This is a genomic window from Nocardia sp. NPDC055002, assembly GCF_053608825.1.
This window is the reverse complement of sequence record NZ_JBSGWE010000006.1, coordinates 1-51,913: the sequence shown is the minus strand read 5'-3', so window position 1 is coordinate 51,913 and position 51,913 is coordinate 1. Positions and strand designations below refer to the sequence as shown.

74 protein-coding genes and 13 tRNA genes (1 of these 87 cut by a window edge) are annotated in these 51,913 nt (G+C 61.0%); 45 read left to right on the top strand and 42 right to left on the bottom strand.

Annotated elements, in window-relative coordinates; genetic code table 11:
- The 23 genes from thyX to ACWF99_RS23740 form a co-directional block, all read right to left on the bottom strand.
- A protein-coding gene (gene thyX / locus ACWF99_RS23850; protein WP_452537438.1) for an FAD-dependent thymidylate synthase crosses the window boundary here: on the bottom strand, positions 1-490 show its 5' portion. Its footprint begins 320 nt before the window's first position; only the first 490 of its 810 coding nucleotides appear in the window; the start codon lies at positions 488-490; its stop codon lies off the left edge, out of view.
- 55 nt (positions 491-545) lie between these two features.
- Entirely contained in the window at positions 546-1,133 is a 588-nt protein-coding gene (locus ACWF99_RS23845; protein WP_452537437.1) for a hypothetical protein, read from the bottom strand.
- Positions 1,130-1,345, bottom strand: a complete 216-nt coding sequence (locus ACWF99_RS23840) for a DUF7427 family protein (RefSeq protein WP_452537436.1) — start codon at positions 1,343-1,345, stop codon at positions 1,130-1,132. The genes ACWF99_RS23845 and ACWF99_RS23840 overlap by 4 nt, the downstream gene beginning before the upstream one ends.
- A gap of 4 nt (positions 1,346-1,349) precedes the next feature.
- Entirely contained in the window at positions 1,350-3,410 is a 2,061-nt protein-coding gene (gene nrdJ / locus ACWF99_RS23835) for a ribonucleoside-triphosphate reductase, adenosylcobalamin-dependent (protein ID WP_452537435.1), read from the bottom strand.
- Positions 3,411-3,808: 398 nt separating this feature from the next.
- Positions 3,809-3,970 (bottom strand): hypothetical protein, encoded by a 162-nt coding sequence (locus ACWF99_RS23830; protein ID WP_452537434.1) that lies wholly within the window; start codon positions 3,968-3,970, stop codon positions 3,809-3,811.
- 63 nt (positions 3,971-4,033) lie between these two features.
- A complete protein-coding gene (locus tag ACWF99_RS23825; RefSeq protein WP_452537433.1) occupies positions 4,034-4,657 on the bottom strand; it encodes a hypothetical protein in 624 nt (207 codons plus the stop codon).
- A gap of 3 nt (positions 4,658-4,660) precedes the next feature.
- A complete protein-coding gene (locus ACWF99_RS23820) occupies positions 4,661-5,431 on the bottom strand; it encodes a metallophosphoesterase (protein ID WP_452537432.1) in 771 nt (256 codons plus the stop codon).
- The gene (locus ACWF99_RS23815) at positions 5,428-5,955 is read right to left on the bottom strand and encodes a DUF6378 domain-containing protein (RefSeq protein WP_452537431.1); all 528 of its coding nucleotides are present in this window, start codon (positions 5,953-5,955) and stop codon (positions 5,428-5,430) included. Before ACWF99_RS23815 ends, ACWF99_RS23820 begins: the two co-directional genes overlap by 4 nt.
- Before the next feature lie 8 nt (positions 5,956-5,963).
- Positions 5,964-6,314, bottom strand: a complete 351-nt coding sequence (locus tag ACWF99_RS23810; protein ID WP_452537430.1) for a hypothetical protein — start codon at positions 6,312-6,314, stop codon at positions 5,964-5,966.
- A gap of 29 nt (positions 6,315-6,343) precedes the next feature.
- The gene (locus ACWF99_RS23805; RefSeq protein WP_452537429.1) at positions 6,344-6,604 is read right to left on the bottom strand and encodes a glutaredoxin family protein; all 261 of its coding nucleotides are present in this window, start codon (positions 6,602-6,604) and stop codon (positions 6,344-6,346) included.
- Positions 6,601-7,173 carry a toprim domain-containing protein gene (locus ACWF99_RS23800; protein WP_452537428.1) on the bottom strand — a complete coding sequence of 191 codons (573 nt, stop codon included), beginning with the start codon at positions 7,171-7,173 and terminating at the stop codon, positions 6,601-6,603. The genes ACWF99_RS23805 and ACWF99_RS23800 overlap by 4 nt, the downstream gene beginning before the upstream one ends.
- Complete coding sequence (locus ACWF99_RS23795; RefSeq protein ID WP_452537600.1) at positions 7,082-7,465, bottom strand: CHC2 zinc finger domain-containing protein; 384 nt, start codon at positions 7,463-7,465, stop codon at positions 7,082-7,084. The genes ACWF99_RS23800 and ACWF99_RS23795 overlap by 92 nt, the downstream gene beginning before the upstream one ends.
- 46 nt (positions 7,466-7,511) lie before the next feature.
- The gene (locus ACWF99_RS23790) at positions 7,512-8,075 is read right to left on the bottom strand and encodes a hypothetical protein (protein WP_452537427.1); all 564 of its coding nucleotides are present in this window, start codon (positions 8,073-8,075) and stop codon (positions 7,512-7,514) included.
- Complete coding sequence (locus tag ACWF99_RS23785) at positions 8,072-8,500, bottom strand: endonuclease VII domain-containing protein (RefSeq protein ID WP_452537426.1); 429 nt, start codon at positions 8,498-8,500, stop codon at positions 8,072-8,074. Before ACWF99_RS23785 ends, ACWF99_RS23790 begins: the two co-directional genes overlap by 4 nt.
- A gap of 36 nt (positions 8,501-8,536) precedes the next feature.
- Entirely contained in the window at positions 8,537-9,346 is an 810-nt protein-coding gene (locus tag ACWF99_RS23780) for an AAA family ATPase (protein WP_452537425.1), read from the bottom strand.
- A 155-nt stretch (positions 9,347-9,501) separates the two neighbouring features.
- Positions 9,502-9,732, bottom strand: a complete 231-nt coding sequence (locus ACWF99_RS23775; protein ID WP_452537424.1) for a hypothetical protein — start codon at positions 9,730-9,732, stop codon at positions 9,502-9,504.
- Entirely contained in the window at positions 9,729-9,998 is a 270-nt protein-coding gene (locus tag ACWF99_RS23770; protein WP_452537423.1) for a hypothetical protein, read from the bottom strand. Before ACWF99_RS23770 ends, ACWF99_RS23775 begins: the two co-directional genes overlap by 4 nt.
- An 18-nt stretch (positions 9,999-10,016) precedes the next feature.
- The gene (locus tag ACWF99_RS23765) at positions 10,017-10,781 is read right to left on the bottom strand and encodes a BRO family protein (protein WP_452537422.1); all 765 of its coding nucleotides are present in this window, start codon (positions 10,779-10,781) and stop codon (positions 10,017-10,019) included.
- A 21-nt stretch (positions 10,782-10,802) separates the two neighbouring features.
- Positions 10,803-11,588 carry a PD-(D/E)XK nuclease family protein gene (locus ACWF99_RS23760; protein WP_452537421.1) on the bottom strand — a complete coding sequence of 262 codons (786 nt, stop codon included), beginning with the start codon at positions 11,586-11,588 and terminating at the stop codon, positions 10,803-10,805.
- 14 nt (positions 11,589-11,602) lie between these two features.
- Entirely contained in the window at positions 11,603-11,863 is a 261-nt protein-coding gene (locus ACWF99_RS23755; protein ID WP_452537420.1) for a hypothetical protein, read from the bottom strand.
- Positions 11,863-12,312, bottom strand: a complete 450-nt coding sequence (locus ACWF99_RS23750; RefSeq protein ID WP_452537419.1) for a hypothetical protein — start codon at positions 12,310-12,312, stop codon at positions 11,863-11,865. Before ACWF99_RS23750 ends, ACWF99_RS23755 begins: the two co-directional genes overlap by 1 nt.
- Positions 12,313-12,363: 51 nt before the next feature.
- Positions 12,364-12,612 (bottom strand): hypothetical protein, encoded by a 249-nt coding sequence (locus ACWF99_RS23745; RefSeq protein WP_452537418.1) that lies wholly within the window; start codon positions 12,610-12,612, stop codon positions 12,364-12,366.
- A gap of 14 nt (positions 12,613-12,626) precedes the next feature.
- Positions 12,627-13,124 (bottom strand): XRE family transcriptional regulator, encoded by a 498-nt coding sequence (locus ACWF99_RS23740; RefSeq protein ID WP_452537417.1) that lies wholly within the window; start codon positions 13,122-13,124, stop codon positions 12,627-12,629.
- Between the two features lie 457 nt (positions 13,125-13,581).
- Here ACWF99_RS23740 and ACWF99_RS23735 point away from each other — a divergent pair, with 457 nt between their 5' ends.
- Complete coding sequence (locus tag ACWF99_RS23735; RefSeq protein ID WP_452537416.1) at positions 13,582-14,334, top strand: helix-turn-helix transcriptional regulator; 753 nt, start codon at positions 13,582-13,584, stop codon at positions 14,332-14,334.
- Between the two features lies 1 nt (position 14,335).
- On the opposite strand, the gene ACWF99_RS23730 is transcribed toward ACWF99_RS23735, so the two are convergent.
- From ACWF99_RS23730 to ACWF99_RS23660, 15 genes are all read right to left on the bottom strand, one after another.
- Positions 14,336-14,572 carry a hypothetical protein gene (locus ACWF99_RS23730; protein ID WP_452537415.1) on the bottom strand — a complete coding sequence of 79 codons (237 nt, stop codon included), beginning with the start codon at positions 14,570-14,572 and terminating at the stop codon, positions 14,336-14,338.
- Positions 14,573-14,583: 11 nt separating this feature from the next.
- A complete protein-coding gene (locus tag ACWF99_RS23725) occupies positions 14,584-14,850 on the bottom strand; it encodes a hypothetical protein (RefSeq protein WP_452537414.1) in 267 nt (88 codons plus the stop codon).
- The gene (locus ACWF99_RS23720; protein WP_452537413.1) at positions 14,850-15,038 is read right to left on the bottom strand and encodes a hypothetical protein; all 189 of its coding nucleotides are present in this window, start codon (positions 15,036-15,038) and stop codon (positions 14,850-14,852) included. Before ACWF99_RS23720 ends, ACWF99_RS23725 begins: the two co-directional genes overlap by 1 nt.
- Positions 15,038-15,265 (bottom strand): hypothetical protein, encoded by a 228-nt coding sequence (locus ACWF99_RS23715; protein ID WP_452537412.1) that lies wholly within the window; start codon positions 15,263-15,265, stop codon positions 15,038-15,040. Before ACWF99_RS23715 ends, ACWF99_RS23720 begins: the two co-directional genes overlap by 1 nt.
- A gap of 249 nt (positions 15,266-15,514) precedes the next feature.
- The gene (locus ACWF99_RS23710; RefSeq protein ID WP_452537411.1) at positions 15,515-15,760 is read right to left on the bottom strand and encodes a hypothetical protein; all 246 of its coding nucleotides are present in this window, start codon (positions 15,758-15,760) and stop codon (positions 15,515-15,517) included.
- A 4-nt stretch (positions 15,761-15,764) separates the two neighbouring features.
- Positions 15,765-16,073: a hypothetical protein gene (locus tag ACWF99_RS23705; protein ID WP_452537410.1), complete on the bottom strand. Its 309-nt coding sequence runs from the start codon at positions 16,071-16,073 to the stop codon at positions 15,765-15,767.
- 201 nt (positions 16,074-16,274) lie between these two features.
- The gene (locus ACWF99_RS23700) at positions 16,275-16,850 is read right to left on the bottom strand and encodes a DUF7178 family protein (protein ID WP_452537409.1); all 576 of its coding nucleotides are present in this window, start codon (positions 16,848-16,850) and stop codon (positions 16,275-16,277) included.
- A gap of 85 nt (positions 16,851-16,935) precedes the next feature.
- Positions 16,936-17,160 (bottom strand): hypothetical protein, encoded by a 225-nt coding sequence (locus ACWF99_RS23695; RefSeq protein ID WP_452537408.1) that lies wholly within the window; start codon positions 17,158-17,160, stop codon positions 16,936-16,938.
- 2 nt (positions 17,161-17,162) lie between these two features.
- Positions 17,163-17,387 carry a hypothetical protein gene (locus ACWF99_RS23690; protein ID WP_452537407.1) on the bottom strand — a complete coding sequence of 75 codons (225 nt, stop codon included), beginning with the start codon at positions 17,385-17,387 and terminating at the stop codon, positions 17,163-17,165.
- A gap of 53 nt (positions 17,388-17,440) precedes the next feature.
- On the bottom strand, positions 17,441-17,659 hold the full coding sequence (locus tag ACWF99_RS23685) for a hypothetical protein (protein ID WP_452537406.1): 219 nt from the start codon (positions 17,657-17,659) through the stop codon (positions 17,441-17,443).
- Between the two features lie 65 nt (positions 17,660-17,724).
- Entirely contained in the window at positions 17,725-17,955 is a 231-nt protein-coding gene (locus ACWF99_RS23680) for a hypothetical protein (protein ID WP_452537405.1), read from the bottom strand.
- On the bottom strand, positions 17,952-18,176 hold the full coding sequence (locus ACWF99_RS23675; RefSeq protein ID WP_452537404.1) for a hypothetical protein: 225 nt from the start codon (positions 18,174-18,176) through the stop codon (positions 17,952-17,954). Before ACWF99_RS23675 ends, ACWF99_RS23680 begins: the two co-directional genes overlap by 4 nt.
- 3 nt (positions 18,177-18,179) lie before the next feature.
- Positions 18,180-18,338, bottom strand: coding sequence for a hypothetical protein (locus ACWF99_RS23670; protein ID WP_452537403.1), 159 nt, complete (start codon positions 18,336-18,338; stop codon positions 18,180-18,182).
- A 40-nt stretch (positions 18,339-18,378) separates the two neighbouring features.
- Complete coding sequence (locus ACWF99_RS23665) at positions 18,379-18,573, bottom strand: hypothetical protein (RefSeq protein WP_452537402.1); 195 nt, start codon at positions 18,571-18,573, stop codon at positions 18,379-18,381.
- A gap of 76 nt (positions 18,574-18,649) precedes the next feature.
- Positions 18,650-18,889, bottom strand: a complete 240-nt coding sequence (locus tag ACWF99_RS23660) for a hypothetical protein (RefSeq protein ID WP_452537401.1) — start codon at positions 18,887-18,889, stop codon at positions 18,650-18,652.
- A gap of 1,620 nt (positions 18,890-20,509) precedes the next feature.
- Between ACWF99_RS23660 and ACWF99_RS23655 the strand changes: the two genes are divergently transcribed.
- The 41 genes from ACWF99_RS23655 (at position 20,510) to ACWF99_RS23455 (ending at position 43,820) form a co-directional block, all read left to right on the top strand.
- Complete coding sequence (locus tag ACWF99_RS23655; protein WP_452537400.1) at positions 20,510-20,800, top strand: HNH endonuclease; 291 nt, start codon at positions 20,510-20,512, stop codon at positions 20,798-20,800.
- 36 nt (positions 20,801-20,836) lie between these two features.
- Positions 20,837-21,247 carry a phage terminase small subunit gene (locus ACWF99_RS23650; RefSeq protein ID WP_452537399.1) on the top strand — a complete coding sequence of 137 codons (411 nt, stop codon included), beginning with the start codon at positions 20,837-20,839 and terminating at the stop codon, positions 21,245-21,247.
- A 76-nt stretch (positions 21,248-21,323) separates the two neighbouring features.
- A complete protein-coding gene (locus ACWF99_RS23645) occupies positions 21,324-21,647 on the top strand; it encodes an LtfC-like domain-containing protein (protein ID WP_452537398.1) in 324 nt (107 codons plus the stop codon).
- Between the two features lie 824 nt (positions 21,648-22,471).
- The gene (locus tag ACWF99_RS23640; RefSeq protein WP_452537397.1) at positions 22,472-23,590 is read left to right on the top strand and encodes an SGNH/GDSL hydrolase family protein; all 1,119 of its coding nucleotides are present in this window, start codon (positions 22,472-22,474) and stop codon (positions 23,588-23,590) included.
- An 18-nt stretch (positions 23,591-23,608) separates the two neighbouring features.
- Positions 23,609-23,983: a hypothetical protein gene (locus tag ACWF99_RS23635; protein WP_452537396.1), complete on the top strand. Its 375-nt coding sequence runs from the start codon at positions 23,609-23,611 to the stop codon at positions 23,981-23,983.
- A gap of 44 nt (positions 23,984-24,027) precedes the next feature.
- Positions 24,028-24,101: transfer RNA gene (locus tag ACWF99_RS23630), tRNA-Pro, on the top strand.
- A 60-nt stretch (positions 24,102-24,161) separates the two neighbouring features.
- Positions 24,162-24,233: transfer RNA gene (locus ACWF99_RS23625), tRNA-Asn, on the top strand.
- 4 nt (positions 24,234-24,237) lie between these two features.
- Positions 24,238-24,312, top strand: a tRNA-Lys gene (locus tag ACWF99_RS23620).
- 1 nt (position 24,313) lies between these two features.
- A tRNA-Trp gene (locus tag ACWF99_RS23615) sits at positions 24,314-24,390 on the top strand.
- Position 24,391: 1 nt separating this feature from the next.
- Positions 24,392-24,464, top strand: a tRNA-Ile gene (locus ACWF99_RS23610).
- 56 nt (positions 24,465-24,520) lie between these two features.
- Positions 24,521-24,592 (top strand) — tRNA-Gln (locus ACWF99_RS23605).
- 4 nt (positions 24,593-24,596) lie between these two features.
- A tRNA-Ser gene (locus ACWF99_RS23600) sits at positions 24,597-24,680 on the top strand.
- Positions 24,681-24,729: 49 nt separating this feature from the next.
- Positions 24,730-24,803 (top strand) — tRNA-Leu (locus tag ACWF99_RS23595).
- A gap of 1 nt (position 24,804) precedes the next feature.
- A tRNA-His gene (locus ACWF99_RS23590) sits at positions 24,805-24,881 on the top strand.
- Between the two features lies 1 nt (position 24,882).
- Positions 24,883-24,957 (top strand) — tRNA-Gly (locus ACWF99_RS23585).
- A 1-nt stretch (position 24,958) separates the two neighbouring features.
- Positions 24,959-25,034: transfer RNA gene (locus ACWF99_RS23580), tRNA-Thr, on the top strand.
- Between the two features lies 1 nt (position 25,035).
- Positions 25,036-25,111 (top strand) — tRNA-Met (locus ACWF99_RS23575).
- Positions 25,112-25,183 (top strand) — tRNA-Phe (locus ACWF99_RS23570).
- A 48-nt stretch (positions 25,184-25,231) separates the two neighbouring features.
- Entirely contained in the window at positions 25,232-25,987 is a 756-nt protein-coding gene (locus ACWF99_RS23565; protein WP_452537395.1) for an N-acetylmuramoyl-L-alanine amidase, read from the top strand.
- A gap of 32 nt (positions 25,988-26,019) precedes the next feature.
- Entirely contained in the window at positions 26,020-26,649 is a 630-nt protein-coding gene (locus ACWF99_RS23560) for a hypothetical protein (protein WP_452537394.1), read from the top strand.
- A gap of 13 nt (positions 26,650-26,662) precedes the next feature.
- Positions 26,663-28,321 (top strand): terminase TerL endonuclease subunit, encoded by a 1,659-nt coding sequence (locus tag ACWF99_RS23555; protein WP_452537393.1) that lies wholly within the window; start codon positions 26,663-26,665, stop codon positions 28,319-28,321.
- Positions 28,322-28,371: 50 nt separating this feature from the next.
- Positions 28,372-29,736, top strand: a complete 1,365-nt coding sequence (locus tag ACWF99_RS23550; RefSeq protein WP_452537392.1) for a phage portal protein — start codon at positions 28,372-28,374, stop codon at positions 29,734-29,736.
- Positions 29,733-30,575, top strand: coding sequence for a VG15 protein (locus ACWF99_RS23545; protein ID WP_452537391.1), 843 nt, complete (start codon positions 29,733-29,735; stop codon positions 30,573-30,575). Before ACWF99_RS23550 ends, ACWF99_RS23545 begins: the two co-directional genes overlap by 4 nt.
- A gap of 44 nt (positions 30,576-30,619) precedes the next feature.
- Positions 30,620-31,123: a hypothetical protein gene (locus ACWF99_RS23540; RefSeq protein WP_452537390.1), complete on the top strand. Its 504-nt coding sequence runs from the start codon at positions 30,620-30,622 to the stop codon at positions 31,121-31,123.
- Positions 31,124-31,149: 26 nt separating this feature from the next.
- Positions 31,150-32,118, top strand: coding sequence for a phage major capsid protein (locus ACWF99_RS23535; protein ID WP_452537389.1), 969 nt, complete (start codon positions 31,150-31,152; stop codon positions 32,116-32,118).
- Between the two features lie 63 nt (positions 32,119-32,181).
- Positions 32,182-32,352 (top strand): DUF7302 family protein, encoded by a 171-nt coding sequence (locus ACWF99_RS23530; RefSeq protein WP_452537388.1) that lies wholly within the window; start codon positions 32,182-32,184, stop codon positions 32,350-32,352.
- A gap of 8 nt (positions 32,353-32,360) precedes the next feature.
- On the top strand, positions 32,361-32,735 hold the full coding sequence (locus ACWF99_RS23525) for a Gp19/Gp15/Gp42 family protein (RefSeq protein WP_452537387.1): 375 nt from the start codon (positions 32,361-32,363) through the stop codon (positions 32,733-32,735).
- The gene (locus ACWF99_RS23520; RefSeq protein ID WP_452537386.1) at positions 32,732-32,872 is read left to right on the top strand and encodes a hypothetical protein; all 141 of its coding nucleotides are present in this window, start codon (positions 32,732-32,734) and stop codon (positions 32,870-32,872) included. Before ACWF99_RS23525 ends, ACWF99_RS23520 begins: the two co-directional genes overlap by 4 nt.
- Positions 32,869-33,231, top strand: a complete 363-nt coding sequence (locus tag ACWF99_RS23515) for a hypothetical protein (RefSeq protein ID WP_452537385.1) — start codon at positions 32,869-32,871, stop codon at positions 33,229-33,231. Before ACWF99_RS23520 ends, ACWF99_RS23515 begins: the two co-directional genes overlap by 4 nt.
- A complete protein-coding gene (locus tag ACWF99_RS23510) occupies positions 33,135-33,548 on the top strand; it encodes a DUF5403 family protein (protein WP_452537384.1) in 414 nt (137 codons plus the stop codon). Before ACWF99_RS23515 ends, ACWF99_RS23510 begins: the two co-directional genes overlap by 97 nt.
- 7 nt (positions 33,549-33,555) lie before the next feature.
- A complete protein-coding gene (locus ACWF99_RS23505; protein ID WP_452537383.1) occupies positions 33,556-33,960 on the top strand; it encodes a hypothetical protein in 405 nt (134 codons plus the stop codon).
- 13 nt (positions 33,961-33,973) lie between these two features.
- A complete protein-coding gene (locus ACWF99_RS23500; protein WP_452537382.1) occupies positions 33,974-34,834 on the top strand; it encodes a phage tail tube protein in 861 nt (286 codons plus the stop codon).
- A 107-nt stretch (positions 34,835-34,941) separates the two neighbouring features.
- Complete coding sequence (locus ACWF99_RS23495; protein WP_452537381.1) at positions 34,942-35,310, top strand: phage tail assembly protein; 369 nt, start codon at positions 34,942-34,944, stop codon at positions 35,308-35,310.
- Between the two features lie 394 nt (positions 35,311-35,704).
- A complete protein-coding gene (locus tag ACWF99_RS23490) occupies positions 35,705-38,983 on the top strand; it encodes a hypothetical protein (protein WP_452537380.1) in 3,279 nt (1,092 codons plus the stop codon).
- Positions 38,984-38,987: 4 nt separating this feature from the next.
- Positions 38,988-39,902 carry a phage tail protein gene (locus ACWF99_RS23485; RefSeq protein ID WP_452537379.1) on the top strand — a complete coding sequence of 305 codons (915 nt, stop codon included), beginning with the start codon at positions 38,988-38,990 and terminating at the stop codon, positions 39,900-39,902.
- Complete coding sequence (locus ACWF99_RS23480; RefSeq protein ID WP_452537378.1) at positions 39,899-41,539, top strand: Gp37-like protein; 1,641 nt, start codon at positions 39,899-39,901, stop codon at positions 41,537-41,539. Before ACWF99_RS23485 ends, ACWF99_RS23480 begins: the two co-directional genes overlap by 4 nt.
- 13 nt (positions 41,540-41,552) lie before the next feature.
- Positions 41,553-42,020: a phage gene 29 protein family protein gene (locus ACWF99_RS23475; RefSeq protein ID WP_452537377.1), complete on the top strand. Its 468-nt coding sequence runs from the start codon at positions 41,553-41,555 to the stop codon at positions 42,018-42,020.
- Entirely contained in the window at positions 42,013-42,225 is a 213-nt protein-coding gene (locus tag ACWF99_RS23470) for a hypothetical protein (RefSeq protein WP_452537376.1), read from the top strand. The genes ACWF99_RS23475 and ACWF99_RS23470 overlap by 8 nt, the downstream gene beginning before the upstream one ends.
- Complete coding sequence (locus ACWF99_RS23465; RefSeq protein ID WP_452537375.1) at positions 42,177-42,539, top strand: DUF2746 domain-containing protein; 363 nt, start codon at positions 42,177-42,179, stop codon at positions 42,537-42,539. The genes ACWF99_RS23470 and ACWF99_RS23465 overlap by 49 nt, the downstream gene beginning before the upstream one ends.
- Positions 42,536-43,486: a glycine-rich domain-containing protein gene (locus tag ACWF99_RS23460; protein ID WP_452537374.1), complete on the top strand. Its 951-nt coding sequence runs from the start codon at positions 42,536-42,538 to the stop codon at positions 43,484-43,486. Before ACWF99_RS23465 ends, ACWF99_RS23460 begins: the two co-directional genes overlap by 4 nt.
- A 7-nt stretch (positions 43,487-43,493) precedes the next feature.
- Positions 43,494-43,820 carry a hypothetical protein gene (locus ACWF99_RS23455; RefSeq protein WP_452537373.1) on the top strand — a complete coding sequence of 109 codons (327 nt, stop codon included), beginning with the start codon at positions 43,494-43,496 and terminating at the stop codon, positions 43,818-43,820.
- 48 nt (positions 43,821-43,868) lie between these two features.
- Here ACWF99_RS23455 and ACWF99_RS23450 read toward each other — a convergent pair whose 3' ends face one another.
- The 3 genes from ACWF99_RS23450 to ACWF99_RS23440 are packed head-to-tail and all read right to left on the bottom strand — an operon-like array spanning position 43,869 to position 47,350.
- Entirely contained in the window at positions 43,869-45,344 is a 1,476-nt protein-coding gene (locus ACWF99_RS23450; protein ID WP_452537372.1) for a recombinase family protein, read from the bottom strand.
- A gap of 9 nt (positions 45,345-45,353) precedes the next feature.
- Positions 45,354-46,040 carry a response regulator gene (locus tag ACWF99_RS23445; protein WP_452537371.1) on the bottom strand — a complete coding sequence of 229 codons (687 nt, stop codon included), beginning with the start codon at positions 46,038-46,040 and terminating at the stop codon, positions 45,354-45,356.
- Positions 46,037-47,350 carry a sensor histidine kinase gene (locus ACWF99_RS23440; protein WP_452537370.1) on the bottom strand — a complete coding sequence of 438 codons (1,314 nt, stop codon included), beginning with the start codon at positions 47,348-47,350 and terminating at the stop codon, positions 46,037-46,039. The genes ACWF99_RS23445 and ACWF99_RS23440 overlap by 4 nt, the downstream gene beginning before the upstream one ends.
- A 156-nt stretch (positions 47,351-47,506) precedes the next feature.
- Here ACWF99_RS23440 and ACWF99_RS23435 point away from each other — a divergent pair, with 156 nt between their 5' ends.
- From ACWF99_RS23435 to ACWF99_RS23425, 3 genes are read left to right on the top strand one after another with little or no spacing between them, the layout of a single operon-like run.
- Positions 47,507-47,830, top strand: coding sequence for a hypothetical protein (locus ACWF99_RS23435; RefSeq protein WP_378633368.1), 324 nt, complete (start codon positions 47,507-47,509; stop codon positions 47,828-47,830).
- A gap of 27 nt (positions 47,831-47,857) precedes the next feature.
- A complete protein-coding gene (locus ACWF99_RS23430) occupies positions 47,858-48,580 on the top strand; it encodes an ABC transporter ATP-binding protein (RefSeq protein ID WP_452537369.1) in 723 nt (240 codons plus the stop codon).
- A complete protein-coding gene (locus ACWF99_RS23425) occupies positions 48,577-51,069 on the top strand; it encodes an ABC transporter permease (protein ID WP_452537368.1) in 2,493 nt (830 codons plus the stop codon). Before ACWF99_RS23430 ends, ACWF99_RS23425 begins: the two co-directional genes overlap by 4 nt.
- A 115-nt stretch (positions 51,070-51,184) precedes the next feature.
- On the opposite strand, the gene ACWF99_RS23420 is transcribed toward ACWF99_RS23425, so the two are convergent.
- On the bottom strand, positions 51,185-51,913 hold a 729-nt coding region (locus tag ACWF99_RS23420; RefSeq protein WP_452537367.1), incomplete at its 5' end, for a hypothetical protein.

The following is a 51,913-nucleotide window of genomic DNA, read 5'->3' as shown; positions in this document are numbered from 1 at the left end:
CTTTCTTCCGTGGGTGACCGTTTCGTTCGAAGACTCGAACCAGGTCCCGATAACCGTGGAGTGCGTCGATGTGGACGCCGTCGAGAATCTCTGCGGCTTCCAGGTAGTCGCCGAACGGGAGATCCTTCACGATCGGAGGCGTGTGAGTACCTAGCCGGTTCGCGTCTACGTACCGCTGGGAAACAACAGAGAAACTAAGGTGTCGGTGTCTTTCGAGTTCAGTGAGTACGGACCGAGACGCATCGACATAGAAAGTTGCCGATCCATGTTCGAGAACGGATTCGTGTCCGATTTCGAGAATATGCTTGAGATACGTGTCGTTTTGATCTGTTGCTGGATTCGGTCGCCCAAACGACTGATAACAGTTACGGCCAGCGAATTCTGCGAGTTCATCTGCCGCCTGGTTGTTGTTGTCGGGGTAGTACCCGAGATCGTGAAGTGCCCCCGGATACGTGATCTGGGTCTGTGCAATCAGTTTTACGGTGGTCATATGCTCCCCGTTCAGGGGGGCGGGTGGTGAGCCCGCCCCCGTTAAGAGTCAAGTATCAGCGCAGGAACTGCGCGTCGCACTGTTCCTGGCGCGGGCCGGTGCAGGAGAACAGCTTGTAAGGCTTGCCTGCCTTCGAGACGCCGGACTTGAACACCATCTCGCCGTGGTTGCAGTAGCGCTTCTCGCCACCGGGAGCCTCAGCGGCTGCCTGAGGGCGGCCATTACCGCCACCCCCACCCGAGTAACCGCCACCGCGATTACCGCCGCCACCGTTGCCGCCAGCGGGCTTTGCGGGGGCCTTAGAGGCGAAGAATCCGCCAGCCTTTGCAACCTTGTCCATCAGCTCCGCGAGGAGAGTGCCGGAATCACCCGACATCTGCTCGTAAGCGTCCTCGACGGAGTCTGCGTGAATAACAATCCACGGGGAATCGAAGTCCTTACCACCCTTGAGGGTGACAGTGACCTTGCCGCCGTCGTTCTGTTCCAACTTCGCAACCGCCTTCTTCGGGGCAGCCTTCTTGGCTGCGGTCTTCTTGGGGGCCTCGGCCGGAGGCTCGTTGAACGGGGAATCGTCCGCCGGGGAATCAGTCACGGGCTCGGCCTGGGCCTCGTCAGCAGCAGTGGCAAACGGGTCTTCACTCATTTATTGAGCCTTTCGTAGAGGGTGCCGACCGCGTGATACGGATCGGCTTTATTCGGTAACCAATTGAGTAGGTGGGCTACCGTCACCGCGACAAAGCCGTATACGAGCAAAGGGTGTTTCTCCAATGCCCGATCTACGCCTTCGGAAAGAAGCTCGCCGTCATCGCAGGCGACTTCGTGGTAAACGACCAGGCCGAAAAGAACGGCCCACATCGCTTTAGCGGATAGGGCAGGACCCGTTGGCGCAGTTTTCGTCGACGCCGTCAGCAACCGCTTTAGCGAGGGCGGCATCGAATTCCTCCTTTGTCAGTTTCTCGTAGGGTGACTGCGCCATAGACGCCTCGGGGAACAACGTGGTCCCCTTGATCTGCTGGCCCCAGTTGTAAATCGCGTTCGCGATGTCGTCGGGTGTCGCGGTTTTTGGATCGAAATTGACCGTGTACGAGACCGCGTTATCCGCCCAGTCGCGCTGATACAGCGCCTGCACCGCGAGGTGCTGGTTAATAGTCAAGTCGGAGGCCGACTCAACCAGTTCCCGAGCCCGTTCTTCGCCGTAGATGTCCTCCACGGCCTGGAGCAGGATGTCCTTGGTCGCGATGCTGACCACGGCGGTGTTACCCGACGAGTCGTAGACACAGTCCTCGACCAGGAACCCGTCCGCTTCGTACTGGGCGATCGTCTCCACCTGGCGCGGGTCCAACCGCGACAGCCGGATTCGACGGATGAAGTACGGGGCGAAGATCGGGTGGATACCCTCACTGACTCCCGCGAGCTTGGACACCGTGCCGGTTGGCGCAATCGTCCTGCGCTTCACCGGGATCGGAATACGGAGCTGGTGAGCGAAGCTGGTTGCTTCCTCGTCGACCGCAGCGGCCAGCTCCAGCAACAGGTACCGGAACCGTTCGCTCTCAGGTGCTTCGGAGAACTTGAGGCCGGTCATCGCCATGAACGAGGCCACTCCGAGGTGGCCGACGCCGATCCTGCGGTTGCGGTCCTGGACCTCACGCTGAGCCGGATCTCGGAAGTCCGAGAACGTTGCCCGCATCAAGAACCGAGTCATCAACCGGTGCGCCAGCCTCAGATCCGCCCAGTCGTACCTACCGAGATCGTTGACGAACGCGGCCAGGTTGACATGCCCGAGATTGCAGCATTCAGATTCTTCGAGCGCGAACTCCGCACACGGATTCGTCGCGACCACACGGTTCGGCTCACCAACGTTCGACATCGAGGAGTCCCACATACCCGGCTCGCCGTTGGCGTGAGCGCCCTCGGCCAGCAGCCGAAGAACCTTCTCGGCCCAGCCCTGTTCGCTCAGGTCACCCCGGTACCCCGGATGCGGGTCGCCACCGCCCTCCAGGGCGAGCCAGAACCTGTCGTCCACCTCGATCGAGATATTCGTGGTCCAGTGAGTCATGCCGGATTCTTTGCACTTGGCAAACGTCTCGATCTGCGGGTCGTCCCAGTGCATGATCGCCATCCGGGCAGAGCGCCGGACACCGCCAGCGACGACACACTGTGCAATCGCGTGGTCGATCTGCATGGCGTCCAGACCGTTCAGGCGGGACGGGTAGAACTCGGTCCGAAGGTTGAACACCTCGGAGACTTCCCGAAGCATCTTCGCCAGCGGCAGCGGGCCCGAGGCCGTACCGCCGAACGTCTTGAGCTTGGAGCCGGCCGGGCGAACGTTCGAAACGTCATACACCCTGTTCAGGTGCACCGTATCCGGCCGATAATGCGTCTCGATCAGGTCGACGAGTGCCTCAGCCCATCCTTCTCGGGAGTCACCGATGACATACGCACCGTCCCAGTCCGGGGAGTACCGAGTCGACAAGACGCCCGCGGCTTCCAGCTCCTCGTAATCAGGGTGTGCAGGGTCGCACACGATCTCGACTTCCAAGAAGTGCTGAATCAGCGGGTAATCCCGCAGGTACGAGTTCGAATAGTTGCTTCCGACCCCACCTCCCTCCATGAGTCTGGAGAATACGAACCGGAAATGCTCCGCGATATTGTCCGGCCACGGCGCTACGTGGCAATTCATCAGGAACTGCGAACCCTTGACGCCGGTAGCCCACAAGTGGCGACCCGCTGGCAACAGCTTCAACTCCGTCATCATTCGAATCAGGTCTTCGCGCTCACCAGGGAGCCGGTGACGCTCGTCGACAAACGCGAGGTTGCCGTCGACAACCCGCTGAACGGTTTCCGGCCAGGTCTCCGAGGACCCGTCCGGCTTTACTCGCGAATACGTCCGCTTATAGACCATTTCGCCGGTTTCAGACATTTGCAAGTCTATTTACCTCTTTCTCCGCCAACAACGCCTCTAGCTCGGCAATACGTTGGATGTAGTAGTTTCGCTCCAGCATTTCGGCGACGTTCTCAACCGGACTGACCCCTTGCAAATGGTCTGGGTTTATACACAGACGGTTAGCGCACGTATGATGGACAACCGTAGTTCGGTCTATATCCACGTCATTAGCCGCCGAGAAACTCATCCGGTGCGCGGCTTTTCGGTAGGATTTCCGGCCGATTTTGTACTGGAACGCGGCGTAGCCTTTCTCTGTTCGGCCCAGCCACTCCCAACAATCCCCGACCTGTCGGGTATTTCCCCGCAGTGCCGCTACTAGGTCTGCGGGGCTTCCGTCCTCCATTGCAACTCGGATGGCTGATCGCTGGGAGAGATTAGTTGGATGCATAAATCCCGCAGTAAGCCTCTCGTTCTTCAGCCGACCAGTTCTCGATACGCATTGGCTTCTCATGCGGGAACAGTTCAGGTGCAATCTGCGCTCGGTACAATTCCGAGCGAGCCATTCCGTTGAATGTGCCGTCGAAGATATTCAGCATCAGCCCTCCTCAATCGCGAGGGTGTACGCCAGCTCGGCTGCACTCATTCCCTCGTAGTAGTCGTCAGTCCCAGTCATCGGCGTTCTCGTCTCCGTCGTAATCGAGTGCCGTGGTCTGGTGATCAACAGTCATCCGGGAAACCGGGCGCGAGCCCGGACCCGAATCCCGCGTGACAAACCGGCGACGGTTCGACTTATTCATGGCATCTGCCAGGGAATTAAGGGCGCGACTGAGCTGCACCTTGTCCGATCCCGATTCAGGAACAATCCAGTCCGCGTAGCGACTCAGAATTGCATTCGCGTATTGCGGAGTCTTGACCGTCAAGACCTCCAGGGCCTCCATAAGGTCGTGAACCGCTTCGTCCCAGCCGTCGACGTTCTCGGTGAGGACACCGAGTTCGAGAACACTCTTAACCTCGGCTACGTCGTAGCGGTACGAACCCTTGTAGTAGTCATAATCCGCCCGTTCGGCGGCGGCGAGCTGGTTGCCGATACCGACGATCGCTCGATACTGGGCCCGAGCATCCATTTCCTTGATTTTGGCGATTGATCCGGGACGCTCCAGCAGGTGAAGCGAGATCGCCTGTTGGGCATCGTCGGCTTCCATGACCCCAGGCCACTGGTACGAGATGAATCGACCAGCCTTCTTGATGTCCGCCATCAGCGGATCAAGTTCGTTAAGAGTCAAGTGTCAGACCTCCCAAGTCTCTCCGTCGACCGTGAACCGCCCCTTGTGGATCGGGACGACTTCGGGCTTGACGTGTTGTCCGTCCACGGTGAGTAGGCCGAACGCCGTCTGCCAGTTGCCGGTGCCACCCTTCAGGTAGCCCGCGAGCTTCATGTTCATCAAGTTGCCGACCTCCATCCCGGTGACCGGCCGCTTGTCGCCGCCGTAGCCGAAGGTGTACGAGCCGATACCGGCTCGGTGCGTGTGGCCCATGACTACCGAGACACCCATCTTCTTGGCCGCGTTGAGCGCGGTGTTACCCGCGATCTGGGACAGTCCGATGTTGCCTCGGTGGCCGTGGGTGGTGATCCAGCCCGGAGCCACGTCGTTGAAGTCCGGCAACAGGTTGATGCCGAAGTCGTCGAAGCTGAGCAGCTCCTCGAAATGCAGAAGATCCGAGAACTCGGCCAGGGCCGGGGCGTACTTCGACAGGTACTCCCGCGGCCGAAGGTCGTGGTTACCCTCGTGGAACCCGATAGGGCCATCCGGGTAGACCTCCCGGAGCGGGCCGAGCAGACGCCGCTTCGCCTGCTCGGAGTCCGACTTGACCTGCTGGGAGAACTCCTGCGCCGTGCCCTTGTTCCACCGCGCCGGGGTCGGGTAGTCCATCACGTCACCGATGTGGATCACTTCGTCGGGCTTTGTGTCCCCGATGTACTGGATGACGCCCTTCAGCGCCTTACGGTCGTCGTAAGGGATCTGGGTATCCGAGATAATGACAATCCGCTTGGTCACACAACCTCCTTGAATGGGCCGTAACGCTCGTTGAGGCTCGGACCAGGCCGACCCCACTCGATGAACTCGTTGTCACCCGACTTGCGGAAACCGAGACCTGTATGGATCGGACGCCAGTAGTCGCCCTCGTTGTCCTGGACCGTGACGTAGACCGGCACTTCCTGAATCCGGGCCCAAGACCTCCGGGCCGGCTCGGGAACTCGGAGCAGGTCACGGAGGAACTCGACTCGATCCTCGACCGTCGCAGGCTCAGTCACGGCCGGGGCCGGCTCGGGGTCCGGCTGCAACCGCTCCCCCAGACCGGCGTAGCCGCCGATGTCGACGTACGAGTCCCGATGGAAACTGCCCTTGGTACGCGAGACCTTCAGCAGCACCATCAGATTCGTCACGTCCAGCGCGGTCACGTCCGTACCGAGGTACGCGGACCACAGTCCCGCGATGCGGTTGAACGACTCGCGAGCGTCGCCGTAGGTGGCGGCTCGGTCCCCGTTGATCAGGGACTCGGCCTCTTGCAGAACCGTCATGTTTTCGCTCACTTGCCGCTCCCGAGGATGTCGATCAGGGTGGTGGGGTGACCCGCTGCGGACAACAGGTCCGCGAGCTGTTCCAGGGTCTTGAATCCGGTGACGAGTACCGTGCCGATGGAGCCGTCGAGCAGCTCGAAATCGAGCCGGACCGATGCTTCGTCCTTGGTCGGAAGCTTGAACAGCGACTTGGGGTCCATGAACTGGACGAGCTTGTCCGAGATCCGGGTGGCCGAGATGTCGCCTTCTTCGTCGGGCTCCATGTTGTCGACGGAGACCAGGTCGAAACGGTCGAAGTGAACACCGCCCTCCTGGCCTGCGAGACGCGGTTCCCCGGTGATCAGGTAGATGTTGCTCATGTTGTTGCTCTCCTCGTTAAGGGTCAAGTTCAGGCGGTAGGTTCGGCGTCGATGAACGCCTTGAGGCGGTCTTTGTTGTCCGGGGTGAAACCGAACATCAGCGCACCATGGTCGTAGGTGTCGCTCTTGATGACCGGAGTGCCGCTGGCCTCCAGCACATCCACCAGGTAGACGAAGGCTTCCTCGTCCTCGCGAATGTTGATGACCGTGGGCTCGACGCCCGCGTCCCGGATCATTTTGATCGCCATCTTGCAGGGCTGGCACCCTGGCTGGGTGTACACGGTGATCATGAAATCCTCTCCATCAGGGCCTTGGGGCCCTGCTTACTCACTAGCGAGTTCACGTCTTCGCCGGGTGGACACGGAATCACCTTGCCGTTCGGCAACGACTTGGCGATGCCCTTGGCGAAGTCGAGCCCCGGCTCGTCGCCGTCGGCCAGGATGAACACTTCTCGGTAGCCGAGGAACGGCTCTCGGAAATGCTGTTGCCACGATGTGGCACCGGGAACTCCGACGGTTGGAATCCCGCACACGCTGGCCGTGATTGCGTCGATCTCGCCCTCGGTGATGGCGATAATCGGCGAAGTCTCCAGCAGAGCCATCGTGTTGTACAACCGCGGCCGGTCACCCGGCATTGTCTGATACTTGCCGTGTCGGAGCGCCTTGCACGAATGGTCCTCGATACAACGGAACCTGATCGCGACAACCGCCCAGCCGTGCTCCTGGGACCATCTCAAATACGGGATCGCGAGCATCCCTTTGTACATTTCATGACCAGGGAGTGGGTCGACCACGTATCCGAGCATGAACCGGTCCATCTTTTCTTTGATCGACGGGAACCCCAGGCTCCGCGTCCCCAAATACTCTTCGGCGAGACTGCCTGGCAGGCTTAGCCGGTAGCGTTCGGTCGCTGCCCGGAGAAAGCTCCGCTGCGATTCGCTTAGCCGTTGCATAATTCACCTCCTCGAATTTCATCAGCAACTTCCATGCGTCGCCTTTGACGCCGCAGGTGAAGCAGTTGAATGCGTTGTTCTGATACGAAACAGACGCGGATTGCGTGGAATCCCCGTGGAACGGGCAGAGAGTCGGAATCCACTTCCTGCCCGTGTCCCTCGGCGGCTTCCAGTCCGGGTGGTATTTGTGAATCACCATCGTGATCAGGGATTCAGTCATCCAACCTCCCGTTAAGAGTCAAGTATCAGAGCTTGATAAACGGCGCGAACCGCTGAACGCTCTCGGCGACCCACGGGTTCGAGGCGGTACGGCTCGGGACCGCATCCTCACCGTGAGCGAAGGCGTACTTGCCGCCCGAGATGAACTGAGTCCAGACACCCTTGTCGGCCGCTCGCTTGCCGCCGCGAGCGATACCGAACCGGGTACCGACCGGGATCTCCGACAGGTTCTGGTAGATCACCGGGGCCGGCTCCGCGGGCTTCGGAACGATCGTGAACGGACCGGCCCACGCAGTGGAATCCTGGGCGTACGAGCCGTAAGTCCAACCGGCTTCACCGTCGTAGTCGGACTCGACGTACTCCCACTCGTCACCGTCCTTGTCGGTGTACTTGCGGGTCTTGTCGGCGGTGGACAGATCCGCCAGGACCACGACAGGCTCCTCGGCCAGCTTGGCTTCGAGCTTGGCCTTGACATCTTCGAGGCTCTTGAGCAGCGGCTCCAGCTTCTGAGCGACACGCTGGTCGATCGCGGCGTTCAGCTGGTACTGGTCGATAACGGTAGAGGTGGTGGTGTAGGCGTTGACAGTCATTTGCTCTCCTGATGGTTTGGTACGACCCGAGTCCCGATGACTCGGATTGCGGGGGGTGAATTCAGATATTCGGCGGCGCGATACAGCGCCTCGGGATCGTCCCTGAGATGGCCCAGAATGTCCCGATTGCATTTCTGGCAGAGAAGTCCACGAACACGCCCGGTAGCGTGGCAGTGGTCTACTGAGAGCCGTTTACGGGCCCCTGTGGCACGACGGCAAATGAAACACTTGCCGCCCTGGTACTTGTAGATCGCTTGGTATTCCTCGGACGTGATTCCGTAGGTCTCAGCGATATGTGTTGTGTGGTTGTAGTTCCGTCTGGTTCGAGTCTTCGCGCGATGATGCGTCGCACATCGTGGACCCGGAACATTCCGCCCTCTCTTGTCGGTCTTGATCTTGCGTTTGGTTTTGATCCCCTCTGCCACACAGTCGATGCAGCGCTTGTCGTTAAGAGTCAAGTATTACCGCGCAAGTTCGAAGTCGCGGATCGTCATCGTGTCACCGATGAACTCGAGTTCCGCGAAGTCTTGACCGGATGCGTCGGCTTTGCCGCCGCGCTGCTTGACCGTGGATACACCGAGAGTGTCCGAGCCGAACTCGGAGGCGATACGGTGCAGCGTGAGAACCATCTCTGGAACTCGTGTGACCTGGCCCTTCACGCCGCTCAGCGGAATCGGCTTGTTGGCATCGTTGAACCCTCCGGTGACGTGATGCAGCCCAGCGACGTGTGCGCTGGTCTCTCGCCCCATGTCGTGGAGGTAGTCGCTCAGCGACTCCAGACCCGAGAACGGGTCGTCGTCCGAGTCCGTGCCGGACCTGACGTTGGTGATGTTGTCGACGACTACCAGGCTGGGAAAATCCCCGTAGACCTCGTCGTACGACATCATCGCGGCCTCGATCTGATCCAGGCTCGGCGAGGCCGAGTAGTTGAACCTGATCGGAATGTCGGCCAGCAGGTGCTTGGCGTCCCCGAGATCCATGTCTCGGACTGCGGCCGTGGACCTTGCCAGCGACCAACCCGTCTCGATCGAGATCATTCGGGACAACTGGGTGAATGCGTCCGAGTCCGCGCTGAAGTACAGCGTCGGCACCCTGGACTTGACCGCGTACGTCAGCATGAAGGCTGACTTGCCGGTACCCGGCCCGCCGCACGTCAGTGAGAACTGACCGCGAAGAAACCTCGTCCCTCGTTGCTCTAGCGTGTCCCACACCGGTGGCAACGGCTCACCGGCAGAGCCCCTGATGTACAGGGATTGCAGTGGTGTGTACATCTATTCGGTCCATGCCTCCTTGATGATTGAGCCCGCATACCGCGCGCTCAGGACGAGCGTCGCGATGAACCATCCGAGAAGCCAGACGAACAACGGGCTGAGTAGCGTCAGGCAGATCGCGAGGCCGATCCAGTCGCTTGTTTGCACGAGTCCCCCTAGTCGATCTGAACCGTCGTGATCGTGGTGACGGTGAACTCGGTCTTGTCCCCCACGGAGCCCGGACCGCAGAGGTTCAGCGACACCTCGTCGGAGCCGTCGTGGTGGATCTCGCGAAGCTCCCCAGTGATCAGGGCCTCTACGTTCGAGTGTGGGAACTTCCAGTTGAACTCGACTACCGAGCCGATGTGTTCACCCGAAAGCTCTTGGGCGGACAGGTAACTACTCATACGGTCCCTTTCGGCATCAGTGCATCGTGGATCGGCAGCCCGAGCCGGCCAGCGAGTTGCACTTGGTCCAACCCTTTTTGGAGCTGGTTCATCAGCGTGGTGGCGCGGAGCCCCCACAGCTTCATCAGGTCATTGCCCGGCATCCCGGTGTTCTTGATGCGGAGCACGCCCGCGGTTTCGTGGGGTGCGCCCGGCAGCTTCAGCAGCGGGTGGTTCGGGTCCCAGTCCTTCCCGTCGTACTCGATATCGTCGTGTTCACCGTTCATAGCTCTCCTTGTTAAGAGTCAAGCCGAAAGCGCGGCAGCGTACGCGCGCTTCAACCTGGTCATGAATTCGATCTGCTTGCCGGGACGGATACGGACCGTCCCCGAGGCGTACTCCTTGCCCTCCAGTTCGTACATTGTGTTGATCAACAGGTCATCCCAGCCACGGCCGACGGTGTACCCCGAGGCGCGCGGGGTAATGGCTCCCGCCAACGCGACCGCCTTCATAGTGTTTCTCCAGGTCACACCCAAGGCGGGCATAATTTCGTGGCGAAGGTCCGCGATAGTCTGCCCACCCTTGCGTTCCTCTGCCGATTCAGCAGATAACGCCCTCGGGGCCAGGGCTTCCACCTTGGTCTCCGCAATGACCCGCATCTCGTTCTCATGAGCCGCCGCCCTCAAGGCTTCCGCGTATGTCTCGGGGATCTGCTGCTGCACCAGCTCTGCCTCGCGGGTCTTGACCGCGAAGTACGTCTGAGCTGCCGCAACCTCGGGCTTGCGAGGGTCACCGTTCATGGCTACCAGGTAGCAGGCGTACCGAGACAAGTAGAAGTCTGTAGCATGTCTTGTACCAGTAATCTTGGTGGCGTCACCAAAATTGCTGGTCACAGACTGTCCACTGTTCGAACAAGTCATCTTCGCCCGCGTTATCGCATCCGCGAAGTTCCTCCATTCGAGGTATCCGAGGTAGGGCATCAGGTCACGTGCCGACCAGAACTCCTGGCCGTCGTCGGCAACCTGTCGAATCTCCTCGAAGGGCGACTCCTCGTAGCTGGCTAGTTCCATTTCTCCTCGTTAATAGTCAAGTCATGCCGCAAAAGAACATGACGTTTGGACGTTGCAGAACATGCACTTGTTTGGCTCAGGGTCCGGTTCGAACTCCCCAGCGGTGATCAAGGCTTCCAACTCGATGAACTCCCCGCGGATCGCGTCACGCGTCCAGTCGGAGATGTCAAACTCCGTGGTGGGCTTGCCGGTTCGACCCATCCAGTAGTCACCGATGGTGATCTCTCCGGGCTCGACTTCGCCCATCTCCTCTAGGGCGACCTTGTAGGTGCCGAGCTGGAAATCATCGCCCGGTTTGTTGCCGGTTTTGTTGTCTCGGACGATCCACAGTTTGCGCTTCTCGTCGTAGATCACGGCGTCGATGTACCCCCGAACCTTCACGCCGCCCAGGTCCATATCGAACCCGATCTCCGCCATGAGTTTGCCCTCGCGAGTCTTCGCGATGACTTCCCACGGGTGCGCTGCATACCAGGCCAGATACTTCTCGACCTGTTCCAGCCCGATCTGGAATCGGCGCTGGATGTCTTGCTCCCCGGCGTACGGTCCCGAGCGGAACCACACCTCCATATTCGGATCGGCAGCCAGGGCTTCGTTGGTCTCCTTGGCGTACGACTCCCGGTAAGCGTCTTGTGCGTCCTCCAGGGACATTGTGCGCCCTGAAAGCTCCCACACCTCGGCGGCGTAGTGAACCGCCGTGCCTTGATACAACCAAGCGGCTGGACGCTGCCAACAGCCGTCCAACCGCTCTAGTTTGTAGCCCCAGCTACACCGATGATAACTATTCCGTTGTGATACTGATCTGTGCATTCTCCTCCATTAATTCACGGTTCCTCCCCGCCATTCTCACGATTGATCTCGCAAGCCTCTTCCCAGGTCTTTGCGAACTGGTAGTACAGCGGCTGCCCTGCGTCGAGTTTCCGGAATACTTCCTCGGCCTGCTCGCGGGCACGCTCCGCAGCCTCCGCAACCCGATCCTCGATAATCTCCTCACGGGTGGCGTCGAGGATCACGAACGTGTCCGTCACGCTAGAGAGCACGGCATACCGGTCACGGTCGGGGTACTTGATGATCTGCTCGCCCATCATTCCTCCACATCGAGGTAGCTGATGCCGAACGTGAGTTCGTCGGCCTTCAACAGGTTCGCGAATCCGAACTCTGCGGCCTTCTCGTGGAGTCGAGCCTCGGCTCCGTCGTAGGTTCGATGCGTCGAGGTGTAGCCGATGCCTTCGTGAGAGAAGCTCATGACATACACCCGGTCCGGGGCCGGCTCGATGTCGTCGACACGGACCAGACCCTCGTCCTCCAGTCGCTCGACGACCTCGTAGCCGTTCGCCTCGGCGAAGTCCGCCGACACCCGCTGTTGCTCGGCAAAGCTCCGTGGGCGGCGCTGGTGCGACAGCCCCGAGTTCACCAGGGCCTGGATGGCTCCCGCAGTATCCAGCTCACGGGTATCGCAGTACTCGATGACTTCCTGGACCCGAGGCCAGGTCGCCAGGTCTGCGGTAGTCAGGATGACAGTCGGTTCGGACATGTGTGAACCCTTCTGTAGCAACAAGTTTCGCGGGGAGGGTACCTCAACCCACTAAGGAATTTCCTTGGCATAGCACGCCAACTCGGCGGTGCCCATCATCATCATCTCGTCTTCGACCAGGACGGAGTACACCTCGTCAGCGTCAACCCTCCACTTGGCAACCGGCTCGTAACACGGGTCGTCGTCTCGAACCATCGTGGAGCGGTAAACCATCAGGGACTGCTGTTTTCCGGTTTCGTACATCCTGGCGTACATGAACGCGGGGAGTTCGATATTTGAGCAATCAGGGATCGCGCTCATGTGGTCGTGCCTTCCTACGGCTCCACTGCCGGGAACCGCCAGATCATCTTGCCTTTGTCGGTGAGAGTGGTGTGGTCGTTGACCCGAATGAGAAGGTCGCCGTCCTCAGGGGTTCGGTCCCGCAGCGCGAACCCTCCCCGTTTCGTCATACTTTCTGACGCCGGTATATCAGGATCGAACTCGATCACGTACCCAGTATGAAGTTTTTTGTAGAACGCTCGAAGCCTTTCGAGCTTGTACTCGGCCATGCCTTTACCGCCCGTGGCGACATACTCGCCATGGTCACGGAGCCGCTGGTACGGCGATGTCTGCGTAAAGTGGTTAGACACCGCCCACGGAAACTCTTGGAGGACGATCTCGCGGGGTGTCAAGGACCCGCCGTACGTCCTCTTGATCCACGAAACATACTGCTTCGTTACGTTGTATTGCTTAGCAATCTCGGACTGCGTGAAACCCTTGTTTTTCAAGGCTTCAACAATCGAGAGAGTCAGCTTCTGGTCTTCCTCTGGCATGTTTCTTACTCCCACTCCAGGGGTGAAAAATCTCGTTCAGGGTCAAGACTATACTTCCTTCCGTGTCAAGGGAAGCGAGCCCGGAAGGCACGCCTGACTATTAGTGATACAGCCAGGGCGCGGCAGGCGGTCTAGCCGGTAGGTGACGACCGTCACAGTTTAAACCTTGAGAGTGGTGTCACCCTCGGCCTAGCCGTGCCTGTCGTTCGATAGGTTCAGTTTGAACAGCCTCACGTATCTGCAAGTTGCGAAGTCTTTCGCCGTCGGAGCGGCACGGTCACGCGGTCGAACACGCGTTCGAATCTGCGACCTAAACCATGATCTAGCTCACACCATGGTGAGTTAGCTCATCCCTAGCTGGGAGCTTTCACAGGTAAATGTTCCGTAAAATTGTTGGCACGTCAACGACACGGGGTCGTACAAAAACGACCACCTGGAAGGAAGAAGAGGTGTAACGATGGCTGATCAGTACGACGGGGGGCGGCCGAGAGATGCTTTTGCCCTGTTCGTGAGGACGACCCGCAGCCGGCTCAGCCTCACCCAGGGGGAGCTTGCCCGCCGCGTAGGGTGGGCCCTCACCACGATTCAGGCGATTGAACAGGGCAAACGTGAGCCCGGCCTGGATCTGGTGGCGGCGTTGTTCGAAGCTCTCAACATCCCCAGCGCCTTCAGGGCACCAATCCTCTCGGTGCTCCGTCCCGGCCTGACCGAAGCTGTAGGTCAGCAACTTCCGAACATACTGTTCAGCGGTGATCATGTCGATCTCGCCGCGTATCCGTACCCGGTGCTGATCCTCGATCCACCGCTAGGTGACGTTATCGGGGCAAACCCACGATGGCTTGAGATCACCTCCGGGCTCCAGCCCGGAGGTAACCTGCTTGCCTTCCTGCTCTCCGACGAGGGCCAACAGATGAGCCCCGATGCACTCAAGTACGCCCACGGGCTGGTCTACGGCCTGCGGGTTCTGGGGCCGACCATGGCTCCGCGCGAGGACGTACAGCGAGTAATCGACATGTGCAAGCACCACCCCGATTGGAAAGAGATGTGGGCCAGCACACCGACACAGCTCGAAGGTGTCGGGCAGATTCGGCTCCGAGACCAGAACGACCAGCTCCATAGCTTTATGCTGCGGATCGACAACCCGGCCTTGCCGCCTCGGTCATGGCTCACTTACCGATTCGTACCTTTAGCAGCGCCCGTTGCTGCCTAGCTCATTCCCCGTCCCAGTCTTCACACTCTTCGCACTCGTGGTGCATGTCTCCGCAGTCGTCTCCGTCGGCGTGCGAACCGATCCACTCCTCGGCCAGAGCGTTGTTACCGATCGCTCGGAACACGTCGGCCAAAGCTTCCACCTCGGAGCACGAGAACGACTCGGCGGTGTGGTCGGCAACCATCCCGTCGAAACAACTTGCCAGGTGCTTGACAGCGGTAACCAGTACTTCAGTCATGTCGAAACCTCTCAGTGCTTATAGATGACGTAGCCGTGGTCGAACTCGTAGCCGTAACCCATGTCTTCCAGCAGGGACTCGGCCTCGACTCGTAGGTCGGCCATCCACTGAATGCCAGACTCCCGTGCGTCGGTGCACAGGTTCATCCCGCGGATTACGTGATCCGGCTCGCCCCAGTCGGCGAGCGATCCGGCGTCATCGGCGAACGCTCGCCACATCTCGAGGACCGAGTCGAACTCGTCCTCGGACCGACGGCGGTACTCCTGGTAGATCGACATCACGCCTCCAGGAATTCGCGGATGCTGGCCGGGGACAACGTTCCCCCGAACCTGTCAAGGCTCCACCGGCCGAAGTGACCCCTGGCCGAGAAGATCGCAACCTCCCCCTCGGCGCGCTCGAACACGAGGGTCTTGCCGCCGACAACGGCTCGGTACTCCTGCCCGTCTCGGATGGTTCGGATGTCCATCACGACACCCTGTAGACGTAGGACTCTGCGCTGACGGTCGACCGGCCGCTGCCGCCCCCGATGCGCGAGAACACGATGACTAGATACGGAACCGAGTAGCTGGTGTCCAAGCGGACACGCTCCACTCGGAGCGGACCGTCAACCCTTCCGTTGGCGATGCGGAAGTAGGTGTCTCCGACACCCAGGGTCGAAGCCTTCATCTCAGTGAGGGCGGGAAACTTCCGCATCACAGTTCCTCGTGAGGGATGTACTCGGCGCGGCGATCGGTGAAGATCACCAGCGCCAGCGGACGGCCGTTCGGATCAGTGTCGTGACCCATCAGGATCGAGTGAACGTTTCGCATTACGAATCCTTAGTGATTGCGTATCCGGCTTCGGTGAGCGCTCGGATAATCGACGATGTCTTGAAGTCGTTCCCGGAGTAGTGGCGGTGCGTATCGCACTGATCGAGGACACCCTCGATGATTTCTTCGGGGGTCATTTCGTCTCCCAGGTGGTAACAACGCACAATTCACCGGTCTTGGCTTTGAACTTGCGTTCCGCCTCCCGCAGGATTCGACCCTTCAGCGAATCTTGTGCGAAGTCTCGATGCGCCGAGCGCCAGCCATACGCGGCGCTGGTCGCGATCGTGAGTGATTTGTCCTCGGAGTCGTAGTCGACTGCCGCAACAAACGGCGTGCCGGTACGAGAATGGAGGTATCGAATCTGGACGTCTTTCGCCATGTCTTTACTCCCCGACCTTTTCGGTAGATGCCTCTGCCCAAATCTCACGGACCCGATGCCCGGTGAGCTGGGTTGCGCCCGAGATGAACGCCCAGTCGAAACCGCTTCGCCGTGCCTTGCAGATACGGTTCGCCAAGAAGTCGTCCGCAGAATCCCAGTGCTCGGACGGAAACTCGCCCCGCGCTGCGGCGCGCAGTTGGTCCCACATCAACGCTTCGGGTTCGGAGCGAACCCTTGTCAGCGACATCAGTGGAACCTGGAAAACCCCGAGCGCATCCCCGTCGTCATTGACGAATCGCACAGCGATCGTCATAACTCCCGGCTGACCTCCGGCATACGCGATTACGACACCCTCCGAGCCTTCGGGCATATTCCGCCATGGGAACACCAGACGGACTACGTCACCAGGGAATATCTGGGCCATTGTCTTGCCTTTCGAATGTTGAGCAGTTCATAGACCGTTCGTGCGGGACGAACGGTCGGGTGAACCAATCACACGGTTAAGAGTCAAGGCTTATGCAGCCGAGCCACGCTGGACAATCCAGGTGATGGCTTGCATTGCGGCAGGCGCGATACCTGCCCGCTTGGCGGCGAGCCGGTAGCAGTGCGCTACGGCGTCGTACACGCCAACCCTTGTGAGCTGTTGCTCGGTGATACCTGCGACTCGGCAGGCCCACACATCTACGGTCACAGCGTCGTCGTCACCGATGATGTTGGCGGCGAAGGCTCGCGTCTTCGGTGCCTTCCCGAACGTATCCCACGGCGTCTCGGTAGCCATAGCCGCCATGGCTCGGGCGATGCTCGCACCGATCACACCTGTCACGGGCTCACCGGCAACCAACGCTCGGGCGGCTGAGACATTCTTGTCCCACGGAAGCCGCGGGGAGAGCTGCGCAATCACGATGCCTGCCTGCTCGACCGTGATGTCTCCGGCCTCGGACAGTTCGGCGGCCAGCGCTTGCGCTTCGGCGTACCAGACCTTGCCTTCCAGAATCTGATCCTCGGTCGCACGGCCGAACACGCTCATGATGTTGTTGGTGACCTTGCGGGTAGTCAGGTCGATTCGTGCGAGCGCCTCGGTGTGCGTCATGGCCTTACCTTTCGTTAAGGGTCAAGTGCCCGCCGTAGGAATCGAACCTACGTATGCCTAAGCCATGGGGCTCGCGGGCTGTTGTTCACTGGTAGTAGCGCAATGGCTCGATAGATTGCGGGTACTCCGCACCTTCAGCCGCGCTGAAGTCTGTTCGCTCGCACCATTCGTCTTCGGTCATTTGGTCGAGGTTGGCTACCGCCGTATCCATTTTGTACTTGCTGAGATCCTCGAGGTCGAAGTCTTCGGGCACTTCGACGATCGCGGAATGTTCGGTATATTCTTTCCAGTGCAGTGTGATCACTTTCATAATCACTCCCCCCATTTCTGAACCGTGGTGTGTGGGAGATCCACGATGACTTCATCGGTGCCGACACCCTCGATAGTCATCGAGTCGAGCACGTCTGCCGCGTGGAATCCGGTGACCTCGATGAGGTAGTGGGCGGCCTCGATCGCGGTCGAAACCTGGTCTGACTTGATTCGAATCGTCCGAGCCTCACCCTGGACAATCACACGGGTTGCGTCCCCGTACACCATGTCTCGGGCTCGGGTCAGTTCACGCCGGGATATCTTGAGCATGACGTTGCCTTTCAGATGTCGATGCCGACGACAGCGCCGGTACCGTCGGTGGTCAGGATCGAGTCTTTGTTGTTCCAGCCCTGGCACACGATGTAGCCGCACTGGGAATCCTGCCGAGTCTTGTAGTTGCCTTCGTCGGTGAACAGTTCCCACCTCGGGTTACCGTTTACCGAATTCTTGAGGCGCTTGACCGACTTGATCTCGGCACTGAAGACTTGGTTACGCATCATGGCGAATCCTTTGTTGGTTTGAGAATCCAAGGGGACAGGCGATCACTCGCCTATCCGATGGGTCATCAATCCTCGATGTAGCCGTACAGCGGCGCGATTGCGTCCCACTCCGAGCCTTCCGGCAGCCACATGTACGGCGGCGCGTCAGGTCCGGGTGTGCCGTTGCCCATGTACCAGCGCCAGCATGGTTCATCCTCCTGGCACGACACCTCCGGTGTTTCGAATGCGGCCGGTGCCGCTTCGAGGCAGCCGAAGCCTACGAACAATGCGAGGATGGCAGCTATTATCTCGGTCATTTCTTGTTCTCCATTTTGCGGCAGGAACGGATGATGAAGGCAGCGAGCCTTCCATGGAATGCGCTGTTCACTGAGTCCTCAAGATTCGAACCGTTCTCGAACTCGGTGGCCGCGACATCCACACCTTTGAGGTATTGCGGCAGCGCATAGATGTTGTGCGCTGGTTTCTTGGCTTCGCGGTTGTCGTACTCGATAACCGCATGGATCATTGCGTTACGCATGTCTTAGTCCTGACTCATTGCGTCGACCCAATCGAACGGATTCATTCCGTCGATCGTGAGGGTCCCCGCGGAGTTGGTGATGTCTTCGGGGGTAAGTGCGATGTACCGGTCAGCCGCATAGTCGATGACTTGTTTTTTGCGAGCGTTGATGACGGCGTTCATGTCTTATCCGATCAGTGCTAGTCGATTGTCGGGACGGATATCAGAGCAGGCCCACCAGGTCTTCGAGCGGGTAGGCGATATCTGTGTTGGTGATGGCTTCCTCGGCAGTGGCTGTCGCCAGATCGCCGGTATGCCAGATCACCAGACCCACCATGGGGTCGAAGGGATTCGCAGCCAACACTTCACGAGCGGTGGCGAGCTGGGTCTTGTTCAGGGTTGAGGCGAACATGCTCATGCCTTTCGTCGTACGTTTCTAAAGCTCCCGCCGCAGGAATCGAACCTTGCGTACAACCGTTGCGGGATGTTAAGAGTCAAGCCACCTGGAGCGAGAACACGTATGCCAGCGCATTCAGGTCATTCGAGTACAGGGGATCGAGCTCGTAGTGAGCGTTTGCCAGCGCGGTCTGTTCGTACTGACCGTTGTGGGTCACGTCTCCGTCGGCCACGGCCTGGATAAGCCGTTCGAAGTTCAGGCCGATCTGCACCTGTCGGAAGAATTCTTCGAACACGTTCTCGGTAGCGTCGGAGGCTTTTGCGAGAGTCACAGACATGGTGATTCCTTTCGTTAAGGGTCAAGCCTTGGTGAGTATCTAATCCGCACCTACCACTGGCGTAGCTGGTAGGTGAGACAGGAAACTCACGTTTCCTTGGGTATTTGTTGGGTGGCCTGTCTGAGATTCCCTCCTATCGGGCCGCTTGTCTGCGGTACCGACGTTCCCGCTCACGTCTCAGGTGAGCTTGCCTAGGGGATCATTGCTTCCGGTTTGTCCGTCAACAGCGCGTTGGCATCGCGCTCGCTCATCCCTAAGCCCGTAATCTCCTGGTTTCGGTTACCTCTACCAGGAAGAATCTCAGGTCCACTATTCAGTTCTCAAAGTACTCGCAGAGTGCCGGTCACAACCTCGGCGGTTGCTGTCCGTCCTGCCCTTGTGGCTCTCAGCTTATCCGATTTCCGGTTAAGAGTCAAGCCGTTGTGTGAATCTCTCCGGCCGATGTTCTGGCCGGGACTTTCACGCTTTCAGCGTATCATCTGGGTGGTTAAGAGTCAAACCGTGGTATTTGAGGTCACTTGCCCTCACCGCGCGTCTCAGGTAAACCCTGGTCTGACTCGCACCCTATTGAATTGCTGACACCGAAACTAGTCGGTCTCGCGTTCAGAGTCAAGCGGTAATTCCCGCTTTCGAGATTCACACTGTTGAATTGGCGGGAACCAAAGTTCCCGGAAGATCATGTGCTCTAGGCACTGAAACCAATCTAGCGAACCGATCGGTTAAGAGTCAAGCTCGAATTCGAAATCCGATTCTGGCTCCGATTCGGCCGGTGTTGCTGGCCGAACGATTACGAATCTACGGCACGGTTCGTTAAGAGTCAAATCGAACCGTATCCCCCCTGGTAGACCCCCTGCCAGACACCCCCTATATAGACCCCCCTCCTACAGGGGAGGGCAGCACCGGGGCAGACAGGGCACAGGACTAGGGCACCGGGTGTGTGGGGTGTGCGGGCAGGGACAGGGCACTAGGTGGGTACTCCCCTCCCCTGCCGGGGGTGTGGACGGTGGGTGTGTGGGATGGGACACACTGGGTTGTGCACCGGGTGAGTGTGCACTAGGATCGCGGGATTTCCCCGCTTACTACTGCTGAGTAACATTCGGAATCGTAAGTTACTACTGAGTAGGTTACTGATGGGTAGATTGCGCCTTGCAGGTTACTCGCCAGTATCCCTGGGTATACCCAGGGGGTATGCCCTCGCCCCCGCACGCTTGATCGCATCGTAATGCGGGTGCCAGGTCTTGTACGGGTTTTAAGGTTCACGAGAGCAGAGAGCCGGCCTGGAGCCGGTGTTCTTGCCCCCTACACGCCACGGAGACGGCCCCGCCTCGCCAGGCGATGCCCTAGTACCCCCGATATATCACAGGCGATTCTAGAGGTCTATGTGAAGTACGTCACCTTACATAGTCCGCGCGGACTCGATTTGGATTATTACATGTACTACAGAGTGTAAGGGAAAGAGGGAACCATACGGAGGGTGATTGGGATCAGCCTCGGTTCCCCTCGGCTCTTGTTAGAGCCGCCCCGCAGGCGGCTCAGACTCACGGTATTAACCGGCCCTCAGAGGCCGGTCTAAACACATCGGCAGCCCGACGGCTGCCTTATATATAAGGAGGACCACCGGTGTGGTCCTCTTCTAATAGATCTGCTGACCTACCAGAGAACTGGGAGGCTCTGCGAAGCCAGGTGCTTCGCCGGGATCAGTGGATCTGCCAGATCCAAGGACGGAGCTGCCTCGGGGCAGCCAACGAGGTGGATCACATACTCCGCGGGAATGACCATTCCCTCGGGAATCTCCGGGCAGCGTGTTCTCGCTGCCATGGAATCAAGTCCGCCCGCGAGGGCGTGACTCGTCGAGAACAATTACGAGCCCAGAGGAAGCGACCCACTGAACGACACCCTGGGAGTAGATGAGTGCCAGGAGCGCTCTTAACCCAGGAGGTTGAACAAGTGGGTTCTCGCGGCCCTGTGCCTAAGCGCAGTGATGAACGCATCCGTCGGAACAACGACGGACCAATCGACAAGATCGAAGTAGTGGGCTCGGTGGATATCCCCGAGCTTGGTATGGATGATCCGCATCCACTCGTCGTAGACATCTACGACTCCCTGATCGAATCCGCGCAGTCTCGTTACTACGAGGCCAGCGACTGGACCTACGCGAAGTTCGCTCTCCACTTCGCAGACGGTCTGCTCAAGTCCTCTCGTCCGTCCGCACAGCTTCTGGTCTCGGTGAACCAGATGTTTACGGACCTCCTCGTCTCCGAAGGTTCCCGGCGACGAGTGAAGCTCGAGATTGAGCGTAACCAGTCCACGGCCAAGGTGCTGGACTTCACGGATCGGCTGCTGGAGAAGCTCCAGTAGCTCCCTCGGGGGCGGTTGAGCCGTTCTGCGGTTCCCTCCCCCGAGGCTGACTTGACTATTAACAGAAGGAGGCCCAATGGCCGATATTGGCATCCGCTTGGACGCGGACACCCTGGTCCTCTGGAAGAACCGCGACTTCAAGTGGAACTTCGAGAACATCGGGATCTCTGGCGCTCCTGCGCCGTTCCCGCCCGGCCGGCTCTACTTCGAGCTTCAGACCGGCACCACTCCAACCGAGTGGGACTTCGTGATCGCCGGCTCACTGGCGACCCTCAAGGTCGAGTCCGAGAACGTCCTCGAGACCCTGAACAAGGTTCGGTGGCAGCTCGTGTTCCTCGCCGACGGTGAGGCCGCTGGTGGCGACCCCATCGCCCGAGGCACTGTGACGGTGATCGGGTGAGGCTCCGCGGATTCCCCCCCGAGGGTGTACCGGGTACCTCGTATGTCGGCACACCGAACGGTTCAATCATCGGCTCCCCGGTGCTGCCGGTGGGCAAGATCATCTCGGTACCGGGCCAGACTGGACCGCAGGGTCCACAAGGCCCGAAGGGCGACCAGGGTGACGTTGGACCGACTGGTCCACAAGGCATCCAGGGTGTTCAGGGTGCAACAGGTTCCACAGGCGAAACCGGTGCTCAGGGGCCCGTAGGACCGATCGGTCCACAAGGCCCGAAGGGCGACACAGGCGACGAAGGACCGGTTGGTCCAGAAGGCGATGGCCTTCGGATCGACGGACAGGTAACTACCTACTCCGAGCTACCTGCCACGGCTACCAACGGCGACGTGTGGATGGCCGGTGGCAAGCTCTACCGCTACTCCGCGGGCTGGCCTCCTGAACCGAGCGGTACTCCGGTCACGGGTGCCGAGGGTCCACAGGGCCCGCAAGGGCCACAGGGCATCCAGGGTCCTCCGGGAACTCCCGGCGCTACGGGTGCCACGGGCGCTCAGGGCATCCAGGGCATCCCCGGTACACCCGGAGCTGCTGGCGCAACTGGCGCGACCGGCCCCGCCGGTCCGAAGGGTGATACCGGCGCTACAGGTCCGGCTGGCACGACCTCGTGGTCGGGCATCACGGACAAGCCGACAACGTTCACTCCCTCGACGCACACGCACCCGGTCACGGATTTGTCTGGCTCGACCTCGCTGGGTCGGTCGTTGGTCACCGCGGCCGATGCCGCGACGGCACGCACACTCCTCGGCGTCGGCGAAGGCGGGACAACACCTGTGACCAAGCTCCTCGGGTTCGGCAACGGCGGACAGGGCTATTACTCGAGCACTGTGAACGCGGCGGCGTGCAGCTTCCGCGTCCAGGTGAAGCTGAATACGACGACCACCCGCTGGCGTCTTCGGATTCGCAACTGGGACAACATCGCGAACTCCAACAAGCTCGCCCTCACGGGCAAGAAGCTCGTCATCGGCGTCCATGCCAAGTCGGGCAACGTCGACTCGGGAACGTTCGTGGGTAATACCGCGTCCACCGTCATCGCCACCGATTTTGCAATTCCTGGCGACGGCACTTACTACGTCTCGCCCTGGATCGAAGGTCCTTCCGACCAGTTCCAAGAGGGTGTCGATCACCTGCTGGGTATCGCATTTACCGGCCCTGCGGGGACGGTTCAGAATGGTTCTGGCAAGTGCTGGGTTTGGACGAACGCAACGTCGGGTGTGGACCCTGCGATTACCGCAGGCGCATCAGTCGCATCGGTCCCCACAACCTGGGGTATCGAATACGAGACGCTGACGGATAAGCCAGCCTGGCTGTTTGTCGGGGACTCGATCATGGAGGGTCTCAGTGGCCCTCGGGCCCCCGGCCAGATCAGCCCAGCCAACTCCAATCTCGCGTACCCGCACCACTGGGCGGAGATGAACAACGCACTCTCGCAGAACATGGCGCTATCTAATTCGCTGTGCTCGGCCTGGGCGAGTCCGTCGTACCACCAGTACTCGCGGTTCACTACGACAGGCCCTTGGGACGGAGCCGTGGTCGGCCTTGGAAGTAATGACTTGGCTGCGGGTCGAACCGCTGCCCAGGTTCAGGCAGATATCACCTCGGTGGTCAACAACACTAGGGCGATTATAGGTCCAGACAAGCCGATCTACATTGTGAACGTCATGGCGCGTTCGCTCGCCGCGACGCCCGAGGGGCACCGCGCGACGTTTAACGACTGGTTGGCGACGCTTCAAATTGATGCCGAGACGATTATCGACGTTGACAAGGCGACTCGAAGTTCGTCTGCATCCGCTCTCGACGTGTCAATCGCGTGTGCTGACAATATCCACCCGTCATGGCAAGGAAAGATGGTACTTGCCAATATCCTCCGAGGTTATCTTCCTCGGTACTGATACAGAAGTAGGGGATCAATGACTGCCGTCGACATTCGCAATGTCCAGCTAACCACGTTCTGGACGTACCTGTATTTTTCGGTCGAACCACAATTCATCGGAGTCACTAACGTAACGGGTACACACGCCGATCTGGTCTTCACAGCCACGGCCCCCTCGATCGACCCCGTCGAGAAGAGCGGGTACCGGGTACTGATTAGAAAGTCCGCGGGGAAGGCATGGGGATTCCCGGATGACTCAGAATTCTTGCCGTACTCGTACGGGGCCACGGACGGCGTTCTCATCCACCGTGTCGGGTGGGAAGGGCTTAGGCCAGACACTCCGAACGACTTGAGTATCGCTGTCGCCCCAACCCCTAACCACGAGACGGAGATCCCCCAGATTATCGGGTAACACCTGACCAGCCGCTCCCTGGCGGCTCTAGAAATACAGGGCAACTGAGCGTAGCGCAGCCAGGTAGCGCACCTGATTTGGATTCAGGGGGTCGGAGGTTCAAATCCTCCCGTTCAGACAGGCCATCGGGGATGAAAACCGGATGGAACCGCCCGGAGGGACCGTTCTCCGGGGTTAATGATGCGTAGCTCAATGGCAGAGCAGCGACCTGTTAAGTCGCGAGGTGAAGGTTCGAGTCCTTCCGTATCAGCTTTGCTTCTGTAGCTGAGGTGGTTTAGCTAGGGACTCTTAATCCCCAGACGCAGGTTCGACTCCTGCCAGAAGTACCAAGCGGACAGGTCCCTACTGGTAGGGGAGGCGGTCTCCAAAGCCGTCTGTTGTGGGTTCGAGTCCTACTGTTCGTGCCAAGCTGGATTAGCTCAGTGGTAAGAGCACCGCTCTGATATGGCGGGTGTCCGAGGTTCGATTCCTTGATTCAGCACTAGCGCCTTCTCCACTCGGACCGCCATTAAGCGGCCGGGTGCGGGAGGGACGCATATCCGGTTCGTCTAATTGGCAAGACACCTGGCTCTGACCCAGGGAATTGAGGTTCGAATCCTTGATCGGGTGCTTTGGAAGGTTCCGCTATGTGGATGGCGACCGGTGTCGAATACCGGGGGGCGGGTGAAACCGCGGGGTTCGACTCCTCAACCTTCCGCGCCCGAGGGTTTGCGCGTTACACGAGTGACGGTAGGAAACGCGCGTATGGTTCCGTAGCCCAACTGGCAGAGGCATCAGGCTCAGACCCTGAACAGTGTGAGTTCGACTCTCACCGGAATCACGTTGACTGAAGCCAAACAGGTTGAGGCACCGGGTTGTGATCCCGGATAAGCGGGTTCGAGCCCCGTCGGTCACCCCAAGGGAATGAAGTGTTACTGGCAGCACATCTGGCTTCCACCCAGATAGGGCGGGTTCGAATCCCGTCATTCTCTCCACGTCACATTAGCTTATCTGGCAAAAGCACCTGTCTTGTAAACAGGCGTGCTCGGTTCGAGTCCGAGATGTGGCTCCAGGTCCCTGTAGAGAAATGGTCATCTCGCCGTCCTCATAAGTCGGAGATTGTGGGTTCGATTCCCACCAGGGCCTCCACGGAATATAGCTCAGTTGGTAGAGCAACCGGTTGAAGCCCGGTGTGCCCAGGTTCGATTCCTGGTATTTCGGCACCCACCCTTTGCCTTCGGCTCTGGGTTTAATTCTGATTGGAGTTCAATGGCTGATCCATTGTGGCTCGCGGACGTACTGCGGGCAGAAGGTCTCAGGGTCGACGAATTCCCCGGCTGGCGTACTCGCGGCGAAGGGGACTTCGGGACCATCTGGGGCGTAGTCGCCCATCACACCGGCAGTAATCCCCCATCGAACAATCCTGGGTATATCGCCCAGCACCCCAGCCTCGGACTGGCGTCGCAGATTCACATTTCTCGCGACGGTGTCGTGACGATTTGTGGTGTCGGCCTGGCGAATCACGCAGGCCGCGGTTCCTGGGCCGGTATTGCCAGGGATAACGCCAATGCGGTGACCATCGGCATCGAGGCCGAGAACAACGGCACCGAGGGCTGGAGCACGGCTCAGTACACCGCGTACGTGAAGACCGTCGCCGCGATTCTTCGCCGCCTCGGCCACGACGCATCCCGTTGCATCGCCCACTGGGAGTGGGCCGGTGCTGCTCAGGGCAAGTGGGACCCCGGTGGCATGGATATGCCGAAGTTCCGGCGCGATATCCAGGCCCAGATCGACAACGAAGGAGACGCTCCGTTGAGCGCAGCAGAAGTTAAGCAGATTCAGGATTTCGTCGCAGGTTTCTGTGGCCCGATCGGTTCTGACGTGAAGGACATTCGTGAACAGCTCGCGGGCCAGGGTCAGCGCGACAAGGGCCAGTACAAGGGCTGGCCGCAGCTCGACAACAAGACCGTGGTCGATTTTCTCGCGGATCTCGGCAAGCGTATCGCGAAGCTCGAAGGCAAGTGAGGCGCGTAACTGCACTCATTACGAGTGCGATTATGGCCCTCTCGGGGATTGCGTTTATTGGCACGAGCACGGCGTCTGCCGCTGCGGGTGATTGTCGAGGCACATTCACGATCGGTGTCGGCGGGTTCCAGATCGACACGTCGGTATTCCCTCCGAACGCCTGGCAGCCGTCCACGTATATCCCGAGCGACCAGCCTATCGGCTACGACTCGCTGAATATCACCGCTGGTGCGAACGAGCTGGAGAAGCAGTTCCGTATCCATCGGAACGCCTGCCCTGGTGACCACATCAAGATGCTCGGCCACTCGGGAGGTGCGGCTGTTGTCCACGTCTGGGTTTCCCGAAACCAGTTCGAGCCGAATGCCACTGCGATTCTGGCGGCTGACCCTAAGCGGGCCCCCGGTCCCGGCTCAGGCGGTATTGCCGGTAACCCGGCTGCGCTCGCCCTTGACTTCATCGGAGCGTTTCGGGGAGCAGCGGGCACCGACCGTAATTTCGGACCCTTCCCGGTTCTAGACATCTGCAACGCAGGCGATTGGGTCTGCGTCGAATCCGCGGGGCTCCACGGATATCTCAACACGGGCGTACACGGCAAGTACGACCTGAATCCACACAACTACCCGAACTTCGCACGGGGGAATTGGTTCCCGGCGATCTACTGAGAGGAGGCGGGGAGTGACTAAGACATTGCTCCCCGCACCCGCTCATATTACGGGGCCAACCTGGCGTAAGTACGACGATGGTTCGTGGTACCTGCCGGAAAAGTCGCTGGGCTACGGCGTCCTGATTTGGATGATGACGTGGCTGAAGGCCCCTAATGGCGGAGGGATGTTCGACCCGACCAAGGAGCAGGTGCGATTCCTGCTTTGGTGGTACGCGGTCGATGAAGAGGGTAACTACGTTTACCGAGACGGCACCCTCCGTCGCCTCAAGGGATGGGGCAAGGACCCCCTCGCTGCTGCTATGGCACTTGCCGAGCTGTGCGGCCCTGTGTCCTTCTCGCATTTCGACCGGGGGATGCCGGTCGGCAAGACCCGGCACGCTGCCTGGGTCCAGATCGCGGCTGTTTCTCAGGAACAGACGAAGAACACATTCTCACTTTTTCCTGTGATGGTCTCGAAGGAGATGAAGCAGGAGTATGGGCTCGATGTCCATAAGACCCTGATTTACACCGCCGAGGGCGGACGGCTTGAGGCTGTTACTTCCTCCCCCCACGCGATGGAGGGCAACCGCCCGACTTTCGTAATTCGGAATGAAACTCAGTGGTGGGTCGAGGCTGTACAGGGCCATGACATGGCCGGTGTTATCGAAGGTAACGCCACCAAGATCCCTGACGCTCGCGTCCTGAGCATTTGCAACGGACACGTTCCGGGTGACGATTCGGTCGCCGAACGCGACTACGACGCGTATATGGACATCCTCGCTGGAAAGGCTGTGGATGTCGGCACGTTGTATGACGCCCTCGAAGCGCCGTCTGACACCCCGGTCTCGGAGATCCCCTCCCAGCTAGAAGACCCGGAGGGTTACGAGGACGGCATTCGCCGGCTCCGTGAGGGCCTGCTCGTCGCTATCGGTGACGCTACCTGGCTCCCGGTCGAAGACATTATCAAGTCGATCCTGGACCGGCGTAATCCGGTTACTGAGTCTCGACGCAAGTTCTTGAATCAGATTAACGCCTCCGAGGATTCTTGGATTGCACCCCACGAATGGGGTGCGGTGGAGGTTCTGGATCTGGAGAAGCTCAAGAAGCGCGATCAGATCGCTCTCGGTTTCGACGGCTCGAAGAATAACGACCACACCGCTTTGGTGGCGTGCCGTATCGAAGACGGGGCTTTGTTCCTGATCAAGTCCTGGAATCCCGAGAAGTACCCGGACGGCGAAGTCCCCCGCGAAGAAGTCGATGCGACGGTCCGTTCGATGTTCGCCGCGTACGACGTTGTGTCGTTCCGCGCGGACGTGAAGGAATTCGAGGCGTACGTCGACCAGTGGGGTCGGGATTTCAAGAAGAAGATCCAAGTCAATGCGACTCCGGGTAATCCGATCGCATTCGATATGCGCGGCCAGACGAAGAAGTTCGCTCTGGACTGCGAGCGGTTCCTCGATGCGGTTCTCGAAAAGGAACTCGTCCACGACGGTAACCCGATTCTCCGACAGCACGTATTCAACGCGCGTCGCAACCCAACCAATTTTGATGCGATCTCCATTCGCAAGGCAAGCAAGGACTCCACCAAGAAGATTGATGCGGCTGTCTGCGCGGTCCTGGCATTTGGAGCCCGACAGGAGTTCCTGATGTCCAAGAAGAACCGTACGCGGAAGGTGGTGGCGATTAAGTAATGGCTGCCCCGGAAGTAGAACGTATTGATCCCGAGGTCCACCGTGATCAGATGCTCGATGCATTCGAGGAATCGGTCCGGCCCCTCGCGGACAACACGGCGTATTACGAGTCGCAGCGGCGACCAACCGCTATTGGCGTTGCCACTCCCCCGCAGATGCGGAATCTGCTGGCGAATGTCGGTTACCCCCGCCTGTACGTGAACGCTGTCGCGGAACGCCTGGAACTCGAAGGGTTCCGAATGGCTACCTCGGACGAGGCGGACGAGACCCTGTGGGACTGGTGGCAGGCGAACGACCTGGACACCTCGGCCACCCTCGGCTTCGTCGAGGCCATGGTCCACGGCCGGGCGTACATCACCATCTCGGCGCCTGATCCCGAGGATAAGACGCTCGACCCGGAGATCCCGATCATCCGCGTGGAGTCACCGAACTCGATGCACGTCACGATCGACCCACGTACGAACCAGGTGACGGCGGCGATTCGCGCCGTGTACGGCTCGGACGGGTCTCAGATCGAGGCTTGCACCCTGTACACGACCGAGGCCACTATCTCGTGGATTCGTACCGAGGGGCAGTGGGAGCTGCTCCAGTCGGTCAATCACGGCCTAGAGCTGGTTCCTGTTGTGCCACTGGCGAATCGGACCCGACTGTCCGACATCCTGGGTACCTCGGAGATCACCCCGGAGCTGCGGTCGGTAACCGACGCGGCGGCTCGGATCATGATGAACATGCAGGCGACGGCCGAACTGATGGCCGTGCCACAGCGACTGCTTTTCGGTGTGAAGCCCGAGGATCTCGGTGTCGACCCGGAGACGGGTCAGTCTCTGTTCGACGCGTATCTCGCTCGCATCCTCGCGTTCGAGGACAACGACGCGAAGGCCCAGCAGTTCGCTGCGGCCGAGCTGCGGAACTTCACCGGTGCCCTGGAGGAACTAGCCCGGCAGGCAGCGGCCTATACCGGCCTGCCTCCGCAGTACTTGGCATCCACTTCGGATAACCCCGCGTCCGCCGAGGCCATCAAGGCATCGGAGGCGCGTCTGGTGAAGAACGCCGAGCGTAAGGCGAAGATCTTCGGCGGTGCCTGGGAACAGGCGATGCGGATTGCCCACAAGGTCATGAATCCCGGCGATCTCCCACCGGAGATGTACCGGATGGAGACCATCTGGCGAGATCCGAGCACCCCGACGTGGGCTGCCAAGGCGGATGCGGCTTCCAAGCTCTACGCCAACGGCACAGGTGTGATCCCGAAGGAGCGGGCCCGTATTGACATGGGCTACTCGGTCACCGAGCGCAAGGAGATGAAGAAGTGGGACGAGGAGGAAGTAGCCCTCGATCCCATGAGTTCTCTGTACGGAGATCCTCGCCGCCCCGGCGCGGAGCCGGCCCCGGAGCCAGAAAAGGCTCCCGCTGAATGACACCTGACCGGTACGCCTACGAGCAGCTCTTGATCTCGCAGGCGCTGGTTCGGTTCGTCACCAACGTAGCGAAGTTCTTTGCAGCCCCGTACCTGAGTCTGAACGACTGGGTACGGCTGCTGGAGCTGATCTATCCCGAGGTCGAGCGGGCTCGTGAAGAGTCCGCCCGGATCGCACGGGAGTTCTACGACGCTGAGCGAGCACTACACCACCCAGAGCTTCCCCGGAACGACAGGTTCCTGGAGGAGTACACGCTCCGGTGGTTCATCGAAGACATGGAGCCGGTCCGTCTCCGGGCGTCCCAGGAGGACGCCGGTAGTGCGGGCACGAACGCCGTGGCGCTTCGAGCGGTTCGCTCGGTCGAGAACGCTGGCCGACGACAGATCATCAGCGCAGTTGAGAACGAGCCACAAACACAGATAGTCCGCGGTTGGGCGCGAGTCGCGACAGGTCGCGAGACGTGCGGTTGGTGCCTGATGCTCATCTCCCGAGGGCCTACCTACATGGGAGCCGATACGGCGGGTCTGGATCTCACAGACACCGAGGCCAAGCAGATGTACCTGGCCGGTGAAGACGTGTCCGAGTACATGAACGAATGGCACGACGGGTGCGACTGCAAGGTGGTGCCGGTCTTCGACGTGAAGAACTGGCCCGGCCGTGACGAACGGATTCGAGCGCTCAAGCTCTGGAAGGAAGCTGCCAAGGAGGCAGCCGACCTGATCCGGTCCGGCAAGGCCCGAACCAAGGACTACAACCGCGAAGCGATTAATGCGCTTCGACGCCGCCTTTCTCGCGGCGAAATTGATCCAGCCGAATACGCACGGCTTCGTGCTGCGTAGTAAACAGCGCCCCAGGTGGGCCGATTACCGTCCAGGAGACGTAAATGACTGACACCCAGACCACAGAAACTGCTGTCGAGACCCAGGCGGTCAATACAGCCGACAATGTGGATTCGCTGCCCGAATGGGCTCGCGCCAAGATGACCCAGGCCAATAACGAGGCTGCTCGTTACCGCAACGAGAAGAAGACCGTTGCTGACGAGACCCGTGCCCTGGTCGAGGCCGAGTTCCAGGTAAAGCTTGATGCGGAGACAACTAAGTTCTCCGAGCTGAGTGATGAACTCGTTGTGTCGAATAACCGATACGACAAGCTGATCGCGATCCTGAACGAGGACGTTGGCGGCACTAAGGCCGTCGAGCTGGCGAACCTGGTCCAGGGTGACACCCCCGAAGCTATTACCGCTCACGCCAAGACAATCGTCGGGCTGATGGGTAAGGGCAAGGATCGAGCGACTGACATTACTCAGGGCTCGGGTAATTCCAATCACATTCCCCTGAATGGCGATCCTATTCTTCGCGCGCTGAATGCCGCGATCAACAATCGCTGATTTAACAACGCAGAAAGAAGACCAGTATGGCTATCGCGCCAGCTAATGATCCCCGTATCGCACAGACCGGCGATACCATGTTCCAGGGCTACCTCGATCCCGAGCAGGCCCAGGATTACTTCTCCGAGGTCGAGAAGACCTCGATCGTCCAGCGAGTCGCTCGTAAGGTTCCTATGGGACCGACCGGCATCGCTATCCCGCACTGGACAGGTGATGTCCAGGCGTCGTGGGTGGACGAAGGCGGAATGAAGCCCCTGACCAAGGGCAACATGACCAAGCAGACCCTGGTGCCTACCAAGATCGCTACCATCTTCGCGGCCTCCGCTGAAGTCGTGCGTGCGAACCCTGCGGGCTACCTGGGCACCATGCGTACCAAGGTCGCTACGGCTATCGCCATGGCGTTCGACGACGCTGCTCTGTACGGCCTGAATGCGCCTGACGCTTTCAAGGGCTACATTGCCGAGACCACTAAGGCCACGTCGCTCAAGGATGTTGAGCCAGGTGCCGGGTCGAAGACCAACGCGTACCAGTCGATTGGCGTGAACGGCCTGTCGCTGCTCGTGAACGACGGCAAGAAGTGGACCGGGACACTCCTCGACGACACTGTCGAGCCGCTCCTCAACGGCTCGGTCGACCTGAACGGCCGCCCGCTGTTCGTGGAGTCGACTTACTCCAACCCAACCTCGCCAATGCGTGAGGGAACCATTCTGGGTCGTCAGACAATCCTGTCGGATCACGTCGTTTCGACGGGTGCTCCGGGCTCGCGGACTGTCGGATTCATGGGTGACTGGAATCAGGTCATCTGGGGCCAGGTCGGTGGTCTGTCCTTCGACGTTACCGATCAGGCGACGCTGAACTTCGGTACAGCGGCTGCTCCTGAACTGGTTTCGCTGTGGCAGCACAACATGGTTGCGGTCCGAGTCGAAGCGGAATTCGCGTTCCTGGTCAACGACAAGGACGCGTTCGTCAAGCTCACTGACGCGCCTCTGGCCTGATCCTCACTTGACTCTTAACGGTGGGGTCCTTCGGGGCCCCACCCTTTAGTCCGAGGAGGACAAATGATTCTTCGCCATAAGGAAAACAAGCAGGCGGTCGAGGTCGACGACGAATTCGGCGAGAAGCTGATTCAGGGCGGACTGTTCGAGAAGATCCCCGCCACACGCGGCCGTAAGGCTGCCCCCCAGAAGCCCGCGGAGCCGGCCTCTGAGGCAACCCCCACCACTGAGTAAGGAGTGACATGGCGTACGCCGTAGCAAACGACGTAGCTGTCCGCTGGGCTCGCGTCATGTCCCCCGAGGAAGAGGCCCTGGTCCTGGCTCGGCTGGAAGATGTCGAGCGCATGATCAAGCGGCGTCTGCCGGATCTGGCTGCACGGATTGCAGATGGCCGTCTCCTGGAAGAAGACGTGGTCATGGTGGAGGCCGACGCGGTTCTCCGCCTGGTCCGTAACCCCGAGGGCTATCTCAGTGAGACCGACGGCAACTACACCTACATGCTCCAGACCGGAACGGTCTCGGGGCGTCTCTCGGTCCTCCCCGAGGAGTGGGAGCTGTTGGGTGTCAGGCAGACCCGCTTCGCGGTCCTGGTGCCGAATCTGGTGTTGCCGACATGACCGAGCTGCACGCACACGAGGAGATGCTGGAGTACGACGGTCGCCGGGTGGATGTCACCAAGTGCGACGAGTTCCACCACCAGTGCATCCACGATTGGAGGATCACCTGGGGCAACGTCGATCGGAACCCCGGATGAGCCTTCTCGATTCAGCCAACCAGGACGTACTCGTCTTCCTCGAAGAGACTGTCACGGATATGGACGGAAACACCCGGACCCGACCCGCGAAGGTCGGGATTCCGGCCCGTGCCCGTATTCAGGTCCAGGGACAGTCCGGCACCTCGGCGCGACGCTCCGAGCAGGACAACGAGGGCTTCGAGAGCGAGAAGGTCTACAAGATCCGGTTCCCCCGCGCGTTCGACGCACAGTACGGCGAACTCGGCGCTCAGTCCGAGATCGAATGGCGGGGTCAGCGCTGGGCCGTTTTCGGGGATATCAACCTGTACACGGGCTCTCGGAATACAGCGCATACCGACTACACGATCAAGCGGTTCTGATGGCGAGGCTTATCGGCGATAAGGCCATGAACCAGGTTGTATCTCACCTCGAAGGCGTGAAGGGGTCTGTAGCGGAAAAGGCTCTCGCTGTCGGCGAAATAGCCGAAGCGAACCTGCTCCAGCACCGCAAGGTCACTAACCGGACCAACCACGAGATTGACGTTTCCCAGGGTGATGTCGACTCGTTCGTCAGCCTCGAAGGACCTGCTCCGCTTTCGGTGGAATTCGGCCATCAGCCGTCCGGCGCGTTCGAAGGTTCCGATACTCGGCCACCCGCTGGCCTATACATCATTACAGGAGCCGCGGGGCTCATATAGGAGATCCATGCCCGTGATGCCACGGGTTCAGTCGGTGGTCGTACCGATTCTCCGTGAGCGATTCCCAGATGTGGTTATTACCACCTGGGTGCCGGACATCGACTACCGACAGTTCCCCATGATCAATATCCGCCGTGTTGGCGGATTCCGACATGAAACTCGTCCGAAGCAACTCGCAATGCCTGTAATCGAAATGACTGCGTATGGCACCGAGGGGCTTCCCGAAACAGAGCTGATTTACGAAGAAGCTCTCGAAACACTTTTTGACGCTGTGGCTAATCAGACTCAGACCGAGGCCGGTTACCTGCATTCGATCAAGGAAACCATGGGCGCTGTCCAGTTCTCCTCGCTTTATCAGGATTCCTGGCGAGTACAAGGGCTGATCAAGCTGGGCGTCCGACCACCCCGATAAGGAGATTCGCCGAATGGCGCTCAATGACAAGTCCGTGATTACAGCGGCGGTCGGCTACGTGTTTACCGCGCCGATCGGCACCGCTGCTCCATCCCCTACCGAGCTGGAGTCCGTCGACCCAGCCACCTTCGGTGCTCAGGTCCAGACACTGACCCTGACGGGTACAGCCACTGCGGGAACCTTCACCCTGACCTCGGGTACCGCTACGGCCCCGCTGCCGTATAACGCGACTGCGGCTCAGGTCCAGGCTGCTCTCGAAGCGCTGCCTTCGATCGGGGTCGGCAATGTGATTGCCACTGGCACTCTCTCGACCGGTATCAAGATCAATATCGTCGGCAAGCTTCAGGGCCAGGCGCTGGCAGCCATCACGGTGGCGGCCTCCCTGACCGGTACGACTCCGGTCCTGGCCGTGGTTATCACTAAGGCCCCGAACGGTTGGTCGAATATCGGCCACACTTCCCGCGGTGACATGCCGGAATTCGGATTTGACGGCGGGGATGCGGAGGTGAGGGGGACCTGGCAGAACCAGGCTCTCCGCGAGGTCGTGACCGAGCAGGCTGCGGATTATCTGACGCTGTTCCTGCACCAGTTCGATACCGCGAGTTTCGAGCTGTACTACGGCGCGAACTCGTCGGCTACTCCGGGCGTCTTCGGCGTCTCGGGTGCCACACAGGTGAACGAGCGTGCGTTCCTGGTCATCATCGTCGATGGCGAGACCAAGGTCGGGTTCTACTCGCCGAAGGCGTCGGTGCGTCGTGATGACGCGATCCAGCTGCCATCCGATGAGTTTGCGTCGCTGCCTATCCGCGCGACCTTCCTCAAGCACGCTGCGAACGACCTGTTCCAGTGGATCTCGGCCGACCTGTTCGACTGATCCAGACTTGACTCTTAACCGAGTCATTTGACCGGGGGAGGGGTTTCCTGGCGGGCCTCCCCTCCCCCACTTAAATTCGCCCGCCGACTAAGAAAGGTCTGCCACACATGTCCAACACATTCTCTCTGGATGATCTCCGCGAATCGGTCGAGAAGGAATTTGCTCCCGTTCGCGTGAACCTGTCCGACACCGAGTCGGTCGTCCTCCGTAACCTGCTGCGTCTGCCTAAGAAGGACCGCGAAAAGGTCTTCGAGCTGATGGACGCCGTCGAGAAGGCCGAGGGCCAGGACCAGGCGTCCGAGCTGGAGGCCAGCGGCGAGCTGGCCCTGGAGGTCTTCCTCCTGGTCGCTGATGACAAGGCCCTCGGCAAGAAGCTGGTCACTGCCATCAAGGACGACCTCGCACTCACGCTCAAGCTGTTCGGCTCCTGGATGGAGGCGACACAGCCGGGGGAAGCGGAGCGCTCGCCCGCCTGATCGACGAGTACGGCGAGTTCCTGGTCCCTGACCTCCTGAAGCAATACGGGATCGACCTCCGGGATCTGTTTCGCCCGGAGGCCGGTCTCACCCCCCGATACGTATTCACGCTTGTAAAGGGACTCGACTTCGATTCGATGTTCGTTGCTGAGCGCCGTGGGGGCCAGCAATTCAGAGGTTGGGACGAATCCAGGTATGCCGCTGTCGCCACGGTAAACGCTGTGCGAGCGCTGCAATACACGTATTTGTCGGCTCATTCCAAGAGTAAGCCGAAGGTTCCAGACCCCTTCCCCACTCCAGAACGAACAACACGTCAAGTCGAAAAGCCTGGCTCGTTTGCGTTTATCGCTGCGGCCAAGCTCGCGGCTGCTAAGAAGAGGAAGGCAACGAGCTAATGCCAGGTGGTCCCGGCGGCCAGGAAGTCGGTCGCATTTCCATCCGGGTTGTCCCGGATACCGAGAAGTTCCGTAGGGAACTCAAGGCCCAACTAGAGGCCATCGAAAAGGAGATGCAGGGTGAGGTCGCGGTCAACGCGAATCTCGACTCTGCTGGGGCCCTGGCCCGGTTTGCTGCCATGCTCGCCGCGATGCGGGCGATGTCCGGCAACGGTGTCCGTGTCGGTGTCGACGTGGACGGCGACGGCAAGCTGGGTCTGCTGTCTCGCTCGATGGAGCGATTCCGTGCGGTCCTGGCGAAGACGACCCTGGGTCGCTTCAACGCCGATCTCAAGGAGTACGCCCGTCGTACCCGCGAGGGTAACCGGAACCTGACCGAGAACGAGGTGCGCCTTCGCGCTCTCAAGGAGGCATTCCGTCGTGTCAGCGATGCCGCTGACCGTGCAGGTGACCGTATCCAGCGCATGGGTGGTCGGCTGACTCGTGCTCGCGATTCGATCGTCGAAACACGCAACACGTTCCGCGATCTCGCCCGTACCGCCGATGCCAGCACACGCTGGGCTCGGAACTCGGTCGGGGATACAAACCGATTCACCGTAGGGCTTCGTAGTCTCGCAGCGCAGTCCCGCGTGACTGGAGCCGAGCTTCGCCGAATGACCGGCAACGGTGCATCCGCAGGTCTGCGACGTTTGGGTGATGCGGCTCTCCGGGCCGGCCAGGGCCTGTACCGCATGGACGTTCGGACCCAGACACAGGCGATGCGTGGTCTTCGCCGTGTGATCGGCGGTAACGCCGACGAGTCGATCCGTCTCAGCACTGCGCTGTCGCGCCTGCGTAATGGACTGTCCAACACCGGCTCCGTGATCAGCAAGATCACCCCGAGCTTCAACTCGATGGGCAGCGGCTCACACCGCGCCCGTAACCGAATCCTGCTGCTGTCCGCGGCTGTTGCGTCCCTGGTTGGCCCTGCGGCTGCTCTGATCGGTGGCGCACTCGGTGCGCTGCCTTCGCTGCTGTTCGCGGGCGCTGCTGCGGCTGGCGCTATCGCGCTGGGTATGGACGGCATCAAGCGTGCCGCGTCCCAGCTCAAGGCCCCGCTGGATGAACTCAAGGCATCGGTCTCGAATACGTTCGAGCAGCGGCTGACGCCGCAGTTCGCTCAGCTTATCCCGCTGATGCAGGGTCCACTGAAGACCGGAATGAACGCCGTGGCTAATGGCCTGGCGGACATCTCGCAGGGGTTCATTGACGTAGTGACCTCCGGTACGGGAATGGCTCAGATCGAGTCGATCCTGACTAAGACCGGGACGCTGTTCACGAATCTGAAGCCGTATTTCTCGGACCTGACTTCGACATTCCTGACAATGGGCGATGTCGGTGCTCACCATTTCCAGGGCCTCGCGGCCTCGATGACTAACTGGGCTGCCAATTTCAAGTCCACCATTCAGGGGCTTGTCGCTGACGGGTCGATGGATCAGATGTTCGGCGGACTCAAGTCGTTCGCCGATGGATTCGGAAATCTGTTCAACGATATCGTCGCTATTGGCGTTCGTGCGATGGGCCAGCTCGGTGGCCCGATGGGTAATTTCCTGACCACACTCGGAAATGTCCTGACGACTATCGAGCCCGGACTGATTTCGTTCGCTGATTCTGTGCTCGGTGCGCTCTCCGCATTTGGCACCGGCGTAGCTCCCGAGTTCAATACATTCCTGACGAATATGGGTTCGGCGCTGACTACGGTCGAGCCGATTCTGACTTCGCTGGTGAACAATGGGCTCAAGATTTTCAACGCCGCGATGACCACTTTGGGTCCTGCGATTCAGGCTGCGACTCCCGGACTGACCTCGTTTTTCGACACGATCGGAAATGCGGTCTCGGGTGCCCTGCCATTGCTGGGCCCCGCGCTTCAGCAAATGGGTCAGGCGTTTACCGACATGATGACCAACGAGGCGTTTATGGCCTCGCTGACGAATTTCATCACGACGTTCGCCCAGGCTTTGGCTGAACTGCTGCCGAAGGTTCTCGAAAACGCCCCGGCGATTCTCGAATTGGCGACCAGCATTCTGAATCTGGCGACTCAGGCGCTGCCATTCGTGGTTACGGCCATCGAGGTCGCGGCTGGGGTGCTGACCGCACTGATCGGCACGGTCCAGGGTGTGATCGACATCTTCAACGGGCTCGCCTCGGGGGTCCAGACCGCGCTACAGGCTGTGGTCCAGGCGATCCAGGGCAACTTCTCGAATGCCGGCTCCTTGCTGCTCGAAGCAGGTAAGCAGGTCGTCCAGGGCCTGATCAACGGCATCACCTCGATGCTGGGTGCGGCTGTCGCCGCCGCCCGGAGCGTCGGCTCGGCTGTGGCCGATGCGGCTAAGTCCGTCCTCGGGATCAACTCCCCGTCGAAGGTGTTCACCGAGTTTGGTGAATACGTCGGTGAGGGCCTCGTGAATGGCATCGAGTCCCAGGTGGGCGCGGCGACTGCTGCGGCCACGAATCTGGCGAATGCACTGGCGAAGTCGTTCGAGGGTTCCCAGGGGAAGGTCGCGACACAGGTCGCTGACTACAAGGCCGCTATGGGCGAGATGTCGGATGCCACTACCGATGCCACCAAGACGATCAAGGGCCAGAAGGTCCCGGTCGACAAGGCGTTCGGCGAGATGGACGACGAGACCAAGCAGGCCAAGGAGCTGATGCAGCTCCGTGCCGAAGAACTGCAATTCGAGATCGACCGTCTGGACGACATGTCGGAAACTGCGGCCACTAAGGCGCGGAAGAAGGCACTCCAGGCCCAGATTGACGCGATCAAGAAGCAGCAGGACGAGATGGAGTTCGAGGCCAAGAAGCTGGCCTACGAGAACAAGTACGGCAAGCCCTACGACTCGATTCTCGATGAGATCGAGCAGCAGGCTCCCGAAGCCGAATCCAAGGGTCTGTCGATCATGGAGCGGCTGCAAAAGGGCCTGAAGGACGGCTGGGGCGGCGTACAGCGCGAACTCAAGCTGATGGTCGACGATTTCGGCGAGATCTTCGGAAGCGAAAGCCTTTCCAGCGACTTCGACGAGATTCTCGAAAAGTCGAATCCAGGCACGATCGCGGACGACTTCGCGAACGCCACGATCAAGCAGGGAATGTCAGACCTCGGAATCAGTGGCGATGGTCTATTCACGGGCGGTCTTTCGGCTGCTGCCACATACATCTTCAACGTCGCAACTGCTGATGAAGCAGAGGCCGTGAAGAACAGGCAACAGAACAAGGAAGCGCTCCAGTACACACGGAGGTAAATAAGTGGATACCGTCGTTGAACTCGAAGGAGTCAACGGCGAGAGGTTCATCCTCGCGGGCCCCGAAGCCGGGGACCGCGGGGTGTACCTGGGTACAGGAGTTACGGGTCTTTATGACCCGCCTGTAAAGGTAGTTTATGAGGAGCCGGGCAATTGGCCCGGCGCTCGCTACCTTAATCACCGCATTCTCCGTCGAGACATCGTTTTCGGCGTTGAGATTCTCAATGACAAGTCGGACTCGTGGCTATCCCGAGATTCCGAATGGCGTAAGGCATGGGCGTACGACCGCACTTGCAAGCTGTATGTCACCACTGAGAATTCCGGCACCCGGTACCTGAATCTTGCGCTGGGTGAACAGATGGATATTTCGCTGTTCACTGACCCTAATGGCAATTCTGTTAACCGCGCTGGCGTAGTCGCCATCGCCGGTGACCCGTTCTGGTACGAGGACGAGGTCATGTACCACGTCACCACCCAGACGGATACGACGGGTATCACCGATATCAATTCGGGGTCTGCGGAGACGCTGACTATCACGGTTGACCCTTCGGATGGCCGAGGCGGGCTCAACCCGACGGACCAATATGTTTTCCCGAAGTGGATTGTCCCTGCCCCGTGCAAGGTGAAGATCCCGGACCCCTCGTTCGAGGACCCGGCGTTGTTCAACCGGGCGATCGTTATGCCGACTCTCGTATCCGGCGAGGACTGTGTCATTGACTCGGACCCTCGGGTCGAGCAGGTGATCGCGGCAAATGACGCGCTGGTCTGGGCTCGAATGAATGGTGTTCGGTTTCGGCATCCGTTCCCGCCGTACACCCGTAACCACACGTACAACCTAAAGGTCGTCGGTTGCCCTGCCGGGCAGATCTTCACCCTCGTGATTCCGCGGCCTTGGTCGCGTCCGTGGGGGCTTGAATGAGCCTGACTACGACCGTCGATGTCAACAACCTGTGGAAGAACACCAAGGTGCGTCGGGCGGCCTGGGAGAAGGCCCGCCTGGCAGCACCGTACGTCCGCCTGTGGGATGGCGACTTCAACCTTCGTGGCGAGGTCTCGGGAGAGATCGCTGGCGACTTCAAGTTCATAGAGAACGAGACGGGTACCGCGATGCTGCGGCTCCCGCTGGACCATTACCTCGCCAAGTGGGTAATGCTCCACAAGGGCCGTGTTAAGCGGAATATCTTCGTGACGTTCGACAAGCAGGGCGCTCGGTGGAGCGGCTGCATGGACAACTATCGAGTAGTCCGTGAGAAGTCCGGCATCGCGTACCTGGAAATCCAGTTCAAGCACGATTACGAGCAGGCCAAGCACATCTACTGCTGGTCTAATCCGTTCCTGCCTGCCGAATTCCAGTTCCCGCGTTTGTGGATGATCTTTGGTCCCGCGAAGTGGGCCTTGTCGGTAACCCTGCTGGTGAACCTAATGCGTCTCGAATCCTCAATTTGGATGCTGCCGGATGACCCTGCGGAACAAAACGGTCTGGATCAGAGTCGCTGGCGCAACGTCGTCAAGCCGTTCTCGTTCGGAGAGGATAATTCGAATGTCACGACGGTGTTCTCCCGGTTCAAGTCGTTCCACGATGTCGCCAAGCGCGTGGTGGAAGACGCACAGCTCACGATTGAAGTCCGTCGTTGGCTTACCGGCGACCCGGCCCCATGGCCCGGTGCGAACATTCGTCACGGCTGCCTTGTCTGGGAGATCGTAGATAACTCGGGCTGGAAGACCCAGACTTCTTTCGGTGGGAATCTGCTGACGGGCCTCGAACGAGCGTTCATCACTATTGCCTCGGATGGTCTGACCGAAGGCATCGACATTATCCATGGCGACCCGACTTTCCCGGACGAGTACTACATTCCGGGATGGCAGGGAACACGTCCTTCGGCACCGTGGGTGATTTACGAAGAAGGCATCTACACAGGCATCGAATCGTCCGAGTTCATCTATTACGAAGCGACCGACACACGCTTTGTAACTGGAGGCCACTCAGCTCCGGGAGTTAATGAGGGGATTTCCGCTGCGGTAAATCTGATCGGGGATCTAATCGCCGCTGCGCTATTTGTTCCACCCGCTGGAGGCACGTTGGACGCATTATTGCGTCCGCTATATACAGATGTCGTAGCCGCCTTTATGAACTGGGGTGATTCGGGTCGCGCACAAGCGCTCGGAGCATTCCACTATTACGAGGGTTGGGCCGAAGGAGCGGACCGCGCTTACACCCTCGCGGCATTGATTGCGCTACGCGCAAAGATGTGGTCCACCAGGGCACATACGGCGCACACGATCAAGGTTGCGGACGCCGCTCCTTATCGAATCGGTGCCCCCGGATACGGGCATGTGTGGATTGGTTCTCGTGTCGGGACTTCGGTTCTCGGATACCCCGAACCAAACACAGTGTTTGTCGACCGTGTCCAGTCGATCGAATACTCGTGGGGTCCAGATGGCCCCTCGGGTTGGCAAATGTCTATCGGGTACCGCGAACCCGAAGATCCTGTCCAGAAGGCATTCGAACTAATCCAGGAACTCACCTCGGGACTTTCCGAGCTGGGGCTCGTCTAAGAAAGGCACCGCCGTGCTCCCCACACAAGAAACCGCCAACTGGGAAGACCCCGAAGAACGAGTCGTTTGGGCCCTTCGCAATCTGCCGAATACCGGTGGCGCAGCGCAGGTGACCCACCCGGACAATCTTCGGAAGTGGTCTAAGCATATTGACGAGTGTGGGTTCATGCACGTTTCTGAACTCCGGGCGCTGGCTTGCGAGGATGGATTTATCCATGTGAGCCAGCTCCGGGAGCAGGTAATCGAATTCCAGCCCGTGGTCCGTGGCCCCCGCCACGATTACAACCCCGCGACCCAGTGGGTAGAGGCGGGAACTCCCGCCCCCGAGGTTATGCGCCTCCCCGATATCAACAAGCTCACTGTCCAAGAAAACGCCGTGATGCTCGCCCAGTACGAGGCAGCGGGACTTATCTCGCGTCCGACCGAGCACCGGGATTCCGCTTACGAAATCAATATCCCCGAAGGAGTCGAGAATGGCTGACGAAACCCCCAAGGTTCCAGAACCCGTTGTTGTCCGTGGTGCCATTCTGGCCGTTGTCGCGCTCGTGGGGGCGATTACCGGTAAGGCCCTAGACATTTCCTGGCTGGATGAGGCTTTGGCCGTTTATGCGGTCACTGCGCCGGTCGTATTGAGTCTGTGGGCTCGCCTGTACGTCTCTCCAGTGAAGGGACGCCACGCAAAGTGAATCTCCCAGCTAACGCACCGGAGTATCTCTGGATCATCGCGATCCTCGCCCCGATCGTTGGCTCGTGGGTCACGATCAGGATCAACCGGAAGCAGAATACGACCCTGGACCGGGTCGACTCGCAGGTATCGAATACGCATTCCACGAATCTCCGCGACGACATCGACGAGATGCACAAGGACGTGAAGGAGGTCGTCAAGGACGTTCGGTCACTCCGCGGTGAGGTCCGAGACATTCGCGACGACCAGCACAACTTCGAAGTCGAGGTTCGTGCATTCGCTCGTCGGGTTCACCCGGAGGAGGTCCTTCTGTGACCACTCCAGGTCAGCCACCTGCCGATGGAGCGTACGTCATCGGCGGTGGTGAATACGACTTTGGAAAGTCGCTCACCGAGTCAATCGGTATGGCGATTATGACCGGGGGAATCAAGTCCTCGTTCGGAGGTGCTCGGGACAAGCAGTACGAACACGTCGGCGGAAGCATCGTGGATCACGAGACCCGGATCTCAGTCCTCGAAGACGGCTCCCAGATTGCCGAGTTCTTCGGCAACGACACCTGGACCAAGCCAGCCTCGATGCAGCACCACCGGTTTTATGTGATCTCGGGTGGTGGTGGCGGGTATCGCCCCAACGCCAACGACACCGAAATCGGGTACGGCGGTGGACAAGGCGGATTCTCGATCACGACGCTGCTCGATGCAGATGTTGAGGCGACGCTCTCAGTGATCGTCGGCGCTGGCGGTGCAGGATCTACCAGCCGTGGGTTCGCCGGGCAGCCGGGCGGACAATCACGTGTCGTCGACTCAGGCGGTGCAATCGCTGTCGCGGGTCCTGGTCTCGGAGGTGGGCTAGGCCCACCCCAGGCCGGTACGGGCACTGAGCCTGTCTGGCAGGCGAACGGCGGGCACGGAGCCGGCAAGTCGGGGTCCGCATACCCGAACAATGCCTCGTCCGGCGGTAACGGCATCAACGCCTCCGGCGGTGGAGCTGGCTTCTCTGGTTCGTACGGCGCTGGCAACGGCGGCCACGGACAAGACGCCCCAGACAAGAACCTCGGCCCCGGAGCGGGTGGCGGTGGTGGTGGACACGCGTACGGCATCGGTAACGGTGCCTGGGGCGGTGTTGGCGGCCACGGCGGCGCTCCAGGCGGCGGTGGAGGCGGCGGCGGTCAGCAGTCGGGTGACGCAGCGAACGTGACCGGTAACGGCGGCAACGGTGCCAACGGACGGGTCTGGATTATCTCCAGTCCATTCCCCCCATAGGAGCAACATGAAGACAGCAACAATCCACCCGGTGGATACTCACGGACACGTACAGCAGTCGCGAGGACTCGCTCGGATCTACAAGCTGAGTGAGCCGAGGAACTTCGACGGCACCGATCACGAGTACGTTCTGGTGCGGATCGTTTACCCCAGCCTCCACATGGACGGCGAGGTTGGCGTGTTCCCCGCGACCGAGACCGGCGCGGTAGCCGAACGTTCGTTGAAGAGGCGAGTCGGCTCGTTCACACTTGACGGCAACCCCAACAAGGACCCTGCGTATATCGAGGGTTGCTTCACCTGGTCGCTGGCATCGCTCGGCTACACTATCGAATAACAGAAACCCCCCGAAGGCCATTGCGGTCCTCGGGGGGCTTTTTTGCGTTTACACGGATATGCGGTTGAGGATGTCGTCGGGAACTATGACCTCGAACCTGATCGTGCCCTTGATCCGTTTCTTCCAGTCCCTGTCGGCGTAGCCCGCCCGGACTTTGACCCCGGCGTCGATCAATAGTTGGCGTCGCTCCTGCACACCGAGTTCAGACCATAGTTGGCCGTAGGTTTTCCCCGTTTCGTAGTACTCCCAATCGTCTGGCGTGCTTTCCCGATTTTCTAGCTCGGCTATCTTAGAATCTAGGGCGCTAATTTGCCCTGTAAGGCGTTTTCTCATGGTGTCGCTTGTGACGGCCCCGAGAAGGGTAGTAAGTTCGTCCATGGCGTGCACAGCCTCGTCTAACGCGGCCTTCGAATTCTGACCCGGAATGAACCGTCGTTTCTGCTCTGGAACGTCTCCGATCTCGAACAAAACCGATTCTTCGACCAGTTTCTCCATTTCATCGGCGTTGAGGTGTACGTGATCCTTGCACCGGGCCCCGCACGAGTAGTACCGGTAGGTTTTATCCGCGTTGTGGTGTTGGGGCTTGTGGCAGTAGAAGCATTCGAGCACCCCGAGAAGCGGTGAGGCATTCATCCGCGACTCTTGCGGGGTGTACCGATCGTCGAGTTCGGCCTGGATCGTTCGGAACGTATCGAAGTCCACGATCGGCGGTCCGATCAGAACCGGATCACCGTTCTCGTCTCGCACCGTGATGTCGTTGAGCACCGAGTGACCGAGCAGCGTGGTCTTCTTCCGAAGCATTCGGTCCACGTTGGTTACAGACCACTTGGCAGGCTTCTTGATCTCGCGACCGGCAAGCTGCCGGTGCCTGTCCGCCGGGGAGGGCACGCCCTCCTCGTTCAACTGGTTGACGATCCGCTGGATCGGCTTGTGTTCGAGGACGTGGTCGATCAGTCGGTTGATGACGACACGGGCCTCCGGGTCGGCTTCGAGCTTGTATCCACCCCCTTTCTGCTTCACCGCGATGAACCCGTAAGGGCATCGGCCTCCCGGCCACCGGCCGACCGAGGTGAGCTTCCTCCGGGATGCCTGGGTGCGTTCTTTGATGGCCTCCCACTCGCCCTCTGCGACGCCCGCGATGACGTTGGCGATCAGTCGCCCGATCCAGTTGGACAAGTCGAACGACTCGGTCACCGAGACCACGGACTTGTCGTGTTTGGTACACCAGTCGAGGACCTTGTTCAGGTAGATCGAGCCGGTGGCGATCCGGTCCAGCTTCCAGTTGGCTACTGTGTCCCATGAGCCCCTGTACTCCTCGGTGAACCACTTCCCGAGTTCGGGGGTATCGAACGGGTCGACGGACCTACTCACGTCCAGGTCGACAGCCCAGCCCACGATCCGGTGCTGGTGCATGTCGCACCACTGCTCGATGATCTCCCTCTGCCGCTCTGCCGAGGTGGACTCCTCCGAGTCCCTCGACAGTCGAATCCGACCCAGTACACGCAGACCTGTCTTGTTCTCCACACGATCAGACTAGATCTCTCGTTTAACTTCCACAACCCCGTGGTCAAACGCGAACACGATCGCGGCGGCTCGATCGCGCAGGTCGAGCTTGCCGAATATGTGTCCGACGTGGCTTTTCACGGTTACTTCCGAGATACCGAGTTCGGCGGCGATCTCGCTGTTGACCCGGCCCGAGCCGATCAATTCGAGCACTTCGTACTCGCGGGCGGTGAGTTCGCCGAGCCGGCGATCGGTTCGGGTACCGACCGGTTTCACTGTTCTGTACGCCGTGAGCACCCGTCCCGTCACCGAGGGATCGAGCCACGCGCCACCGCCCGCCACGGTCCGGACCGCGCGGATCAGATCCTCCGCGGGCGAATCCTTGAGCAGGAAGCCCGCGGCGCCCGCGCGCAGCGCGCCGGAGAGCAGCTGATCGTCGTCGAAGGTGGTGAGCACCAGCACCGGTGGGGCGTCGGGGCGGGCGCGCAGCAACCGGGTCGCATCTATGCCCCCGACCCGCTTCATCCGCAGATCCATCAGCACCACATCGGGTCGTTGCGCGGCGACAGCGGCCGCGACCTCGTCGCCGTCGGCGCACTCGTTGATGGTGAAACCGTCGCGACGCCGCAGGATGCGACGCAATCCGCCGCGCACGAGTTCCTGGTCGTCGACCACGAGCACTGTCACCAGCTGCTCGATCGGCGAAGCGGTCGTCACGTGTCCTCCTGAAGTTTGTTCCAGAGCTTGCCCGGCAGCACGGCCGAGAGGGTGGCGCACGAGCCGGTTCGCAGGGGGAAGCCGACCCCCACGGTCCAGCCGTCGTCGCGGTTGCCCGCGGTGATCTTCCCACCGAGCAGTTCGGTGCGTTTGCGCATGCCGCGCAGTCCCATCCCGGTATCGCGGCGCGGCGTGGGCCCGGGCGGCAGCGAATTCGACACCACCAGCGTGGCCGCATCGGCCGAGACATCGAAGCGCACCGTGGCGGGGGCGCCCGGCGCGTGCTTGATGACGTTGGCCAGCGATTCCTGACCGATCCGGTAGAGCGCGTGGCCGATGGCACCGGAGACGGTGGTCAGGTCGCCGGTGCGCGCGTAGTCGACGGTGAGCCCGGCGCGGCGGAAGTCGCCGATGAGTTCGTCGATATCGGCGGCGCCCGGCTCGGGAGCCAGTTGCGCCGGGCCCGCGTCGAGCATGCCGACCGTGCGCCGGATGTCGGCCATCGCCTGGCGGCCGAGGCGTTCGGCCTCGACGAGCGCTTCCACCGCCTCGGTGACGTCGTCGTCGGTCTGGAGCGCGCGGCGGGCGGCGGTCAGGTGCAGCAGGGTGATCGAGAGCGAATGGGCGATCACATCGTGGACTTCGCGGGCGATCCGGCGTCGTTCCTCGTCGGCGGCCTGACCGGAGCGGATCGCCTGATTCTCGCGCTCTTGATACAGGAAACGCCGCTGATACTGCAGCATCACCCCGACGAACATGCCGAGCAGGATGCCGATGATGTACATCGGTAGTCCTTGCAGCGGCTGCTCACCCCAGTGCACGTGCCCGGCCACGTCGAACGCGACCAGTTCGAGGATCGCGAGCAGGGTGAATCCGATCGTCCACCCACGCGAGGCGACCGCGGCCACCTCACCGGCGACGATCACCAGCACGAACGGCGCGAAATCGGCGTTGACCGGCTGCAGCAGGAACAGGGCGCAGGAAGCCAGTGCGCTCCCCTTCAGCAGCACGGGGTGGGGATTCACCCGGAAGATCGCGAACAACGGGATCGGCAGGAACGCGGTGGCCATCGCCAGCAGCGGCAGCACGCTCGGAAAATACGCGTGCCGTTGGATCACCGCCGCACCGGTGACCACCAGCAGGGCGAGGTCGGCGGTGAGGATCACCGCGGGCGGATAGTCGTAGGGCAACGATTCGATGCGTTCGCGGACGGTGGTGAGCAATCGCGGCACCGCGGCTCTGGTCGCGAACCGCTGCCGCAGGCTCACTCGGCCCGGCGCCTTCGCGGGGATGGCGTGGCTCACATCCATGATGTAAGGCTAGTCGCCGCCTACCGGGCGAGCATCGTCCCGCGAACGGTACCGATCTCCTACCTGGGTAGGAGAAGAAGTCGGGTCCCCGGGACGACGATTCGGCCGTTCGCCGCCCGTAACGTTCGATTCACCCGCTCACGGAAGGTGAAGCCCATGACCTGGACCGATCTACACCACCGCACCGAGATCGTGCACACCGTGCTCGCCAGGGCAGCGGTCGACCCGAACGACCCGGCTCTGTTCGCCGGCATCGCCGAGCTCGACACGCTCTTCGGCGGAGTCGACGGCCTGCTGCAGGCGCTGGCCAACCGCTGGGACAATCACCTGCGCGTCAAACTCGAACTGGCCGAGATCGACGGCCGCACCCCGATGGAGGCCTATCTCGAGCTGGCCGCCGAACAACCGGCCCTGCGTGGGCTTCTCGACGCACGCCCGGCGATCGGGCAGACTACCCGCGACCGCGCACTCGCACGCTGAAACCCGAAACTCCCTGGGGGACAAGATATGCCCGACATCGAATCGCCACAGCAGCCGATGCTGGAGTTGACCCGGGTGGTCAAGCAGTATCGCGTCGGTGATCAGGAAGTCCGCGCGCTCGACGAGGTGAGCATGCGCATCGAAGCAGGCCAGTTCACCTCCATCATCGGGCCGTCGGGTTCCGGCAAGAGCACCCTGCTGCACCTGCTCGGTGCGCTCGATCGTCCCGATGAGGGCTCGATTCGTTTCCGCGGCACCGAGATCGGCGATCTCGACGAAGACCAGCAGGCCGCGTTCCGGCTCGAGCAGGTCGGCTTCATCTTCCAGTTCTTCAACCTGCTGCCCACGCTGTCGGCCTGGGAGAACGTCGCCGTGCCGAAGCTGTTGGACGGCACCGGCTTACGTAAGGCCAAGCCGCGCGCGCTGGAACTGCTCGATCTCGTCGGCCTCGGCGATCGCGCACAGCACCGGCCCGCGGAGCTCTCCGGTGGGCAGATGCAGCGCGTGGCGGTGGCCAGGGCACTGATCATGGATCCGCCGCTGATCCTGGCCGACGAACCGACCGGAAACCTCGACTCCAAAACCGGCGCCGCGATCCTCTCGCTGCTGGGCGACATCACGGCGCAGGGCAACTCGGTGGTGATGGTGACTCACGACATGAGCTCCGTCGACTACTGCGACCGGGTGATCACCTTGCGCGACGGTCAGATCGGCGCGGACGAGCGCGTCGCTTCGCGGGTCGACGCATGATCGCCGCCGCCATCGATCGATTGCGGCTGTTCAACTTCGGTGAACTGCTCCGCCATCCCGGCCGCACCCTGATGTCGGGAGCCGTGATGGGAGTCTCGGCCGCGCTGATCGTCGCGGTGCTGAGCATCTCAGGGTCGGTCACCGGGTCGGTCGACAAGCTCACCAAGGGTCTGGCGGGCACCGCCGAACTCGAGATCACCGGTATCACCGACGCGGGCTTCGAACAGTCACTGCTACCCCAGATCGCCGCGACACCCGGGGTGGCGACGGCGGTGCCGATGCTGCGCGGCACGCTCGGTGCCGGCCCCGACCGGGCACTGCTGATCGGCGCGGATCAGAATATCGGCGCGCTCGGCAGCGATCTGGCCGGGCCGATGTCGCAGTACACCACCAAGCTGCTCAGCACCGAGCGCGGCGTGCTGGTCGGCGCCGCCATGGGCCTGCGCGAGGGCGACCCCGTACCGATCGGGGCGGGCACGGCGAAGGTGGCCGCGGTCCTCGACTCCGAGGCGACCGACCGGCTCAACAGCGGACACGTCGTGGCGGGTCCGCTACCGCTGATCCAATTCCTCACCGACCGGGTCGGCAAGCTCGATTCGGTGCAGATCGTGGTGAAGCCCGGCACCGATGTGGCCGCGCTGCGCACCGCCCTCACCGAAGCGGTGGACGGCCGGGCGGTGGTGGCCGAGCCGAGTCTGCGCACCGCGCAGGCCGGTGGCGCGATCCAGATCATGCGGTACTCCACGCTGATGTCGTCGGCGGCGGCGCTGATCGTGTCGGCCTTCTTGATCTACAACGCGATGAGTATGGCGGTGGCGCAACGCAGGCCGACGCTGTCGCTGTTGCGGGCGATCGGCGGCAAGCGGGCCCCGATGGTGCGTGATCTGCTCGTCGAGGCCGCGATGCTCGGGCTGATCGGCGGGGCGATCGGCGCGGGAATCGGTGCGCTGATGGGGCGGTTCGCGATCGACAGGCTGCCCGCCGCGATCGTGCAATCGGTCGAGGCGCGCACCGAATTCCAGGTGCCGAACTACGCGATCCCCGTCGCGATCGCCGCGTGTGTGGTGGCGACGGTGCTGGCGGCGTCGATCGCGGCCAGACAGGTGTACAAGGTCGCCCCGGTCGAGGCGTTGGCGCCGGTGGAGGCCAGCGATGCCGCGGCGACCAACTCGGTGTTGCGCTGGGTCGCCCTGGCCGCGGGTGTGCTTCTCGGTGCGGCGGCGGTGGCCATCGCGTTCGTCGACCTCGGGCGACTGTCGCTGGCCGCGATCACCACGTCGTTCACCGCGACGGTGTTCCTGTGTTTCGCCGCCACCGGTCCGATCGTGCGTGGATCCGCGGCGATCGCCCGCTGGTTCGGTGCGCCGGGCGCGCTCGGGGCGACAACGCTGGAACGCGCGCCGCGCCGGGTCTGGGCCACCGCGATGACGGTGATGATCGGCGTCGCGGCGGTGGTCGCGCTCGGTGGCGCGTCGGGCAACATGGTGAAGTCGGCGACCGATTCTTTCCAAAGTCTGGGCGACACCGACCTTTACGTGAGTCCGAGCCCCGTCGAGCAGTTCCCGACCGGGCCGGTGCTGCCCGACGGGCTGGCCGCACGGGTCGCGAACGTCCCCGGCGTGGAACGGGTGAGCCCCGCCCAGATGGCCTTCGCGACCATCGGCAGCGGTCGGGTGATGTTGCAGGGCTATCCGCCGAGTACCGCCGATACCCGTCTCGGCGCGGTCGATCGGGCGGTGATCGACCGGATGGAGCGGCGCGAAGGTGTGGTCATCACCCGTGATGTGGCGCGGTCGCTCTCGCTGACCGTCGGCGACGAGATCACCATGCCCACCCCGTCCGGTGAGCGCAAAACAGCTGTGCTGCAGGTGATCCCGTACTTCACCGCCGTCTCCGGTGTGGTGATGATGAACCTCGACCAGATGCGGGAGTGGTATCAGCGACCCGGCGAGACGATCCTGTCGATCCACTACTCGCCCGGTGCCGACCCCGACGCGGTGCAGGCCGCGGTCCGCGCGATGGTTCCCCGGGAAATCCATGTCGACACCGGCGCCGACATGGTCGACGCGATCTCCTCGAGCGTCCAGCAGGGTGCAGCGATGAGCAACATGATCCTGTGGATCGTCGTCCTGGTGGCGACGGTGGCGTTGCTGAACACCCTGATGCTGTCGGTCCTGGAGCGACGCAGGGAGCTGGGGGTGCTGCGCGCCATGGGCACCAACCGCAAGTTCCTCCTGCGCTCGGTGCTCGCCGAAGCCGCGGGCATCGGATTCATCGGCGCGGCCATCGGTCTCCTCGTCGGCGTCGCGGTGCAGTATCTGGCCACGGTGGCGATCGGGCACGCGATGACCATCGACATCGTCTACCGGCCGAGCCCGCTGATCGCGGTCTACGGTGCGGTCGCGCTGGGCCTGGCCCTGCTGGGCTCGATCCCGCCCGCCCTGCGCGCGGCGCGGATGCCGATCGTGGCCGCGCTGGCCGTGGACTGACCTCGGTCGCCGCGGTGCCCGGCATCTCAGCCCGGCGCCGCGGCGGCGACGCCTTCCCTGACACCGCCACCTCGGTATCGCAGGTCGATCGCCCCGAGATCGGCCCCGTCATCGCTCAGAGCGGAACTTCGTCCCACCACGCGATGACCTCGTCCTGCGCGGAAGGGCGGGTGGCCCCACCGGTACCGCTGCTGCCCCGGCGACTCACCACCACAAGGTAATTCGCGCGGGCGGAGTCGCCGGGGAAGCTCAACACCTGGTGCGCGGTCTGGATGCGGATGCTCGCCGGATCCGGAACCACCCACCGCTGTAGCGAGAACGGCACTTCGTCCTTGTTCCCCGCGTAGCGGACGGTCGCGGGCAGCGCCTCCAGCACCGACCGCGCCTGGCTCGCGTTCGCGTATTCGAGCACCAGGTAGCTCACCGCACCCGCCTGATTGTCGAGCCGCTCGCACTGCCACCCGGTCGTGATCGGAGTCCACTGCAACGCAGGCTCTTTCCACGCCAGCTCGCTGACATTGCGCACCCCCACGCACCGCGCCCCCCGATACCCCACACCGTCACTCATCTGCCCCTGCGGAACCAAGGTCGGGAAAACCCGCCGACTCTCCGCGAACGAATCCGCCACCTCGGCCACCGAATTCGACGGCCCGCTCGCGCCGTCTTCCACGTCGAGACCGTCGTCGTCCCCCGGCAACACCACTACGACCAACGCGACAACCAACGCGACCAGCACCAGAACCAGTGCCACCAACACAACCCACCCGAACCGCTGCATTCCCGACACCCGTCGAGGCACCGGCCAATACCCCCGATGCGGCAGCAGCACGGGCCCCCGCGGCCC

Coding starts and splice junctions, on each gene's coding strand:
- ACWF99_RS23540 (WP_452537390.1), top strand. CDS start 30,620: ATGACTGACACCCAGACCACAGAAACTGCTGTCGAGACCCAGGCGGTC.
- ACWF99_RS23670 (WP_452537403.1), bottom strand. CDS start 18,338: ATGAACGCCGTCATCAACGCTCGCAAAAAACAAGTCATCGACTATGCG.
- ACWF99_RS23810 (WP_452537430.1), bottom strand. CDS start 6,314: ATGAGCAACATCTACCTGATCACCGGGGAACCGCGTCTCGCAGGCCAG.
- ACWF99_RS23675 (WP_452537404.1), bottom strand. CDS start 18,176: ATGCGTAACGCAATGATCCATGCGGTTATCGAGTACGACAACCGCGAA.
- ACWF99_RS23665 (WP_452537402.1), bottom strand. CDS start 18,573: ATGAGCATGTTCGCCTCAACCCTGAACAAGACCCAGCTCGCCACCGCT.
- ACWF99_RS23535 (WP_452537389.1), top strand. CDS start 31,150: ATGGCTATCGCGCCAGCTAATGATCCCCGTATCGCACAGACCGGCGAT.
- ACWF99_RS23775 (WP_452537424.1), bottom strand. CDS start 9,732: ATGAGTAGTTACCTGTCCGCCCAAGAGCTTTCGGGTGAACACATCGGC.
- ACWF99_RS23510 (WP_452537384.1), top strand. CDS start 33,135: ATGGCGGGGTCAGCGCTGGGCCGTTTTCGGGGATATCAACCTGTACAC.
- ACWF99_RS23520 (WP_452537386.1), top strand. CDS start 32,732: ATGACCGAGCTGCACGCACACGAGGAGATGCTGGAGTACGACGGTCGC.
- ACWF99_RS23550 (WP_452537392.1), top strand. CDS start 28,372: ATGCTCGATGCATTCGAGGAATCGGTCCGGCCCCTCGCGGACAACACG.
- ACWF99_RS23480 (WP_452537378.1), top strand. CDS start 39,899: ATGAGCCTGACTACGACCGTCGATGTCAACAACCTGTGGAAGAACACC.
- ACWF99_RS23440 (WP_452537370.1), bottom strand. CDS start 47,350: ATGGATGTGAGCCACGCCATCCCCGCGAAGGCGCCGGGCCGAGTGAGC.
- ACWF99_RS23805 (WP_452537429.1), bottom strand. CDS start 6,604: ATGATCACCGTGTACACCCAGCCAGGGTGCCAGCCCTGCAAGATGGCG.
- ACWF99_RS23680 (WP_452537405.1), bottom strand. CDS start 17,955: ATGACCGAGATAATAGCTGCCATCCTCGCATTGTTCGTAGGCTTCGGC.
- ACWF99_RS23770 (WP_452537423.1), bottom strand. CDS start 9,998: ATGAACGGTGAACACGACGATATCGAGTACGACGGGAAGGACTGGGAC.
- ACWF99_RS23425 (WP_452537368.1), top strand. CDS start 48,577: ATGATCGCCGCCGCCATCGATCGATTGCGGCTGTTCAACTTCGGTGAA.
- ACWF99_RS23530 (WP_452537388.1), top strand. CDS start 32,182: ATGATTCTTCGCCATAAGGAAAACAAGCAGGCGGTCGAGGTCGACGAC.
- ACWF99_RS23470 (WP_452537376.1), top strand. CDS start 42,013: ATGGCTGACGAAACCCCCAAGGTTCCAGAACCCGTTGTTGTCCGTGGT.
- ACWF99_RS23505 (WP_452537383.1), top strand. CDS start 33,556: ATGCCCGTGATGCCACGGGTTCAGTCGGTGGTCGTACCGATTCTCCGT.
- ACWF99_RS23795 (WP_452537600.1), bottom strand. CDS start 7,465: ATGGTGATTCACAAATACCACCCGGACTGGAAGCCGCCGAGGGACACG.
- ACWF99_RS23765 (WP_452537422.1), bottom strand. CDS start 10,781: ATGGAACTAGCCAGCTACGAGGAGTCGCCCTTCGAGGAGATTCGACAG.
- ACWF99_RS23500 (WP_452537382.1), top strand. CDS start 33,974: ATGGCGCTCAATGACAAGTCCGTGATTACAGCGGCGGTCGGCTACGTG.
- ACWF99_RS23715 (WP_452537412.1), bottom strand. CDS start 15,265: ATGCGGAAGTTTCCCGCCCTCACTGAGATGAAGGCTTCGACCCTGGGT.
- ACWF99_RS23740 (WP_452537417.1), bottom strand. CDS start 13,124: ATGCCAGAGGAAGACCAGAAGCTGACTCTCTCGATTGTTGAAGCCTTG.
- ACWF99_RS23725 (WP_452537414.1), bottom strand. CDS start 14,850: ATGTCGATCTACCAGGAGTACCGCCGTCGGTCCGAGGACGAGTTCGAC.
- ACWF99_RS23515 (WP_452537385.1), top strand. CDS start 32,869: ATGAGCCTTCTCGATTCAGCCAACCAGGACGTACTCGTCTTCCTCGAA.
- ACWF99_RS23645 (WP_452537398.1), top strand. CDS start 21,324: ATGGCCGATATTGGCATCCGCTTGGACGCGGACACCCTGGTCCTCTGG.
- ACWF99_RS23685 (WP_452537406.1), bottom strand. CDS start 17,659: ATGATGCGTAACCAAGTCTTCAGTGCCGAGATCAAGTCGGTCAAGCGC.
- ACWF99_RS23780 (WP_452537425.1), bottom strand. CDS start 9,346: ATGTACACACCACTGCAATCCCTGTACATCAGGGGCTCTGCCGGTGAG.
- ACWF99_RS23560 (WP_452537394.1), top strand. CDS start 26,020: ATGGCCCTCTCGGGGATTGCGTTTATTGGCACGAGCACGGCGTCTGCC.
- ACWF99_RS23705 (WP_452537410.1), bottom strand. CDS start 16,073: ATGACGATCGCTGTGCGATTCGTCAATGACGACGGGGATGCGCTCGGG.
- ACWF99_RS23720 (WP_452537413.1), bottom strand. CDS start 15,038: ATGGACATCCGAACCATCCGAGACGGGCAGGAGTACCGAGCCGTTGTC.
- ACWF99_RS23545 (WP_452537391.1), top strand. CDS start 29,733: ATGACACCTGACCGGTACGCCTACGAGCAGCTCTTGATCTCGCAGGCG.
- ACWF99_RS23490 (WP_452537380.1), top strand. CDS start 35,705: ATGCCAGGTGGTCCCGGCGGCCAGGAAGTCGGTCGCATTTCCATCCGG.
- ACWF99_RS23710 (WP_452537411.1), bottom strand. CDS start 15,760: ATGGCGAAAGACGTCCAGATTCGATACCTCCATTCTCGTACCGGCACG.
- nrdJ (WP_452537435.1), bottom strand. CDS start 3,410: ATGTCTGAAACCGGCGAAATGGTCTATAAGCGGACGTATTCGCGAGTA.
- ACWF99_RS23845 (WP_452537437.1), bottom strand. CDS start 1,133: ATGAGTGAAGACCCGTTTGCCACTGCTGCTGACGAGGCCCAGGCCGAG.
- ACWF99_RS23700 (WP_452537409.1), bottom strand. CDS start 16,850: ATGACGCACACCGAGGCGCTCGCACGAATCGACCTGACTACCCGCAAG.
- ACWF99_RS23660 (WP_452537401.1), bottom strand. CDS start 18,889: ATGTCTGTGACTCTCGCAAAAGCCTCCGACGCTACCGAGAACGTGTTC.
- ACWF99_RS23430 (WP_452537369.1), top strand. CDS start 47,858: ATGCCCGACATCGAATCGCCACAGCAGCCGATGCTGGAGTTGACCCGG.
- ACWF99_RS23840 (WP_452537436.1), bottom strand. CDS start 1,345: ATGTGGGCCGTTCTTTTCGGCCTGGTCGTTTACCACGAAGTCGCCTGC.
- ACWF99_RS23830 (WP_452537434.1), bottom strand. CDS start 3,970: ATGCTGAATATCTTCGACGGCACATTCAACGGAATGGCTCGCTCGGAA.
- ACWF99_RS23750 (WP_452537419.1), bottom strand. CDS start 12,312: ATGTCCGAACCGACTGTCATCCTGACTACCGCAGACCTGGCGACCTGG.
- ACWF99_RS23755 (WP_452537420.1), bottom strand. CDS start 11,863: ATGGGCGAGCAGATCATCAAGTACCCCGACCGTGACCGGTATGCCGTG.
- ACWF99_RS23435 (WP_378633368.1), top strand. CDS start 47,507: ATGACCTGGACCGATCTACACCACCGCACCGAGATCGTGCACACCGTG.
- ACWF99_RS23790 (WP_452537427.1), bottom strand. CDS start 8,075: ATGACTGTCAACGCCTACACCACCACCTCTACCGTTATCGACCAGTAC.
- ACWF99_RS23730 (WP_452537415.1), bottom strand. CDS start 14,572: ATGACTGAAGTACTGGTTACCGCTGTCAAGCACCTGGCAAGTTGTTTC.
- ACWF99_RS23635 (WP_452537396.1), top strand. CDS start 23,609: ATGACTGCCGTCGACATTCGCAATGTCCAGCTAACCACGTTCTGGACG.
- ACWF99_RS23815 (WP_452537431.1), bottom strand. CDS start 5,955: ATGACGGTTCTGCAAGAGGCCGAGTCCCTGATCAACGGGGACCGAGCC.
- ACWF99_RS23495 (WP_452537381.1), top strand. CDS start 34,942: ATGTCCAACACATTCTCTCTGGATGATCTCCGCGAATCGGTCGAGAAG.
- ACWF99_RS23745 (WP_452537418.1), bottom strand. CDS start 12,612: ATGAGCGCGATCCCTGATTGCTCAAATATCGAACTCCCCGCGTTCATG.
- ACWF99_RS23760 (WP_452537421.1), bottom strand. CDS start 11,588: ATGCACAGATCAGTATCACAACGGAATAGTTATCATCGGTGTAGCTGG.
- ACWF99_RS23690 (WP_452537407.1), bottom strand. CDS start 17,387: ATGGTGTACGGGGACGCAACCCGTGTGATTGTCCAGGGTGAGGCTCGG.
- ACWF99_RS23565 (WP_452537395.1), top strand. CDS start 25,232: ATGGCTGATCCATTGTGGCTCGCGGACGTACTGCGGGCAGAAGGTCTC.
- ACWF99_RS23695 (WP_452537408.1), bottom strand. CDS start 17,160: ATGAAAGTGATCACACTGCACTGGAAAGAATATACCGAACATTCCGCG.
- ACWF99_RS23525 (WP_452537387.1), top strand. CDS start 32,361: ATGGCGTACGCCGTAGCAAACGACGTAGCTGTCCGCTGGGCTCGCGTC.
- ACWF99_RS23735 (WP_452537416.1), top strand. CDS start 13,582: ATGGCTGATCAGTACGACGGGGGGCGGCCGAGAGATGCTTTTGCCCTG.
- ACWF99_RS23455 (WP_452537373.1), top strand. CDS start 43,494: ATGAAGACAGCAACAATCCACCCGGTGGATACTCACGGACACGTACAG.